The following is a 42,223-nucleotide window of genomic DNA, read 5'->3' as shown; positions in this document are numbered from 1 at the left end:
CACGGCAGATCTCCTTGATCGACTTCCCCTGAACCAGCGACAGCCGACGTATCTTCGCAATCGTCTCCACGACCAACATCCAAAACAAATGCCTCCGATCAAACCGGAGGCAGTGTGAAACACCTGCCGTTACAGGGGTCCCTTTTGGATGCCGATCACCCCTGAAACGGGGTCCTTATTCCACGCCGAAACACACGCCAGAACAAGCAGCGGTCCACGGGCAAGCGAAAAGCCTTTTCCAATCCACAGATAATTACGATCCTCGACGCGATCACCAGCAATCGCGACAACCTTGTTCGCAAGGACTATCAGAAATGGGGGCCGCTGATCGGCGCTTTTACCGGCGCACGTCTGAATGAAATTGCGCAAATACACCTTGCTGATATTCGCCAGCAGGACAGCATATGGTGCTTCGACTTGAACGATGAAGGTGAAGACAAACATCTCAAGACCGAGAATGCCCGGCGTCTTGTGCCGATCCATCCAAAGCTCATAAAGCTTGGTTTGCTGAATCACGTAAATCAGCAGAAGGCACGGGGCGAAAAGAAGCTGTTCCCCGATTTCCGCTATGATCCAAAGAACGGATGGGGTCGCCATCTTGGACGCTGGTTCAATGATACGCTGCTACCCAAGTTGGAACTCAAGCAGAAGGAACTGGTGTTCCACAGCCTACGCCATACGGTTGTGACGAGGCTGATGCAAGCTGGCGTGCCGGAACCTGTGGTGAAGGCTCTTGTGGGACATGCACAGCAGGGCGTGACCCAACAGCATTATTTTAAGCAGGGTTATACACTTCGGCAGTTAGACGACGCTCTGCAAAAGCTTGACTACAGCCTGCCAACTGTTGAAACCGCTGATTGATGGCCGGATCGCTGTCGATGGACGAAACGCACATTGACAGCCTGACACTGAGTGCCGAAATAGCTACTGGGACCGTACGTGCGGTTCTGGGGCGTAGTAACCCCTCATGACTAGGATGGTGCCGCCGAACTGGCACCACTCTTCGACCTATGGTCGGGGAGCCTGCGGCGTATGCAACAGGTTCTCCGAACTAAAGGCCGTAGGGCCGTGTCATGCGGTTACTAACTCCCCGATCACCAGAGGATCGAAGGGCTATTCGCGGGGACGTACCGCGATACATGCCCACATGCGGGAGTTGGGGAATGTTTTGTAAGCTGGGTATTTTCTTTTCTACTGTTCTGATTGCCATATCGACTTTCGGTAATTTTTCCGCATACGCCTCAGACGACGAACTTCTGACAGCAGTGTGAGGTGGACCCGGTTTCTGAGACAGGGGCATAAGGTGGATCGCCCGATGAAAAGGACGATCCAGCATGAAGACACGCAGACGGTTTACGGCCGAGTTCAAGGCCAAGGTTGCGCTTGAGGCGATCCGCGGCGAGCGGACGATCTCGGACCTGGCGACGAAGCATCAGCTTCACCCGAACCAGATCACGCAGTGGAAACGGCAGGCCATCGAGAATCTGGCCAAGGCGTTTGACGACAAGGCGACGGACGCACAGGTCGGCCGGGAAGCCGAAGTGACGAAGCTGCACGCCAAGATCGGCCAGCTCGTCGTCGAGCGGGATTTTTTAGCCAGGGCCTTCGATCGCTGAGCCTGGATCGGAGGAGAATGATGATTGACCCCGATCACGAACGGCTCTCGATCCGCCGCCAATGCGAACTGGTCTCGATCTCACGGGCGTCGTTCTATCGCCAACCCGCCGGCGAGACGCCCGAGAACCTGGAACTGATGCGCATCATCGACGAAGCGTTCATGGAAATGCCGTGGTATGGCTCGAGGCAGATGGCGCGGCACCTCCGGCGTCAAGGTTGGTGTGTCGGCCGCAAGCGGGTCCGGCGGCTGATGCGCAAGATCGGTCTGTCGCCGATCTACCAGCCACCAAAGACGAGCGAGCCGCATCCGCAGCACCGCATCTATCCCTACTTGCTGCGGCATCTTGCGATCGAGCGGCCCAATCACGTCTGGTGCGCCGACGTGACCTACATCCCGATGCGGCGCGGCTTTCTCTACCTCGTTGCCATCATGGACTGGTTCAGCCGCAAGGTGCTAGCCTGGCGGTTGTCGAACACGATGGATGCCGACTTCTGCGTTGCCGCGCTTGAGGAGGCGATCGTCCGGCACGGCAGGCCCGACATCTTTAACACCGACCAGGGTAGCCAGTTCACCAGCTTCGCCTTCACCACGACGTTGAAGGAAGCGGGCATCCGCATCTCCATGGACGGGCGCGGCCGCTGGATGGACAACGTCTTCATCGAGCGGCTATGGCGCAGCCTCAAATATGAATGCGTCTTCCTCAACGCCTTCGAGACCGGGAGCGCGGCGCGTAGCGGCATCGGCTCCTGGATCGACTATTACAACCGGCGACGCCCGCACTCGACCTTCGGCGGCAGGACACCCGACGAGGTCTATGCTACGGCAGAAATGACGGAGCAATTGGCGGCGTAGAAACCAACCCGATCCACCTTAGCCAAGCCGCCAAACTGTCTCACCAAGCGGGACCACCTCAAAGTTGCCACGCTGCAAACGAAGGTGGACAAATTCGAATCGGCTGCCAGGCTTGAAGCGCCGTCGGACGAGGAAGCGCTCGCCGCAATCCGCAAACTCATATTCTTCGGTGGCGTGAAAAAAGCGGCCATCGAACAGTGCAAGCAGGACGCCGTTGCTCCAGGCGTCGTCTGCTACCTCTCGATCACGGACAAGCACGACCTCGTCCTGCCCAAGGTGCTGCGCTTTGTCAAAATTGACGGCGTTTGGGCATCACAGAATTGATTCGATAAGGAGAGAACCCATGAAGCCCTTCTGCTATTTGCTTCCCGCAATTGCGTGGGTCGTCGTCGGCTTCACAACCATGGATGCCAAAGCTCAGGATGCTTCATTTGGTTGCAAGATCCTGCTTTGTGTCGCTTCACAGAACCCATCGTGGCAAGGTGTCTCGTATTGCGTGCCGCCCGTTCTGAAGCTTCTTGCTATTCGAAAAGTCCACCCTGGATATTGGCCCTCCTGTCCCGAAGCTGGAACCGGCAAGCCGGGCTATACCGAATATGAAGACTGCCCCGCCGGGACGACCCCGACCACTATCAATCGTGAAAGTGGCCATGGGGCTAACATGCGCGGTACTCCCGCGTGCGCCAAATCGGTCCAAACTGCCTGCTCCAAGCTCTACAATCGCGATCGTCTCTTCGGTAATAGCAGCTACGAGAAGAATTCCGAATTCCACCGCGCCGATGACGCATGCACGACGACCGAGATCATCGCGAGGCCGCGACGCAAGGACTCTTATTATTTCGACATTCGTAACAAAGAAACAGGCAAAAACACGCGTTATTATTTCAACCTGAGGCACCGATAGTTCACGCCCCACTCTGCCGCTGAACCAGAAGGGCGGATGAGCGCGTACCAGCCTATGTACCGGAGGAGATCGCCATGCCTCATATCGAGAAGGGGCGGCTGGCGCGTACTCGAGGGCTAGTCCCCTATTGGGACGGCGCGCCAGAATAAACGCGATCCACAGCGGAATCGCCGTCGTGGCGTCCACGCTATTCGAGGTTTACTTGCGCGTCATGGAAGCTAGAGACGCCCGCCCTTCAGCAGAAACACGTAGAGGAGCAACACCAGCAGCACGTTGACGAGAGCGAGGGAGAGCAGCGCGGCAAGCGCATCATGAGCCCCGTATACGTCGATCAGCAGCGCGCCGAGGGACGGCGCCGCCGCCTGCATGATCAGGCTCGGCATGGCGATGCGGCCCATGATCGAGGCGTAGCGATCTTCACCGAAAACGGCCAGAGGCAGCGTGCCGCGCGCGATCGACTCGATGCCGATACCGGCGCCGTAGAAGATTAGAGCGGCGGCGATGATAGGGAAGCCGATCCACAGCAGCCCGACGCCAATCGCCACGAACACCGTGGAAGCGAACTTCGTCCAGATCGGATGATGGAACCGACTGATCAGCATCTCAATCGCCCTGGCACCGACCTGCGACGGTCCCACGATCGCGCCGAGCGCGACGGCGGCCGCAAGCGCGATCTCGCGCGCCTGGAGGATTGTCAGCAGATGCACGGACAGCATTGCCGAGATCAAAGAACTGATGGTGATGACCAGCGCGACCAATCCGAAGATCAGCTTGGGCGTGGCAGCTGCCACCGGGCTTGCCGCATCAGCTGCATGACTTTCAGGGACCAAGGCGGCGCGGAGGTCTCGCTTCGGCTCGGTCGGCAGCGCGAAGATGTAGAGCGGCAACAGCACGGCGACGTGGATGGCCGCGTAGATCAGGCAGGCATTGCGCCAGCCGAACTCTGACACGAGCAGCGCCGAGAGCGGCCAGCAGACGGTGCTTGCGAACCCGCCGAACAGAGTAAGTGTCGCGATCGCCGTGCGAGCTCGCTGGCCGTAGAGCCTGCCGAGCGTGGCGAAGGCCGCGTCATAGAGACCTGCTCCCATGCCGACGCCGAGCACCAGCCAGGAGATGACGTAGAGCGGAAGATTGGGCGACAGCGCGAGGCCCGCGAGTCCCAGCGCCAGAAATACGGCGCTGGTCGCAAGGACGAGACGCCCGCCGAGTCGCTGGATGCTGTCTCCGACGCGCGGCGAGACGATGCCGGCGACCAGCAGACCAAGGGAGAGGCCGCCGACGACCCATGCCAGCGGCCAGCCAGTATCGGTGGCGATCGGCTGCGCGAGAACGGCCAGCAGATAGTAGGACGAACCCCAGGCAAGGATCTGCGTGACACCGAGAACCGGAATGACGAAGAGCAGGCGCGGCGGCTCGTAGTGCGAAGGCGTTGCGTCGCTGGTCGCGACGCTCACGCGGCAACTCCGCAGCCGCATCCCGTCTTGCCTTCGTCCTTCGCCACGGCGTCGGCAACACAGCAGGCATCGAGCTCGGCTGGTGCCGGGCATCCGCAGCATCCGGAGGTCTCGCTCTCTTCGACACCGAAGTTGGTGACGCACACCCCCGTCTCGGGAAGAACGAGCTGGACATTGTCGGCCGCCGCAATGTCGCCGGCGAGCGCCGCGGCAACGGATCGAACCTGTTCGTAACCCGTCAGCAGCAGGAACGTCGGCGCGCGGCCGTAGCTCTTGATGCCAACCGTGTAGAAGCCCGGCTCCAGATGGGCGAGTTCACGATGACCGTGCGGCGGCACCGAACCGCAATAGTGCTCGTTCGGATCGATCAACGGCCCGAGCGCCTTGGTGCTTTCGAGCCACGGATCGAGATCGAGGCGTAGCTCGCGCGCCAGCGACAGGTCGGGCCGCTGGCCTGTCGAGGCGACGATGCGATCGACCGGACCGATCGTGCGCGGCCCTTCGGCCGTCTCGCCGTCGACCAGCAGCCGACCGTCTTTCTTGCGGATCGCTAAGATCGCAAAGCCCGCTACGAGAGGCACGCGACCGCTCTCGACGAGGTCTCGCGTGTCCGCACCCAGTTCGCCGCGCGCCGGCAACTGGTCGGCATCTCCCCCGCCATAGATGCGGATGAGATTGGTGCTGCGGGTAGCCCATATGGCTGTCGTCGCAGAATCCGTCCCCGCCAGGCGCGTGAGATCGAGCAGCGCATTGGCGGCCGAGTGGCCGGCGCCGACCACCAGCGTCGTGCGACCGGCGTAAATGTTCCGATGCCGCCCGAGGACGTCCGGAATGCCGTAGGCGATCCAGTCGCTGAACTCGGCCTCCCCATCGGCCGGCAAACCGCTGGCGCCGAGAGGGTTAGGATTCGCCCATGTACCGGAGGCGTCGATGACGGCGCGGGCGAGATCGCGACGAGATCCCGTCGCCGTCTTGATCGACAGGACGAAAGGCCTTTCCTCGCGTCCGCGACTGACCACCTTGTCGAGACCGAGCCGGGAGATCGCAACGACGCGAGCGCCAGTCTCGATCACGCCGGCAAGCTCAGGCGTCGCGGCCAGCGGTTCAAGGTATTTGGTGACGCTCTCGCCGCCGGTCGGAAAGACGTCGGGTTCCGGCAGACGCCAACCCTGGCGTTCGAGCAACGTCATTGCTGCTGGGTCGACGCAGTATCGCCAGGGCGTGAAAACCCGGACATGGCCCCAGTCCCGCATATTGGCGCCCACAGCATCCCCGGCTTCATACACTTTGACGAGGATACCTCGCATTACGAGATGCGCTGCTGCGGCTAGGCCAACAGGCCCGGCGCCAATCACGGCTACTGGGAGGGATTCCACGGCTTGCTGTATCATATTCTATCCTTCCGGTATTATAGAAATAAACGGCAGAGAGAAATCAGGCGGCAGTCTCTCTCTCAGCCGCGACACAGGGCGCATCGATGCAGCATTCGTCCACGAGGAAGTCGACAAGGTTGTCCATGGCCGGATAGTTGGCGCGGCAGATCAGCGTGGTTGCCTGACGCTCCTGCGTCACCAAACCGGTCAGGATCAGTCGGTGCAGGTGATGCGAGAGCGTCGAGGCCGCGATCCCGAGCTTCTCCTGCAGGCTGCCGACCGGCAGTCCGCTATCGCCGGCCCGCACAAGCGTCCGATAGACCTGAAGCCGCGTCGGGTTGCCGAGCGCCTCGAGCTGTTTTGCTGCTTCTTCGAAGTTCATGGAAATAAGCTATCGCCAACCGGGCCGATGGTCAACGGTTATTTCGGTAATCGTCGAAATAGACGTTGCGTCAGATTGGTGAGAACTTAACGCGCGCGGACAGCTTCTCGGCCGCTTCCTTGCGCTCGCTATAACGGTCGGTGAGATAATGGGAGACATCGCGGGCTAGCAGCGTGAACTTGACCAGCTCCTCCATCACGTCGACCACTCGATCATGATAGGAGGACGGCTTCATCCGCCCCGCCTCGTCGAACTCCTGATAGGCCTTCGCGACGGAGGACTGGTTGGGGATTGTCACCATGCGCATCCAGCGGCCGAGCACCCGAAGCTGATTGACGCATTGAAGCTCTGAGAGCCGCCGGAGACCTGCATGACAGCCAGTGTCCGGCCCTGCGTCGGCCGCACCGCACCGACCGAGAGCGGAATCCAGTCGATTTGCGCCTTCATCACCGCACCCATCGCGCCATGCCGCTCCGGGCTGGTCCAGACCTGGCCTTCGGGCCACAGGGATAGGTCGCGCAGTTCCTGCACGTTCGGATGGTCGATGGCGGCGCCGTCCGGTAGCGGCAGGCCGTGAGGATCGAAGATGCGGGTTTCCGCGCCGAAGTGTTTGAGCAGACGTTCGGCCTCCAGCGTCAGGAACCGACTGTAGGAGCGTTTGCGCAGCGATCCGTAGAGCAACAGAATATGCGGCGGATGCGTCGAGGGCGTTGCCCGCAGCCGGTCGATGATCGGCACGTCGAGGTTATTGACGACGACATTGGGAAGATCGTTCGGCATCAACGGTGAGACTCGGCAACAGCCGCGACCTTGTTTCCGCGCTCGTACCATCCCTTCGATCGGTTCACGATCCAGACCACCGTGAGCATCACCGGCACCTCGATCAGCACGCCGACGACAGTGGCGAGCGCAGCGCCGGAGTGAAAGCCGAACAGGCTGATCGCGGCGGCGACGGCCAGTTCGAAGAAGTTGGATGCGCCGATCAGGGCGGAGGGTCCGGCGACGCAATGCTGTTCGCCGGCAACCCGGTTGAGGATGTAGGCCAGTCCGGCATTGAAATAGACCTGAATCAGGATCGGCACGGCGAGGAGGCCGATGATGAAGGGCTGCGCGATGATCTGCTCACCCTGGAAGCCGAACAGCAGTACCAGCGTCGCCAGAAGTGCGACGAGCGAGACCGGGCCGAGCCTGGAAAGCAGCCGGTCGAGCGCCGCCTGTCCGCCGGTCGCCAGCAGCCGGCGGCGGATGAGCTGCGCGATGATCACCGGGATGACGATATAAAGCACGACCGACAGGACCAGCGTGCCCCACGGCACGGTGATGGCGGAGAGCCCTAGCAGCAGGCCGACGGTCGGCGCAAAAGCCACGACCATGATAGCGTCATTGAGCGCCACCTGGCTCAGCGTGAAATGCGGCTCGCCCTTGGTCAGGTTCGACCAGACGAACACCATCGCCGTGCAGGGCGCGGCGGCGAGGATGATCAGACCGGCAATATAGCTGTCGATCTGATCGGCAGGCAGATGCGGCCGGAACAGCCATCCGATGAAGAGCCAGCCGAGCAGTGCCATCGAGAACGGTTTGATCGCCCAGTTGATGAATAGAGTGACGCCGATGCCGCGCCAGTGCCTGCCGACTTCGCCGAGCGCTGCGAAGTCGATCTTGAGCAGCATCGGGATGACCATCAGCCAGATCAGTGCGGCAACCGGCAGGTTGACCTTGGCGATCTCCGCCGCGCCGATCGCTTGAAATGCGCCCGGCATGACGTGCCCGAGCGCGATACCGGCAACAATGCACAAGGCGACCGAGAGGGTCAGATAGCGTTCAAATGTCGACATGGTTCTTCCTCACGCCGTCGCGACGCGGCGACCGTGCTCGTCGATGACACGCTCGCCATCTTCCTTGACGAACTCGCCCCGCTGCGGCGGCAGGAGCTCGAGAACCTCTTCGGACGGTCGGCAAAGCCTCACACCTTTGGGGCTGATGACGATCGGGGGATTGATCAGGATGAGATGCGCCATCATGGCGTCGAGCAGCTGGTCATCGGTCAGGCTCCGATCGGCAAGGCCGAGTTCGGCATAGGGCGTGCCCTTCTCGCGAATGACGTCGCGGACCGAAACACCCATGCGGGCGATGAGCTGGACGAGGAGCTCCGGGGACGGCGGCGTCTTCAGATACTCGATGACATGCGGCCCGACGCCGGCATTGCGGATCAGCGCCAGTGTGTTTCGCGAGGTGCCGCAGTCGGGGTTGTGATAGATGATGACATCCATGACCAACCTCACGCCGCACTGTTTCGCGGCGAGGATGCGCCCTCTGACTGCCCGATCCCCACGAGCCTGGCGCGGAGCGACGACTTGTCGAGGTTGGCCACGGGCAAAGCCGTGAAAACGGAAATCCGGTTCTTGAGATACCCGAACGCAGCGACGAAGGCGGCTTCCTTCCGGATATCCGGCCCTTCGACCGCGGCCGGATTTTCGATGCCCCAATGGGTGGTCATCGGCTGGCCCGGCCACACAGGGCAGGTTTCGCCGGCGGCGTTGTCACAGACCGTGAATACGAAATCCATTACAGGAGCGCCGGCTGCGGCGAACTCGTCCCAGGCCTTCGACCGAAACCCCTCGGCCGGGTAGTCGAAGCTCTCCAGCGCCTTCAGCGCGAAGGGATTGACGGTGCCCTTCGGCTGGCTGCCGGCGGAGAAGGCGCGGAAGCGACCGCCCCCGTCCTTGTTGAGAATGCTCTCGGCAAGGATCGAGCGTGCCGAATTGCCGGTGCAGAGAAAGAGAACATTGTAGATGCGGTCAGCCACGAGCGGGCTCCTTGGTGGCTCCATTTCGCGGGGTGCAGCAGGGTGAGAGATCGGCGATTAGCGGCGCGCAGATCTCCGGCCGTCCGCCGCAGCAATCCTTGACGAGGTAGCCGGCGAGTTGGCGCACGGCATCGAGTTTGGCCCGATAGATGATCGACCGGCTGTGCCGCTCCGCTTCGATCAGGCCGGCGCGGGACAGGATCGCCAGGTGTGTCGATATGGTGTTGTGCGGCACGGCCATGCGGCGGGCGATGTCGCCGGCCGGCAGTCCGTCGGGCTCGTGCTCGATCAACAGCCGCAAGACGTCGAGCCGGGTCGGTTGGGCGAGTGAGGCAAAGGAGAGGATGGCTTGTTCTGAGTCCATATGTCGAGACTAATCGACATACTACGAGAAGTCCAGGCTGACTGAACCTTTGAGGCAGACCGCCCTGGTAAATACCCCGGCGGCAATTCCATCGAGATGTTCGAACTGGCCACAGAATTGCAAGCAGTCTGACAAATCATGACGAACCGTGTTCCAGCCTAACCGCGACGAAATCCTGCGGACTTGCCAAGGCTGCCGGTAAGAGGTTGCTATCGACTGGTGCGCCGCTCGAACATAGCACCGTAGTGATAGGGCGGAATCTCGACCAGCCGAGAGAACTTGAGGCCCCCTGCTTCGACATCGCGGATGGTCTGTCGTGGTGACAGTCGCAACGCCGTCCTTGGACCGCGCGGCTCGCCAAGGACGGTCGTTTCTTCGCGAGCGTGTTGATGCCAGTTGACGACAGCAAACTCGCCGCCAGGGCGCAGGGCTGCTCGTACGGCATCGGCTAAGCGCGAGCGATCAGGCACCCCGTGGAAGGCATTTGCCATGAATATGAAGTCGGCCGGTTCGGGGACCAGATCGGCGAGCATGTAGGCGTCTCCCGTCACGAAATCGCAATTGGCCAACTTGGCCCCATTCAGCCACTGTCGTGCGATTTCCAGGAGGGAAGGATCGATGTCGATAGCAACGGCATGCCAAGCGACTTTGGCGATGGGCAGCGTGAACCAGCCGTCTCCGCAGCATAGATCGACCGCGCGCATGCCGAGCCTGATTCCGACCGCGGCGACGACGCTGGCGGGGTGCGGCCATAGTTCTTCCCACCATGGGCTGGCATTTCCGTGCCTTCGAAAGATCCCGGAAAATTGGTGGCCATGATCTTATTGTCCCAAAGGCAGGGAAGTTTCAGGAGAAGCGCGCAAAGCATCCTATCAGAAATGCGTGGCGAGGTTACTTCCCGATCGACAAGCTCTGGTGATGAGCGGCCCAACCATCGGATTGGCGAGCGGAAGTCAAACACTTGACGTCGGATGTGAAGCTCACATGTTTGCGGTCTACGGACAGACATAGTGGATCGATTGGAGATAGAAGAAGATGGCATCCGCTCGTCCCGACCATCGCGCTCTCGCGGAAGCGCTTGAGCACCGGGTTCTAGATGGGCCGGGTGAAACGGATCCATCGCTGCGCCGGAATGTGGCGGCGCGAGCGTCGGGCGGCACGCTCATGGAGGCTCCGTCCGACGATCTTGCACGCCAGATCAGTGAATCCGCCTGTCGCGTCACCGACGCTCAAATGGCGAGCGTCCTGGCGGCGGCAGGCAGCGAGAAGGCTGCATTTGAAATCGTCGCAGCGGCCGCGACCAGCGCTGGTTTGCTTCGCTGGCGGCAAGGCATCAAGGTCCTGGAAGAGGCGGACAATGCGCCTGCCTGAAATCGATCGGGGCGACGGCCTCGGTAGTCGCCTGCTCATCGGCTTCATCTCGACAGTGTCGGGAATGCGGTTGCCGGATGCCGCCCGCGTGGCCTTCTACCATAAGCATTTTTTCGGCAGGCCAATGGGCGCATGGACGCAGGCCGCGATGCGCGGACTGAGCGACTGGAGCGTCGGCGAGCGCGAATTGATGGCGGCGATGGTCGCGAAGTGGAATTCCTGCGCTTTCTGCGTAGGCGCGCATGCGGCGGTCGCCGCCAAGGTCATGGAACGGACGCAGGTCGATGCGGCAATCGCTGATTTCCGCGCGTCATCCATCTCCGACGAACTCAAGGCGACCCTGGCGTTCCTGGAGATCATGACGCTGAATCCAATGGAACTGACGGCCGAGGACGCAAAGAGCGTGCTTCGCGCCGGGGTGAGCGTCGAGGCGCTGACGGACGCGATCGCCGTCGGATCGCTGTTCAACATCATCACCCGGTATGCCGACGCGCTGGGTTTCGCGCTTCCCACGGACGACGAGTTCTACCGCGCCGCGAGCATGCTCCTCAAGCGGGGCTATGCGTCCTGACCGAGCGCTATCCGCTCTGGCATGGATGGATGGCCCGGTCGTTCAATCGCGGCCCCAACCAAGCAGCCGCATTGCGTTGGCGGTCACCAGCACCGTCGCGCCCGTATCGGCGAGAATGGCAGGCCAGAGGCCCGTAACACCGATCACGGTGGTCACCAGGAATACCGCCTTCAGCCCGAGCGCCACACCGATATTCTGCCTGATGTTGGCCATCGCCGCGCGCGACAGCCGGACCATACGCGAAACGTCCTCGACGCGCCCGTGAAGGATTGCGGCGTCCGCGGTCTCGAGCGCCACGTCCGTGCCGCCGCCCATGGCGATGCCGATGTCGGCGACCGCGAGCGCCGGAGCGTCGTTGATGCCGTCGCCGACCTTCGCCACCCTGAGGCCGCCCTTCTGCATCTCGGCGACGATGCGCTGCTTGTCCTGCGGTAACAGCTCGGCCTGCGCCTCGATCCCGAGCCCTGCCGCTATGGCTTCGGCGGTCTTGCGATTGTCTCCCGTAAGCATGACGGTCCTGATGCCCAGGTCCTTAAGCGAGGCCAGGCCGGCCTTTGCGTCCTCTCGCGGCTCGTCGCGCATGGCGATCAGACCCGCCACTGCCCCGTCCGCCAGCAGGATGGAGACCGTCTTTCCCTGGCCGTTGAGATCCTCGGTCCGGGAGACCTGTTCCGGGGAAAGGGACGCGCGCCCGGCGGCCGCTTTGGCGGAAGCCAGGAACAGGGTAATACCACCGACATTGCCTTCTACGCCCTTTCCCGCAACCGCTCTCGCGCCGAATGCCGGCGGTATCGGCGCCTTGTCCGCCTTCGCCTTCTCGAGGATGGCGACGGCAAGAGGATGGCTCGATCCCTGCTCGAGGGCGGCGGCCATCGAAAGTATTTCTCGCTCGGTCCGCCCGTAGGCGACCACGTCGGTCACGACAGGCCTGCCATCCGTCAATGTGCCCGTCTTGTCGAAGGCGACGGCCGTGATCCTGCCGAAGCCTTCGAGAACGGCTCCGCCCTTCATCAGCATGCCGCGGCGGGCGCCTGCGGACAGGCCAGCGGCGACGGCTGCCGGAGTGGAGATCACCAGCGCGCAGGGGCAGCCGATCAGCAGGATGGCTAGCCCCTTGTAAATCCATTCGTTCCACCCCGAACCGAACAGCAGAGGCGGCATGGTTGCGACCAGGGCTCCGACGACGAGGACGCCGGGCGTGTAGTAGCGGGAAAAGCGGTCGATGAAGCGTTCGGTCGGAGCCTTGCTCTCCTGCGCTTCCTCGACGAGCCTGACGATGCGGGCGATGGTGTTGTCCTCGGCCGTCGCCGTCACCCGGACCCTGAGCACGCCGTCGGTGCTGATCGTGCCCGCGAAGACATTGTCGTTCTTGCCTTTCCGCTTCGGCGTGCTCTCCCCGGTGACGGGCGACTCGTCGATCTCACCGGCTCCCTCGACGATCTCCCCGTCCGCCGGGATGCGGTCGCCGGGCCGCACGACGATCAGGTCGCCGACGGCCAGCGACGCCGCAGGAATTTCCGCGGTGCCTCCGTCCCTTTCCACGAGCGCAGTCTTCGGCACGAGGTCGGCCAGACCCTGGATGCTCGCCCGTGCGCGTCTGGCGGCCACGCCTTCGAGAAACTCTCCGACCAGGAAGAGCAGCACGACGGTCGCCGCTTCCTCCGTCGCGCCGATCAGCACGGCACCAACGGCCGCGATCGTCATGAGGGTCTCGATGGAAAAGGGTATTCCCGCCAGGGCGGCCATGGCGGCGCGGCGGGCGATCGGAGCCAGCCCGACAAGCAGAGCCGCCACGAAAGCCCAGTGCTCGGCGGCGGGAACCAGCTTTCCGATCGCGTAAGCCGCGGCGAGCGCGATGCCGCAGGCGATGGTCGGCAGCGCGCGCTTCGAACGCCACCAGGGCTCGCCGGCTTCCTCCTCGCCGCGAGGGTGCAAGGATTTACCACCGTGCCCTTGTTCCGGTCGCGCCTCGCCGTCGTCCTCGGCAGGCCGTACTCCGTAACCCAGCTTCGAAACCTGCCTTGCGACCGCGTCCTTGGGGAGCGCGCCGCTATGCGTCACGGTCAGGCTGCCGCCGGCGACGGAGACCGATACGTCCTCCACGCCCTCGATCCGCCTGACGGCGGTGTCGATCTTGGCCGCGCAGGATGCGCAATCCATGCCGCTGACGCGGTATCGTGTCTGCGAGGCGAGCGCTGCCGGATTGTCCGGGGACGCGGAGGGAGCGGAAACCATGAATTCACCTGTTGCCATTGCCTGCGCGGCACCCTAGTTGCTCTAGCGACTAGAGGTTCAAGAGGAAAAATCGATGTACTCGATCGGCGAGCTGTCACGGCGCACGGGCGTGAAGGTGCCTACGATCCGCTACTACGAACAGGCGCGGCTGATGAAGGCGCCGGAGCGTTCCGACGGCAACCAGAGACGCTACGGCAGGCCGGAGCTGGAACGGCTGGCCTTCATTCGCCATGCCCGTGACCTCGGCCTGGCGATCGATTCGATCCGGGAACTGATCGAGCTCAGCGGCCATCCCGACATGCCGTGCGCCGACGCGGATCGGATCGCCAAGGAACAGCTCGCCTCCGTCAGGGAGCGCATCGCCCGCCTGCGGAAGCTGGAAAGGGAGCTGGAGCGGATCGCGACCTGCTGCACGGGCGAGACGGTCGGCGACTGCTACGTTATCCGGGCGCTGTCGGACCATACGCTGTGCCGGAATGATCATTGACCCAACGCCCGTTGCGACGGCGACGGCGACGAGGCTCCGGGCAAGGGCGACCGCTCCAGCGACGATGAAGCGGCAGGCATCGTTCACGCCACTGATTCCAAATCCGCTTTTCTCGCTCTTCCTTGGCAACAGGCTGCGCACTCCACCGACCGGGAGTTCAAGCGAAAAACACCGAGGAACAGCTATCGCTGGGCCTCCTGCGTCCTGCGCGCGTAGACCCGGTTCAATTCGTCATGCCTTCTCTGGACTTCCTTTGGCCATTTCGACTTGATGAAGGACAGAACGGCGATGATGTCGCCGTCGTCCAAGACACCCTCGAACGCGGGCATCCTCGTCTTGTAATCCTTGAGATTAGCCGCCTTGACCACACCGAGCTTGGTGATGTTGAACAGCAACTGGTCGGGATGGTGCCAGGTGTGGCCGCTTTCGTCGTGTGGCGGAGCCGGCATGAAACCGTCTTTGTCCCTGGTCTGCCAGTCGGGCTGCCCTTCCAGGCTCTTGCCGTGGCAGGAGGCGCAGTTACGGGCATAGAGGAGCTCGCCCCTGGCGACCACCGTCTCGTCGTCCGGGCGGAGCATCCCAGCAGAACCTTGGTGAAGGAACGCGAAGCCGCCGTAGGCGCCAACGGCTGCCGCGAGCGCCACCAAGGCGAGAACCGGGAATTTCTTCATGGCGACACACCAGCTCGAATGCCCCACGGGCAAGCGAGCGGCCTCACCGAAAGAACAGGTACTTCACCAGCGCCGCGATCAGCAAAACGATGAGGACGAGAAGGATGAGGCCGACAAGCCCCATTCCCCACATCCCGCCTGGCATCATCTGGTCCATCATGGCCGTGCTCCTCGGGTATGATCAAAACGGGTCCCACCATTTCTTCCTGTCAGGGTGCGCGTGGCATGACGTATCTTCAGCCCTATCCCGAGCCGCCGCAGCCGTTGGACAAGTTCCAGACGTCGACCACTTGTTCCCCGGAGAACCCGTGTTCGCTGATCAGGAACTTCGCCAGGCCGCCATACATCTTCCAGCGCCAGCATGGGCAGCAGCAGGGTCCTTTCTCGTCCGACCTGTCCATCGCAATTTGATAGGCACGCTGCTGGTCGGCGGAAAGCGACAGGTCGTAGTGGGACATCGCCTTTTGCGCGACGCCGGCGGCGATGTCGTAGGGATCTGACGGGATCTCCGGTATGGCGGCATATCTGGTGAGCCCCTGCACCTGCTCGGCGTAGCGCTTGCGGTCCATTTCGGCGCAGCAGGAGCCCCGCAGCCGCGCCGTCATCGGCATCTTGGCAATCGAGTCCGCGAACGCTGGCGTGCAGGCGCTGTTGCCATTCTTGCTCAGATAATCGAAGCGCTCATCCATGCTTTGCGGCTGGGCGGCTTCGGCTGGGATTCCAGTGGCGAACAACAGCGCCACGCTTCCGGCTCCGCTGGAAAATTCACGGCGGGAAACGGTTCCTCCAGTTGTTGTCTCTTTTGCCATGTTGCACCTTCGGGTTCAGTCCAGTGAGACGATGTTCAGTGCGGCCACGCCGATCAAACTCGGGATGGTCACCTGCTCCAAGCTTTCGGCGTCCGCTTCATTTGCGCGTGGCCCTCGCCTGCCCGATCAACTTCTTCATCGTCTCGAGATCGGTCGCGCCAGGAACGATCTGGTCCGCGACGACGAAGCCGGGCGTCCCGGCGATTCCCAGCGCTTGGGCGAGCTCGGCATTTCGGCTGATCGAGCCGTCGATTTCGGGCTGCTGCATGTCCGATTTCAGGCGGGCTATATCGAGACCGGTTTCGGCGGCAACCTTTAGCACCACCGCCTCGGTCACGCGGGTTCTGGCTGCGTAGAGCGCCTTGTGGAACTCGCCGTATTTGCCCTGCCGTTCGGCGGCGAGGGCGGCTTTGGCGGCAAACACGGAATCCGGACCAAGAATCGGGAATTCCTTGTAGACGATCCTGAGCTGGGGATCGTCGGCCACCGCCTGCTCGATGACCGGCGCCACCTGGCGGCAATAAGGGCAATTGTAGTCGAAGAACTCGACCAGGGTGACGTCGCCCTGGGCATTGCCGCCCACAGGGCTTTCCTTGTCGCGGAACAGGTCGTCCGCCCGCTCGGCCAGCGTGGCCTTTGCTTTTGCCGCATCGTCGGCGCGTTGACGGGCGTCCAGGCTTTGCAGCGCTTCCACGAGAACCTCGGGGTGCGCCAGGATATAGTCGCGCACGCGCTGATCGAATTCGCTCTGGGACATCTCGCCCGCCGCCATCGCGGACTGTCTCGCGCCTTGAAAGGCCGGATCGAGCAGGAACGCGCCCGCCAGGCAGGCGAGCAGAAGCAGACGAAGAACCGCGCCGGGACAGCGCCCTGCCCACTTTGCCTTGGATGTCATGTATTTCTCCTTCTTTGTCGCTTGTCGCGCCGCGCCGGGCCGAGGGCGCGGGTCAGAACAGGTTCTTCAGCTTCGTCAGCCAGCCGCCTTGCTGGTCGCTGTCCCGCTCGTGATGCGGACGCTCGACGCCATTGGTGAGCGCATTGACGAAGGTGACGAGATTGACCGGCGCGAAATCCAGCCCGTGAAAGTTCGCCCGCCAGCGCCCCTCCTTGTCGATCACATGCGTGACGATACCGTGGGCCTGGATGCCGTCTTCGGACTTGGTGAACGTGTGGCCGAAGGCTTCGGCCAGCTTGCGCGTCGTGTCCTCCGGCTGACCCTCGGCCGTGGTCAGGAAAAGCCAGTTGACGGGGTCGAGCCCATGCGCGGGCCCATAGTCGCGCAGCACCTCCGGTTTGTCCCGCGACGGGTCGGTGGTGACGGACACGAAGACGACCTGGCTCCTCATCGGGGTCGCGTTCACCATGGCCTGGACCGCGGCGACTTTCTCCGCATGGAGGGGACACACGTCCGGGCAGGACGTGTAGATGAAATGCAGGACGACGACCTTGCCGCGCAGATCGGCAAGTCGGACCACCCGCCCGTCGGCGGTGCGCAACGCGAAGTCCGGCGCCGGCTTGTCGATCGTCTGGAAATATTTCTCATCGCTTTGCAGCATCGCGTTGACCTCGTCGAGCGAGTGCGCCTTCGCGTCGGAAGCGAAGCCGGCTGTCAGCAACATAAGCGCGAGCAGGCATCGTAAAGTGCGCCCCCGCGTCTCCAAGGTCCGTGACAAACGCCGCGCCGAGGGCTCACCTTGCACGCGAGCAGACATCAGACTTTGCCCGCCGTGCTGGTCGGACTGTCGGCATCTTCCCTTGCGGAAGTATCCGGGGTGGAGCACGAACTGCCCGCCATTCCATTCATACAAAGTCCGAGCGCGCACATGGCAACGCAGGGCAGAACGCCAAGCAGCAGCGGGGCAATGCCGGCGGCGACCAGAAGGCTCCAGTTGAAGGCGAGGCCCGCGCCCGCGATAGCCACGCCAGCGGCGACCAGCACGCGCCGCCCGCTCAGAAGCGAGCGAGCGGCGGGGAGGAAGTTGCGGCGGGACGACGTCTCGCTGGCTTGGATAAGCTCAATGGCGTTCATAGGATTTCCTTTCTTATTTTGCGGCTATGCGTCCGCGGATGAAGTCGACCATTTCGGGCGAATCCCATTCGGCCGGGCCGATCAGTCGGCCGATCTCCCCGCCCTTGCGGTCGATCAGCAACGTCATTGGAAGACCCGGAGCGCCGAGCGTGAACATGGCCTTGGCCGAGACATCGATGTTCAGCGCCAGGTGCTTGACGCCGGTCTCGGCGAAGAATTTCTTCACCTGCTCTGGTCCGGCGCGATCCATCGACAGGGCGACGACCTCGAAGTCCGGCCCGCCAAGTTCTGCCTGCAGCCGGTCGAGCGTCGGCATCTCCTTGCGGCAGGGCGCGCACCATGTCGCCCAGATGTTGAGCAGCACGACCTTGCCGCGGAAATCGGCAAGCGTTCTCGGCTTGCCGCCGCCGTCTTCGAACCGGATATCCGGAACGGCGGCAGGCGTTTCGTTCACCGCAAAACTTTGCGGCGCGTCTGCGGCCGACACCGGTTGCTGCGCGATCGTCAGCGCCGCAACCAAAACCATGGCCAGTTTGCTCGCACTCGTCATGGAAGAACTCACTCGGTCGCGTAGATCGTCGGCCGCTTGCCGTCCTTGGTGACGGCATAGACGGTGAACGGTTCGGTCTTCTCGCCCACCATTCCCGGCGATCCCATCGGCATGCCGGGCAGCGTGATCCCGGCGATCGCCGGATGCTCGCTGAGGAGCTTCTCGACGATCTTCACAGGGACATGGCCGTCGACGACGTAGCCGTCGATGAACATGGTGTGGCAGCCCTGGAAGTCCGCAGGCACGCCGGCCTTGCTGCTGATTTCGGCGAGATCGTTGGTCGGCTTTACCTCGACGTCGAAGCCGTTCTGGCGAAGGTAGTCGGCATAGCCTTCGCAGCAACTGCATTGAGGGTTCTTGTAGAGCAGCGCCTTGTGCAGTTCGCCGGCCTGAACGGCGGCAAGGCTGGCGGAGAGGAAGGTGGCGAGAGCGAGAATGCGAAGCATGGATGTTTTCCTTTCAATGTCGTCGTCGGGTTTCGGATTCGTCGATTTGAAATCAGGTCTTGTGCTTCCCGTCGCCAACCCTGAGCACGGTCATCAGCCCGGCCGTCTGGTGATCGGTGATGTGGCAATGCAGCATCCAGTCGCCCGGATTGTCGGCGACGAAGGCGAGTTCGACGGTGTCCCTGGGTGCAAGAAGGACTGTGTCGGCCCATTGATTATGCGGAACGGCCGCCCCGTTTCGCTCGATCACCCGGAAGCTGAACCCGTGCAGGTGCATCGGATGCCACCAGGCGGTTTCGTTACGCATAGTGACGAGCTGGCTGCGTCCCTGGGCGAGCGTCATCAGCGGCGGCATGCCCGCATGGCCGTCTCCCGTCATCGACGTACCGTTGATCGACCAGATGGCGCGGCCATGCGTCATGCCGCCCGACATTGCGCCCATCTCCTGCATCATGCCGCCGCCCATGCCGCTCATCATCCCGCCCTGGAGGACCAGTTCGAGACGCTCGGCACTCCGGAGATCAGGTTGCGGAAGCGGATTGGCGGGCAGCCGGAGCGGAGCGTCGAGAGGGCTTTTCCTCAGCGGCGCGTCGGCGGCGTAGGCAAAGGCGGTTAGTTCGTAGGCGAGCCCGTCGTAGAAATCGTCGACGACGGCATGGCGGCTGCCCGGCTCGCCCTCCATGTCGATGATCAGATCGATGCGCATCGCCGGGCCAAGCAGCAGCCTGCCGCCGTCCGGCTCGTGCGGGTCGCAGGGCTGTCCGTCGGTGGCGACGACGACGGGCCTGTGGCCGTCGAACCTCAGCGCCATGATGCGGGCGAGCGAGGTGTTGACCAATCGCAGGCGCACGCGCTCGCCCGCCCTGACGCCTTGGTCGCCTGGAACCGTGCCGTTCAGCGTCACCGTGTTGCCGACCCGGCCGGACATGGCCGCCTCCATGCGGTTGCCGAAGCCCGGGGCGATCTGCCCGTCTGCATCGAGCCGCCAGTCGGCGAGCACCCACAGGAGGTCGCGGTCCACCTGGACAGGTTCGGCCTCCTCGACGATCAAGGCGCCGGCGAGGCCGCGCCCCAGTTGCTGCAGGCTGTCGGCATGCGGGTGGTACCAGAAGGTTCCGGCGTCGGGCGGCGTGAACGCGTAAACGAAGCTCCCGCCCGGCTTGATCGGTGGCTGGGTAAGGCCGGGCACGCCGTCCATGGCGTTCGGCAGCCGGATGCCGTGCCAATGCACGGTCGTATCCTCCTCGAGATGATTCACGACTACGATGCGCGCCGGTTCTCCCTGGCGGAGCCGGATTTCCGGTCCGGGAACGCTACCGTCATAGGCCCACACCTCGGTGGTCGGACCCTTCTCGCCCTTGAGGGCCGCACGGCTGCGGCCGGGTGAGAGCTTGTAAGCGCTAGCAGGCGTTGCGAGGCCCGGCGATGGTTTCAGCACGAGCCTTGTGACGGCAAGTGCCGTGCCTGCCCGGAGGACCTCCCGGCGCGAGACGGAACAATTCGAAAAGACGGACACTTCAAATCCTTCGGCAGCGATCGCCGATGGACTGCGGGCTCACGAATGCCCGCTTCGTCATCGGCAATTCGCACCTGTCCGAGAATCGGGCAGATGCGCTCGGATGCCTGGATCAGCCCTCAGGGCGGATTCCTGGCGTCAAACGAAGCTGAAAGGTCTGGGAGGATATGGGTCGGGCACGCCGCCCCACCCGTGCAGGAGCGCGGCCGGCAACGGCGCCGGGCGAACTGCAAGAGGTACGGTGGCAAGCGTCGGGCTGTCGGGGAGCACCGCCATGCCCGGTGCGACGCAGGCCTGGGGACAGACCGTCATCTTGCTGCTGTCCGATTTCCGGTCGGGACAGCCCGGGCAGCCGTCGCGGGACGGCATGCCCATGCCGGATGCTGCCATGTCGGCGGTCATTGCCATCTTCGCCGCCATGGCGCTGGCCTGAACGGGAGACATGCCCAGGCCCGCGGTGACGGAAACCGCAATCAACAGTGCAAGAAAATGTCTGGCCGACCAGCGCATGGAAGCAATCTACATTGCCGAGGATGTTTTCTCAACACGGGAGCTTGCCATCGACTGCGGCTAAAAGGCAGGGCGCTACGAACCGGCCATCGGCCTATTTTCCGTGACCGTGCGAATGATCGTGACCGCCTGTTGCGAACCGGATATTCGCCGCTGCGAGCGCGGGCATATGTTCGAAAAGCTCGTCCTCGAGATCGGCTGCGATCTTGTTGGCCGCCGAGAGCGGTAAGGATTCTTCGACATCGATGGCTACGTCGGCGTGCAGCTTGTGGCCGATCCACCGCGCCTTGGCTTCAACGATACGCGCACCGGGCACATGGGCCCCGGCATGTTCGATCTCGTCCATCACGCCGGGCTCGACGCCATCGAGCATGCGCGTGAGAACGGATCTGGCCGACTGCCAGACGATGCCGAAAATGGCGATGGTGATCAGCAGGCCGATGATCGGATCGGCAAGCGGGTAGCCGAGCCAGACGCCGATGGCGCCGACAACCACGGCCAGGCTGGTCAGCCCGTCGGTGCGGGCATGATAGCCGTCGGCGACCAGGGCCGCGCTGTTGATCTCGCGGCCGACGCGGATGCGGAAGACGGCCACCGCCTCGTTACCGAGAAAGCCGATGATGCCCGCCGCCGCTAGCCAGCCGAGATGGCTTACCGCCTGTGGATTGATCAGGCGGTCGATGGCCTCGTAGCCGGCCACGATGGCGCTGAACAGGATGATCAGGACGATAATGATGCCGGCCAGGTCCTCGACGCGCCCGAGGCCATAGGTGAAAGTCCGCGTCGGCTTGCGGCGCGCTAGAATGAACGCGATCCACAGCGGAATTGCCGTCGTCGCGTCGCCGACATTGTGGATGGTGTCGGCCAGCAGCGCCACGCTTCCCGAAAGCGCGACGACGGCCATCTGAAGGACGGCCGTGATCGCAAGGATCACGAACGACCACTTGATCGCCCAGATGCCGCGGTCGGTGGTCGCGATCGTCGCGTCGATGACTCCGTGGGTATGGCCGTGCGGCCCGTGATCATGGCCGTGACTGCCATGCCCGTGCCCGTGGTCATGCTGGCCGAAACCGAACCAGTCCCGCAATGCGTTCGCCATGTCCGTTCGCTTCCCTTATTTCAGATAGGTGCGGACGACTTCGATCAGCTCGGCCGCGCCCCTCGCCCTGTCCGCGTCCGGATCGTGATCGGGGTCCGCGACGTGGTAGCGGATGTGGTCTTCCATCAGTTCGGCCGTCAGGCCATTGATCGCGCCGCGCATCGAGGCGACAAGCATCAGCACATCGGCACAGCCGATTTCCGCCTCCAGCGCGCGCTCTACGGCTTCAGCTTGGCCTCGAATCCTTCGGATTCGGCCAAGGAGCTTGGACTTCGCCTTGTCTCCGGTTGTGTGCGACATCGCTGCTGCCTCTCTGATTTGGTGAGGCACATACTATAGGGGGGTAGGCTATATGTCCAGACACAAAGACACCTGCCCGCTGCCATGATACTCGCGGCCCTGGACATGCTACGTCAATACGCCCGTACTCAATGCACTGCCGGAAAGACTTCGGCCGTCATGCCGGCTGCCCGGTATGCCAGCAGTCCAAACCATTCATGCACGGCGAGATCGGTCGAGGCGAGACCATCGGCCATGGATTTGGTAACCCGCCAGAGATCGTTCGTTCCACGCGTTCGGTAGTCGACCGGATACGGGGTTACGCTGAATCCGGCGGCGCGGAAACATCCGACCGCCCTCGGCATATGGCTCGCCGACGTCACAAGCAACCAAAGCTCGCCTGGCTTCGGCTGAAGGGCGGCTTTGCTTTCAGTGCCGTTCTCGCAGGTGTTTCGCGACCGTTCCTCCATCTCGATGCGCTGGGGCGGAAGGCCAAGCGACACGAGGATTTGGCGCGCCACCTGGGATTCCGACATCCTGGCATTGCCGCCAAGGATATGGCTCGCTCCGCCCGAAAGGAAAATCTTTGCGTCCGGATAGCGCCGGCTAAGGTCGACGGTTGCCGTCAGCCGCTCTCCTGCCTCATTCATCGCCAAAACGTTGCGGTCGCTGCTGATATGGGTATCGACGGCTCCGCCGAGAAGGATGACTCCAGCGACGGGCCTGTCGATGACTGGTTGGGGAAAGCGGTCCTCAAGCGCCGACAAGGCGGCCGGTCCAAGAGGGCTCCAGCCGCAGATGGCCAGCAGCAGAACCGACGCTATCATGCACCGTCGTCCCCAGCGGGACCAGCCGGCGAGCGAAACCATGATGCCGGTCAGCCCAAGCAGAACGAACAGGTTGGAAGGGATCAGGAAAAACCCTATCAGTTTCGAGATGAAGAAGAACATCAAACCCCCGCATATCTCGATGAATGGAAGCCTTCGAAGATGGCCGTGAACGTTTCGGACCAGCGCTGGAGCTTAGGCGTCCGCCTGCTGCATTGGCTTACGGTGGTCGCGCTCGCAGCCCAGTTGGCTGTCGCCTTTGGGCCGATGGCCGGGTCAGGAATGGCGCCAATGAACTGGCTGCCGCTGCATATGTCGATCGGCGTGACCGTCATTGCCATGATCTTCCTGCGGATTTTTTGGCGCATCTTCGCCAAGGCTCCTGTCCGGCCGCTGCCGCGATACGTGCGTTTTGCAGGTGCTCTCGTTCACATCTGCCTATACGCGACGATCCTTGCAGTCCTGATAACGGGGTGGCTGGGCTATCGGCCGATACCTTTCATGCCTCCCGCGCGGTTGTTCGGAAGCCTGCCCGTGCCGCTGGCCCCGACGGTGGACGGGCTGTCGGCCCGGTCCTTCGCCGTGCTCCATGCCAGGCTGGTCTGGATACTGCTCGGGCTCGCCGGCATTCACGTCCTGGCCGCTCTGGCGCATGTGGTGTTGCTTCGGGACGGCGTGATGCGCGGTATGTCGTTTGGACGGCCGAACGTCAGGCCGCGGGAATAGAGCTATCGCCTCCTTGGCCCGCGAAACTGCCCTCCATCGTCCCTTTACGTCATCGCCCAGAGCCCGGCCGCGACGACCGCGGCATACCGCACCGCCTTGCCCACCGCGACGAGAGCCAAGAACAAGCCAAAGTGCATCCGCGCCGCACCTGCCGCGAGGGTGAAAGCATCGCCAATGACCGGCAGCCAGGCGAACAGAAGCGTCCACGCGCCGAAACGGCGAAACGTCCGGCTCGCCCGGTCATATCGATCACGGGAGACCGGAAACCAGCGCCTGTCCTGGAGCGCATCGATACCGCGCCCCAGCAACCAGTTCACCGCTGATCCGAGCGTGTTGCCGACCGTGGCGACGCCGAGGAGCAGCATTGGGTCGCCTTGGCCCGTGGCGACGAGGCCGGCGAGCACAGCTTCCGAAGAGATCGGAAGGATGGTCGCCGCCAGGAAGGCGCTGACGAACAGCCCACCGTAAATGGCCAGTGCTGCCATGCCGAACGCTCGGCTACGCCTGCACGTCAACGACGCCCATCATGCCGAGGTCTTCATGTTCCAGGATATGGCAGTGATACATTCGCCGCCCGGGCTGGTCTTGCCGCAACAGCAAACGCACGGTCTCACCTTGTACAACGTTGACCGTATCTTTCCAGGACAGGTAGGCCGGCTTTGTCACCTTGCCACTCAGCTCGTGTTCGACCACCTGGAACTGCGTGCCGTGCACGTGGAAGGGATGGTCCATGTCGGACTGGTTGACCACCTCCCATAGCTCGACATCCCCCACTTTCGAGACGACATCGACCCGGTTCATGTCGAAGGCGACACCGTTAATGAGGAACTCCATTTTCATCCCGCCAGCGCCCATCGCCATGCCGCCCGACCCCATGTCCATGTCGTGCGATCCCATGGACATTGCGCCGGAGCCCATTTCCATTTTCTCGGTGAACACGAAACGCCGGGTCACCTCAGCGGTACCGAGCGGGGTGATGGAGCGCAGTTTTTCGGGCAGGGATGGAACCGGGTCCGCCGGCGTTTCCGAAACGTTTGCGGTGAGCAGCGCCAATCCGGCATCTTCGGGCTTGCCCGGCCCCATCCAGCCACGCTCATAGTCGAGCGTACGCAGGATTGCTGCGCCAGGCTTCTCGAATGTGACGATAAGTTCGACACGCTCCGCCGGGGTCAGCAGGATTTCGTCGACGGGAACGGGCGCTTCCAGCAGGCCGCCATCAGTGCCGATGACGACCATGTTCGCATTCTCGAACGCGAGCCGCAGATAGCGCGCATTGGTCGCATTGAAGAGGCGCAGCCGGCGCTTCTCGCCAAACTGCAAGGCGAGCGACGGATTCTTCTGCCCATTGACCAGCAAATGGTCGCCGACACGACCGTTCATCTGGTCGACCATGGTGCTGGGCGGCATGGTTCCGTCCGCCGCGAGCCTCAGATCGGTGAACATCAGAACCGTGTCGCCATATTCGATCGGTATCGGATCAGCTTTCGACTTCACGATGAAGATTCCGGCGAGGCCGCGATAGACCTGCTCGGCGGTCTTGCCGTGCGGGTGCGGATGGTACCAGTAAGGTGCAGCACTGCCTTCCGGCAGGTCGAAGGCATAGGTCCGGGCACTGCCTGATGCCACCGCGTCCATCGGGTTGCCGTCCTGGTCGGCCGGCACCGGCATACCGTGCCAGTGGATCGTGCTTTCCTCGCCGGGAATGTCGTTGGCGAACTCGATCTCGATGCTGTCGCCCTCGTTGACTTCGATCAGCGGCCCGGGGCTCATTCCGTTATAACCGAGGATTGGCGTATCAACCCCTTCGGCAAAACGCGCCACGGCCGGCTCAGCCGCCAGTTTTGCCCTGAAGGAGCCGGGAGCCGTCGATTCATTCGCCAGCCGCGTCAGGTCACGCAGTGGCTCACCTTCGGGCAGCACGGGCATCGCGTTTGTTGATGCTCCCATATCGTGCCCGGCTTGTCCGCCCATGCCCGGCATGTCATGCTTCATGCCGTCCATCTTCATCTGGGCGGTGGCCGGTCCAGCAGCCGCGAGTGCGGCCAAACCCGCCAGAAAAGTGCGTCGTTGCATTTGTCGTTCTCCTTGGTTCGTCCGAATGGCCGAGTAGAATACGTTCCTTAGAAAGTCTGCCGGTGCCCGGCAGGGTCGGTGCGGCGTTTGGTCTGCTTGGGTCTGGCCCTGAGGGAGGCAGCCTCATGGCCTTTGGAGAGGTCCTCGATGATCGGGCAATGCGGCCGTCCATTGCCCTGGCAGTGATCAACCAAGTGCCGGAGCGTCCTTGTCATGTCGCGCAACTCGTGCATTTTCCGCTCCAGTTCAGCGATATGATCAAGCGCGATCTGCTTGACATCGGCACTGGCGCGCGACCTGTCGCTCCACAGGGCGAGCAAATTGCCCATCTGCTCGACGGAGAAGCCCAGATCGCGCGAACGGCGAATGAAGCGGAGCGTGTGGACGTCGTCGTTCGAATAGATACGGTAACCGGCATCGGTGCGGGACACGTTCGCGATCAGTCCGATCGATTCATAGTAGCGGATCATCTTGGCCGAAACCCCGGAGCCCGTGGCAGCTTCTCCTATGTTCATGAGCGAGTTCCTTTATCTGACGCTTGCCGGTCAGGTGGGTATCCGGCGCGAAGACTACATCGGCGTGGAATAGATTTTGACAGGTGGTTCGGCATGAGCGGTTATGGTCGTGTCTTTCTCGGGGGGCGGAAAAGCCCACGCCATAATTGGCGCGGGCTCCGGTATCATTCCGCGGGAGCAAGCTCGGGCTGACCCGAACGCTGTCGGCCGACCGTGAGCGGCGCCCGGAAGCGCTTCAATCTCAGCGCGTTGGTCAGCACGAAGACGCTGGAGAGCGCCATCGCGCCGGCCGCCAGCATCGGCGACAGCAGCGTGCCGTTGACCGGATAGAGCAGGCCGGCCGCGACCGGGATCAGCGCCGCGTTATAGGCAAAGGCCCAGAACAGGTTCTGGCCGATGTTGCGGATCGTCGCCTTCGACAGCGCGATCGCGTTCGCCACGCCGGTCAGGTCGCCGGACATCAGCACCACGTCTGCGCTTTCGATGGCGATATCGGTCCCCGTGCCGATGGCGATGCCGACGTCAGCCGCCGCAAGCGCCGGCGCGTCGTTGATGCCGTCGCCGACGAAGGCGACGCGGGCGTCACCCGCACGGAGCTTCTTCACCGCCTCGACCTTGCCGTCGGGCAGGACCTCGGCGACGATCTCGTCGATGCCGATGCGCCGTCCGATCGCCTCGGCCGTGCGCCGGTTGTCTCCCGTTACCATCGCCACCTTGAGGCCGAGCGCATGCAGCGCCTGGATCGCGGCTAGGGTCGATTTCTTGATCGGATCCGCGACTGCGACGATGGCAGCGAGGCGGCCGTCGACCGCGGCGTATAGCGGGGTCTTGCCTTCGTCGGCGAGACGCGCGGCTGTCGCGTCAAAGGCCGAGACGTCGAGGCCCAGCTTCATCATCAGGCGGTCGGCGCCGACCTCGACCCTGCGGTCGTCCACCGTTCCCCGCACGCCGAAGCCGGGAACGGCTTCGAAGTCCGCTATTGCGGCGAGCGCCAGGCCGCGCCTTTCGGCTGCCCTTGCGATCGCCTCGGCGACCGGATGCTCGGAACGCGCTTCGACCGAAGCGACCAGCCGCAGCACCTCTTCCTCAGCGAAGCTGCCGGAGGGGGCGAAGTCGGTCAGTTCGGGGCGGCCTTCGGTCAGCGTGCCGGTCTTGTCCAGCGCGATGACCGAGGCGTCGCGCAGCGTCTGCAACGCGTCGCCTTTGCGGAAAAGCACGCCCATTTCGGCGGCGCGGCCGGTGCCGACCATGATCGAGGTCGGCGTGGCGAGCCCCATCGCGCACGGACAGGCGATGATCAGCACGGCAACGCCGTTGACCAGCGCGAAGGACAGCGCCGGATCCGGTCCGAAGACCAGCCAGATGCCGAAGGTTAGCACGGCGGCGGCGATCACCGCCGGCACGAACCAGGCGGTCACCTTGTCGACCAGCGCCTGGATGGGCAGCTTCGCGCCCTGCGCGGCCTCAACCATGCGGATGATCTGCGCCAGCAGCGTCTCGGAGCCGACCTTGGTGGCGCGGAAGGTGAAGCTGCCGGTCTTGTTGATGGTGCCGCCCACCACCTCGGCGCCGACGCCCTTGGCAACCGGCACCGGCTCGCCGGTGATCATCGCCTCGTCGACGAAGGACGAACCCTCGACGATTTCTCCGTCGACCGCGATCTTCTCGCCCGGCCGCACGACCACCAGGTCGCCGGCCTGCACCTCGGCGAGCGGGACTTCCTGCGTGACGCCGTCGCGCACGATCCGCGCTGTCTTGGCCTGCAGCCCGACCAGCTTCTTGATGGCTTCGCCAGTGCGGCCCTTGGCGCGCGCCTCGAGGAAGCGGCCGGTGAGGATCAGCGTCACGATCACCGCCGCGGCCTCGTAGTAGACGTTGGTGGTTCCGGCCGGCAGCAGGGCGGGCGCAAAGGTCGCAACGAGCGAATAGGTCCAGGCCGCACCGGAACCCAACGCTACCAGCGCGTTCATGTCCGGCGCACCCTTGATGAGGGCCGGAATTCCCTTAGCGAAGAAGCGCAGACCGGGGCCGAAGAGGACGATCGTGGTCAGCGCGAACTGGAGACGCCAGTTCCACTCCCCGAACGTCATCATCACCCAGTGATGGAACGCGGGCACCAGATGCGCGCCCATTTCCAGGACGAATACCGGAGCCGTCAGAAGTCCTGCCAGCGCAAGCGAACGGCCGAGCGCCCGGATTTCGGCTTCACGTCCGTTGCGGTCCTGATCCTCGGCCGCACCGGTCGCGATCGCGCGCGCTTCGTAGCCGGCGTCCGCGACCGCCTTCGCCAGGACCGAAACGTCGACGGCGCCCGCGACGATGCGAACGGTCGCGCGCTCGGTGGCGAGATTGACGCTCGCAGCCGTGACGCCCGGCACCGCCTTCAGCGCCTTTTCGATGCGCGCCACGCAGGAGGCGCATGTCATGCCCTCGAGGGCGAGTTCCATCGTCTCCTCACGCACGGCATAGCCGGCATTGGCAACAGCAGCGAGGACGGGCGCGAACTCAGGCTTGCCGGCAAACGTCACTTCGGCCCTTTCGGTCGCCAGGTTGACCGAGGCATTAGCGACGCCAGGTGAGGCAGCGATTGCCTTCTCCACGCGTCGCACGCAGGACGCGCAGGTCATGCCCTCGATGTCGATCTGGAGTTTTGGGGCGGAAACCGGAACCGATCCGGCTAAAACATTTTTCGTGACCGCATTCATCGTCTTTGCAACTCCCTTTCCGGGTGGCTGCAGCGATAGATAAAGGTTCCAGCGATGGGAAGGTCAAGGCCTTTTTATACGCAGCAAACATCTTTGCAAAAAGTTGATGTCGCAGTTGGGGGCGCTCTTGACCTTCCAACGATGGGAAGCCCCATAACCTCTGCATCAGTGATCAAGGAGAGCTGTGATGTTGAAACTTAAAGTTCCCGAAATGAGCTGCGGACATTGCGCCGGCACCATCGAGAAGGCGGTGAAAAGCGTCGATCCGGCGGCGCGTGTGATCGTTGATCTCGGATCATCGACGGTGGCCGTGGAAACCGGCGCCGACGAGAATGCGATCTGCGAGGTCATCCGCTCGGCCGGTTACGACAACGAGAAAGTCGCTGCCTGAGAAAGCACAAACGCGGCCGGCAGGGATCGTTGCCCTGCCGGCCGCGTTAGATGCATGATGCGATCAAGTACGACGGAAGTGCGGGGGACAAAACATGTTTGTGCAGCCGATCGATTATTTCCTCGTCGTCTGGTTCGTACTGGCGGCTGCCTCGACGCTCTATGTCGGCATCGACCAGTACCGCAACAATCCAGAACCGGTGGTGATGAAGTGGGGCTTTATCCTCGTCACCCTCTACATGGGACCGCTTGGGCTGCTGCTCTATGTGCTGGCGGACAAGGAGCCGCGCCCCGGCGAGCACGAGGATTTTACGCGGCCACTGTGGAAACAGGGCGTCGGCTCGACCATCCATTGCGTGGCCGGCGATGCGACTGGCATTATTCTCGCTGCCGTGATCACCGCGATGCTCGGCCTGCCGATGTGGATCGACCTCATCGTCGAATATCTCGCCGGGTTCGCCTTCGGCCTGTTCATCTTCCAGTCGCTGTTCATGAAGTCGATGATGGGCGGCACATATTGGGAGAATGTCCGAAAAAGGGCTCTGTTGCAAACTCTGGCGCATTCGCCAAGATTGGGCTGCTGGATTGGCAGGATCGGTTGCGATGAACGATTTCAAGGGGCGGCACTTCACCGGAGAGGTCATCCTATGGGCGGTGCGCTGGTATTGTCGATACGGCATCAGCTATCGTGATCTCGCGGAAATGCTGGCTGAGCGTGGGATCGATGTCGATCATACGACTATCTATCGTTGGGTGCAGCGCTACGCGCCAGAGATGGAGAAACGACTCCGCTGGTTCTGGCGGCGTGGTTTTGATCCGAGCTGGCGCCTCGATGAGACTTACATCAAGGTGCGGGGCAAATGGACCTACCTGTATCGGGCGGTCGACAAGCGGGACGACACGATTGATTTCTACCTGTCACCGACCCGCAGCGCCAAGGCTGCGAAGCGCTTTCTGGGAAAAGCCCTTCGCGGTCTGAAGGACTGGGAAAAGCCGACGAAACTCAACACCGACAAGGCACCAAGCTACGGCGCCGCAATCGCTGAGTTGAAACGAGAAGGAAAGCTCGCGGCGGCAACTGAACACCGGCAGGTGAAATACCTGAACAATGTGATCGAGGCTGATCATGGCAAGCTCAAGATATTGATCAAGCCCGTCCGTGGTTTCAAATCGATGCCCACAGCCTACGCCACGATCAAAGGCTTCGAGGTCATGCGCGCCCTACGCAAAGGACAGGCCCGACCGTGGTGCCAGCAACCAGGGATCATGGGCGAGGTGCGTCTTGTCGAGCGAGCTTTCGGCATTGGACCGTCAGCGCTGACCGACACCATGGAACTACTCAACCAACACTTGGTCGCGGCAGCCTGATTGCCATGAAGCGGCGGATCTCACTCGCTCGCGGACAATCTTTGCAACAGAGCCAGACGCCTTCATCCATCCGGATAGCGTGCCCGCCCGCCATGTCTGACCATGGCAGGCGGGCACGGATAATTATTTGGTCTGCGTCTGGACCACGTCGCCGGGGCCTTCCTCGCCCGCCGCAGCGATGACGAGATAACGACGCTGGCTCTTTTCTGCGTTCTGGACGATCTGACGGATCGGACCCAGCGCATTGACGATCGCAGAACCGCCAGGATTCGTCTTGAATGACGACAGGGGCTGCAACTCCCCTTTTCCATCGGGGGTGGCGGACAACGCCAGGACATATTCCGTCTTGGGATCAAGACCGGTCACCGACGCCTGCAGGACCTGCAATAACCCTTGGTCGAAGAGGGTGACATTGGTTGGGGCATTGCCATCCTTTTCTTTCTTGTTACCGACAAGTTGAAGATTGACGGCATTGGCAGCGAGGCCAAGAGGCTGCAGGTTTTGTGTGCCGTCGCCCTCGGGCACAGCGTTCGGCACATAGACTACCGCCTGTGGAGCCTGACCGATCGGGATGGTAGCGACCACCTTGTTTGCAAGGGTATCGATAACCGCCATGGCATCGGCATTTTCAAGTCCAACATATACGCGGGTGCCATCTCCTGACGGCCAGAGACCATGCGGGAGCTTCCCCACCGGGATCGTTGCGACCTGTTCGAACGTGTCCGTCCGGTACACCTTTACCTCATTGTTTCCGCCGAGCGTAATGTAGGCGAAAGTTCCGTTCGCATTGTGAACGATGTTGACGTGATTGGTGATCGGGCCGGTATCGATGGTCTTGATGATGTTGAAGGGAGGTCTAGCGTCAAAAACCTGCACCTTGCCAATGTCCTTCAGCGTAAACCAGACTTGCTTGCCATCCGGCGAGGCCGCGATATTCGGGCAGAACGGGCTTTCCTGCTTGATGCTGCCGACGATCTTGTGGTCGGCCACCGAAACCACCACCGTCTCGGGGTTGAAGGAAGAGCAGATGTAGCCGTATTTTCCGTCAGGCGAGAAAATCTGCATGCCGGGGCCACCGGGAACCTTCATCTGCAACTTTTCCCCGAATGTCGCGGCATCGATGACTGAGATATAATCTTCGCCGCGTACCGTTACCCAAAGCTCCTTGCCATCCGGCGTGTAAAACGCCTCGTGCGGCGAGCGGCCAAGATAAGTGGTATGCTTGACAGCGTTTGTTGCCGTATCGATGAAGGTTACTGAATTGGAGCCGATCGAGACCACTGCAAGCGTTTTGTGATCCGGCGAAAAGCCCAAACCGTGTACCAGTATCTGGCCTTTGTAGAGCGGACTTAGGCTGCTCGGCTGCGGATCTCCGAGTTTAATGACGCCTAGAAGCTTGTTTGTAGATGGGTCGGTAACGGAAACGGTATTCGAGAACTGCTCGCCAGCATAGATCCGATCCTTGCCGCTGATCGCGATATCAGGACCAGAGGCCGCGCCCGGAACCTGACCGGCGAAGCTCGCGACCGATCCCAGCATGGTGCCGGCGAGCAGTCCGAGAGAAAGCAATATGTGTTTCATGGGTTGGTCCTCTGCACTGTAGGGTTAATTGATCGTCAGTTTGCCGTCGGCCCGAGATCAGGGTGTGCTGTGGGCGAGAGAGAGGGGCGCAAGTTTTGCGCCAGCCTGCGTCGATACGGCAGCCGACGGCGGTATAGGATCGCTAAGTGCCATGCGCATGGCGGCAATTTCCTGTAGCTGTTCGACGATGATTTCCTGGGATATGCGCTTGAGTTGCTCGTCTTCTCTGTAGCGAAGGTAAGCCTGCGCCATGTCGAGCGCACCCTAGTGATGGGGGGCCATCATCTTCACGATATCGCCGGTCGGCTGACGGCCATCGCGATCATCATCTTTTCCATCGCGGCATCGTTTTCAGGAAGGAAAGGTGGCTCATCGCCAACAGCGCTGAGGCGGTTTCGTGCGTGGGACTTGCCGGATCGTGAGCGAAGGCGGGCACGGAAACAGAAACGGAAATTGTTACGAGCACTGCCGTGGCGACACCGCTCTTGGCATGAGAAATGATCATATCGACCTCTTGGTTCAGACTGGGTTCGCAGAGGTAGACATCTCAGCGCCTTGTTTATTCCTCTCCCTCAACTTTTTTTGGAATTATGTGGGATCGTCCCGAAGGCCGCGCTCCCCGTGGTGACACGTTCGAACAACATCTGCCGCCTGGTCTTGATCTTGAAACTGCAGCGACGAAACTAATGCCGCGGTCCGGAAATGCTCGTGAAAGGCTAACGGGCTCATCCCGCCCGCAGGCGCAGGAGATCGGCGGCAAGGGTTGCGCGAACCCGATTCGGAGCACTGCAACGGCACACACCACAAGCTGCATATGGCAGTCTGGTCCGCCCGGATGCCGGCTTGAACTGTTCGAGCACGTCTGTCCCAAGCGCGGTATTCGTTGACACGGGGCATGGCCGGCTATGACGCATTTTACCAGCAACTCATCACCAATTTCGATCTGGCGACCGTTACGGGTTTCTTTTCGATGGAGGCCATCGTCGAGAATCGCGCGGCCGATCTCAGCCGTTTGCAATGAAGCGTTGGGAAGTCTTTCCCACCTGACCGCTGCCTTCCTGTTGGCTCGGGTTGCTCAGGGAGGATATCTGATGCGCTGGTCGAAATATTTTCTGCCCGCGGTGGAATAATTCGGCCGTTTCATCGTCTTCTCTCCCATCACGGTCAGGGAGAGGACGATGATCAGCAGACGCGAAGTTCTAAAATCGGCAGGCGTTGCAGCCTTGGGCGCGGCAGGCGGGCTTTCCCTGTCCGGTCTGGCTGCACGGGCAGCAGAAACCATAACACTTCCGTTCGGCAACGGTGAAAGGGAGCTGGTAAAATATCCCGGCAAGCGCCCGCTGATCAGTCTAACGGCGCGGCCGCCGCAACTCGAGACCCCGTTCAGCGTGTTCAATGAAAGCCTACTGACGCCAAACGACGCCTTCTTCGTGCGCTATCATCTGGCCGACATCCCGCTGGATATCGACCCGCAGACGTATCGCATCGACGTCAAAGGCCTTGTTGACAAGCCGCTGTCGTTATCGCTCGACGATCTAAAGTCGATACACGACCCGGTCGAGATTGTGGCGGCGCACCAGTGCTCCGGTAATAGCCGCGGCTTCTTCGAGCCGCGCATGGCCGGCGGCCAAAGCGCCAATGGCGCCATGGGCAATGCCCGCTGGAAAGGCGTGCCGTTGAAAGCGGTCCTAGACAAAGCCGGCGTCAAGGCTGGCGCGGTGCAGGTTTCGTTCGGCGGTCTTGACGGTCCGGCGCTGCCCGAAACACCTGACTTCGCCAAAGCGCTTGATGTTGATCACGCACGCGACGGCGAAGTTATGATCGCCTATGGAATGAACGGCGAAGACCTACCCTGGCTGAACGGTTTTCCGGTACGCCTCGTCGTTCCGGGCTGGTACGGCACCTATTGGGTGAAGCATCTCAACGAGATCACGGTGCTCGACAAGCCGCTGGACAATTTCTGGATGATGAAGGCCTATCGCATTCCGGACAACGATTGCGCCTGTACCGAGCCGGGCGAACTCGCCAAAAAGACGGTGCCGATCAACAAATTCACTATCCGCTCTTTCATCACCAGCGTTCTGGACGGTGACAAGGTCCACGCCGATGTGGACCTCAAGCTGCGCGGCTTCGCCTTCGATGGCGGCTCGGGCATCAAGGAGGTGTCTGTGTCCGTCGACGGCGGCAATACATGGCAGCCGACGAAGCTTGGCGAAGACCTCGGCAAATATTCGTTCCGCGAGTGGACCAGCACAGCGAACCTCGCCAAGGGCGATCATACGCTGATGGTCCGCGCCACCGGCAATGACGGCAAAACCCAGCCGGACAAGCCGCTATGGAACCAATCCGGCTATATGCGCAATGTCGTCGAAGTCACCAAAATCGTCGCGGTATGAGGAGGGGGATCATGAAACACGCATCAGTAAAGGTGGCCTTTGTCCTCGCAGCCATGTTTGCCGGCAGCTATGCGCTTGCTAAGCCGCTCAGTTATGAGTTGCCGGACGAGACAGCCGAGTTTCGGCCAGGTCCGGGCGTCGAACTGGCGCAATCCAATTGCGCTGCCTGCCATTCAGCCGATTATGTCTCCATGCAGCCGCCGAAGAAAGGTGACGCCTTCTGGTTGGCAGAGGTCAAGAAAATGAAGAATACCTACGGCGCGCCGATTGAGGATGCCGACATCAAGGGTATCGCCGACTACTTGGCGGCAACTTACTAAGATTGAAAATGAGAAAGGGCGTCTTCGGAACGGCGGCGAAGCAACGTCGATCAGGCGCCCTTCTCCCATGCCGGATAGTCGCACTGAACATTGCCATTTCTGCTTCGCCGGGACATGCTTTGCGATGAACAAGAAAGGAATGGAAGGGCGTGCATGTTGAAGCGTTCGCGCTTTGAGATGCGGTTCACGCCTTACCAGCAGCGGCTTTATGGTTATGCCGTGGCGATGACGGGGGATCGCGATTCGGCTCGCGATCTCCTGCATGATTGTGTTGCCAGAGCGGCGGCCGCGCACAATCGCCCGGCAGATGAGCCTGCCTTTCGGGCTTGGCTGTTTACGATCATGCGAAATTTGTGGATCGATCAGGTTCGTGCCAGCCAGCGGCGCACTCTGGCGATCGAGGCACTATCGGATGCCGCGCTCGACATGCCTGTGGCGCTCGAAAGCGTTGCCGTCAACGCTTTTGCAGTGCGCCAGGCTTTCGAACTCCTGTCTCATGACCATCGTGAGGTTCTGGCGCTGGTTGATATTTCGGGCTTCACCTATCAGGAAGCCGCCCACCTGCTTGGCGTGCCAAGTGGCACCATCATGAGCCGGATCAGCCGGGCGCGTCAGGTATTGGCGAAATTATTGGCTGACGACGAGCCAACAATAGTTTCCCTTTCAAGGGCAACGAGAGAGAAATGACAGAGCAGACACCAGATTTCCAGACGCTGAACGCCTATGTTGACGGTGAAGTCGCGCCCGACATGAAGGCGTCAATCGATCGTTATGTCGCCCAAAACGGCAAGCTGGCGCGCGAAGTGGAAGCGCTTCGACGAATGAAATCGGGTGTGGCCGGCATCGGTTCGGATGTTGTCGTCCTTCAATTGCCAACACGCCGACCACTGGTCAGCCGCGCGGCACTGGGTGCCGTTGCCGCCATGCTCATGCTGACATTTGTAAGTGGCTGGTTTGTCGCAACGACATTCAACCGCAGTGCTGGGCGCGAGGGAGCAAACACCATCGTTCAGGCTCTGAAGCTGCACGATGACTGGTCGGCCACGGTCATTAACACCTCAGTGCACGCTGCCGATCTCCGCTCCTTTAATGCCCCCGAACTTGCAGCCGCCGGATTGACGTTGGTTGCGCTGAAAGCGGATGCCGAGATTGCTGGAAAACACGCCATTCAGGCTGGCTACCTGGGCGAGCACGGATGCAGGCTCAGTCTCTTCCAAATCCCTGGCGCGGAACATGATTTGGTCTTCCACATCGTCAACGAAGGAGGTGTACAATCGGCCGAGTGGGCAGACGGGTCATTTCGGTATGTTGTGATCGCCCGCAAGCTCGACGTGACCCGCTTCGCTTTGCTCGCAGACGCCCTGAAGGGGATGACGACGCACCTGGGTCGACCACCTTCACAGGATATTATGGCGCAGTTGGAGAGCGCACACCAGCCCTGCAGAGGCTGAAGATACGAATATCTGAATGGGGATTGATCCATATCACGATAGTATCCGCCGACAGCTGAAACGATTTCTCAAATTAGGGAACCTGAGGTACCGCAATCCAGCTTTCGGGTAATATTGTGTTAGAGCTATCTTTGTGCGCCCAGTTGGAGGCGATGCGCATCAACGGATGCTCAGAACAAACAAGACCCCAGCGCTGATTGCCGCGAGCACAACGAGCGACAGTATGCCGGCCGTCAGGACCCTACCGCCCGCGTGAACCACAGTGCGGATGTTAACTGTTAAGCCCAGAGCCGCCATCGAGACAATGGTAAGGGTTGTCGACGCGTCATTGAGGGGCTTAAGGGCCGCGTGGGGGATGAGGTCCAGAGAGCGGCACGCCATCATGCCGAGAAAGCCAACGATGAACCACGGCACCATTCGGCCAAGGGACGGTCTGCCGCGCGCCCGGTTCCCCATCACGAAACCGAGCACAACGATCACTGGCCCTAGCATAAGAACCCGGATCAGTTTGACGAGCGTGCCGACCTGCGTTGCCAGAACGCCTCCTGAAACTGTTGCCGCGAGAACTTGTGGAACAGCATAGACCGTCATCCCGGCAACGATCCCATACTGCCTCTCACTCATACCCAAATAGATCTGAGCGATCGGCAAGATCAGCACGACAAAGACACCAAGAGCTGCCGTGAAGGCGATAGATGCCGCTACGTCGTCTGAATGGGCATCAATGACTGGGGCCGCCGCAACGATGGCGGAGTTTCCGCAGATCGAATTACCGCAAGCAACGAGCATGGCCAACTTCGTTGACAGCCCGAGAGCCCGACCAATTGTGTAGCTTGCTCCAATTGCCAGCGCCACGACTGCGGCGATGGACACAACGAGCATAACCCCCGCATCGCCTATCGCGGAAAGGCTGATCGAAGCGCCGAGCATGACGATGGCGATCTCCAGCAAGGTCTTGGACGCGAAATGGATGCCCGCCTTGAACGCCGGATGCAGACCAAACATCGTGTGGACTGCCGTCCCCAGCAGAATGGCCAAAACCAGCCCCTCGATCCAGGCTTGACCGAAGTAAGCGACTTCGACGCTCTGTAAGGCAAGCGCCGCAATCGTGACGGCCACCGTCAGCGCAAGTCCGGGGAAATGGGAGAATACGTGCTGTTTGAAAGACATGAGAGAACCTTTGTGTTTCTCCCGCTGATGCCACCTTCAATTGTGGACTTCTATCGAATAGTATGACATGTTCCATTCGATATAAATTGATGATTGCCATGACCTTCGAGCAGCTCTCCATTTTTGTCGCCGTCGCTGAGCGCGAGCATCTAACCAAGGCCGCCGCAGCCATCGGCCTTACGCCATCGGCTGTCAGCGCCTCGATCAAGGCACTTGAGGCGTTCTATGGCGTTCAGCTTTTTCACCGCGTCGGGCGCGGCATTGAATTGACCAAAGCTGGACGAACCTTTGTCGGAGAGGCACAAGCCACTCTGGCGCGTGCTCGTTCGGCGGCACTAGTGCTCAGCGAACTCGGCGCCCTGGAACGCGGAACGCTTGATGTCTACGCAAGTCAGACCATCGCAAGCTATTGGCTGCCGCGACGACTCATGCGCTTTCACCAAGCGTTCCCGGGCATCGACATCCGGTTGACCGTTGGCAATACAAAGACCGTATCGCAGGCCGTTCACGATGGGTTGGCGGAGGTCGGTTTTGTCGAGGGTGCGATCAATGATCCCACGCTTTCGAGCCGTCCCGTAGCGCAGGATGCAATGGTCATTGTCGTTTCCCCTTCCCATCCACTCTCAAACAAGAAGGAGGTGAAGGGAAATGATCTGTTGACTGAAACACAGTGGGTCATGAGAGAGGCTGGGTCCGGTACGCGCTCGGAGTTTGAAGCCGCATTGACCGCCGTCGATTGCGATCCGTCGTGTCTGAAGATCGCCATGACTTTGCCTTCAAATGAAGCCATCCTTTCCGCTCTAATAGAAGGCACTTGTGCCGCGGCCCTCTCCAGCATTGTCGCCACATCTTTCGTGCGTCAGAACGATTTGAAGATAGTTGATTTCCCTCTTCCTCCTCGCGCCTTCATGGCCTTGAGGCACAAGGAGCGACATCAGAGCCATGCTGCGGCTAAGCTGATGGAGATGTGCCTTGCCGCGTAGCAGCGGCTGGGCGTGCGGCTAGTCAGGCGGTCGACACTAATTTTGAAGACGACCACGAAGGATAGCGCATGTTCCGAGAGGGTGGCGCCGTTGCTGCGGGACGACGCTCGAACTGTGCAACAGTAGCTGGAAGTGTGGCCGACGAGAATTCCGGTAACCGATACACGTTCCGTTAGATTCAGGGGGGCCGTGTCTCGGCCACGAACCGACCTGATCCAGCTTGCAACCCCGTGCGCAGCTTCTTCGACCTCGTCGATCCGGCGTTGGTAACAGCCGGGAGCGAAGGCCGTCCACCACATCAGGTCAGTCGACGAAAAGAGCCTGATACAGGCGCTCGATCGCAGCCTGCCTGGGTTGCCGCTGAAGCGAGGCTACGGGGCGACCATGACCCACAACTACAAAAGCCACGGCACGGCCACGCTATACTATCGATAGCTACTGGCGAAACCGCGCAGAGTTCGTGCAGGGGCGCGAAGCGATCGTCGGCCTTCTGGCGCGAAAGTGGCAGCGCGAGCTGGATTATCGACTTATCAGGGGTCGGAACAAGAGCAGCTCAAAATCTTGCGCTAAGACCGAACGGATCATGAACGTCAGGCGGCGTGCAGGATCCGGCCGGGAAGTCGCAACGGTCTGAAGCCTTTTGGCATCTGCTGCTCGGCGTCCCAGGAATAGATGCCGTTGAGATTTATATGCTCCCAACTGAGCGGCGAGAGGTGTTTCAGCAGCCCGTCGGGAATATTCCGCCCCTGCTGCCGCAGATGAGCGGCGGCGCGGCTGAGATAGACGGTGTTCCAGTGCACGATGGCGCTGACCACCAGATTGAGGCCGGAAGCCCGGAACGCCTGGCTATCGAACGACCGGTCGCGGATTTCACCGCGCTCGTGGAAGAAGACGGCACGCTTGAGCTTGTGGGCGGCCTCGCCCTTGTTGAGACCGGCCTGACACCGCCGACGCAGCGCCGGACTCGAATACCATTCGATCATGAACAGGGATCGTTCGATCCGACCAAGTTCCCGCAGGGCCTTGGCCAACTGGCCGGATTTCGATGACGCGGCAAGCTTCTTGAGGATGGTGGAGGGGACCACGGAGTGCGTCGTGATCGACGCCGCCAGATGCAGCAGATCGTCCCAATGTTCCATAATGAGAGCGGTGTTGATCGGTGCGCCGATATGGTTGGTCAAAGCCGGATAGGCGCCGGCCTTCTCGAAGGTGTGGAATTTCCGGTCCTTGAGGTTTCGCAGTCGGGGAGCGAAGCGCTTTCCAACCAGGGCAAACAGCGCAAACACGTGATCGCTGGCGCCGCCGGTATCCGTGAAGTGCTCTTCGATATCGAGGAGGGTGTCATGATCGAACAGCCCGTCCAGAACATAGGCCGCCTCGCTTTCGGTCGGGCTGATCGGCAGGATGCTGAAGTAGCCATACTGGTCGGAAAGATGACTGTAGAATTTGGTGCCCGGCTCGCTGCCGTAGTGGAGATTGATGTCGCCGCGTTTTGCAGCGCGGTCGCTGGCGCGGAAGAACTGCCCGTCAGATGAGGCCGTTGTCCCGTCTCCCCATAGTCGGGAATGGGGATGGCGTGTATGGGCGTCGGTCACGCAGGCCTGGGCGGCGCGGTAGGTTTCGGATCGGGCATGGAAGGTCCGTATCCAGCCTATCTGGTGAGCGCTGATGCCCTTCGAGGCTCCGGCCATGCGCTTCGGTCCGAGATTCGTCGCATCCGCAAGTACGCCGGCCAGCATAGCCGACGTGTTCTGCGGAGCGTCTGCCGTGCGCACATGCGTGAACTGATCGGCGAATCCGGTCCACTCGTGCACCTCCCTCAAAAGATCCGGGACCTCGACCAGCGGATACATCTCGCTGATTTCGACGTTCAGATCCTCGGCCGCGGCGGGAACCTCGCTGGCGGTGGGCGTTACGATCAGGGTTCCGGCCTCAAGCCGAACACCATCGAGCTTTCCATTGCGGGCGCGATAGGCCAGACGTTTAAGATTGAAGTCCATCACCTGCCGGATTTCAGCAAGCCAGGTCGCGCCATCTCCGTGCACACCGAGATCGAGTTGGCCTTCTTCCTTCAAGGCGTTGAACTTCGAACGGGGCATGAGATGTTCGTCGATCGGCCGGAAAGATCGGCTACCTTCGACCCAGACGTCCGCTGAGCGGAGCCTATCTCGCAAAACGGCGAGCGTCGCAATCTCATAAAGCCGCCGGTCCGGCTTTTCCTGGCCGAAGATCAGTTTCCGGTCGGCGTGATTGAGATGGGCGACTGGGATGCGGTCGGGAAGCACACGCCGCCCCTCCGCATGAAGCCTCCTCAAGGTTGCGAGCGCGGCAAGCAACGGATCGTGCCGCCGCGTCGAATGGAAGGTGAACGTCTGGAGGAAGGGTTCCGCATATTTGCGGACGTTCCCATATTGCTCGACCGCCAGGGACAGGGGCGAAGCATCATTGTCCTCAACCATGACGATGAGGCCGGGTTTCATCTGAAGCAGTCGATGCCAGCCGACCTGATGATCGAGCGTTTCGATCGCATCCTCGTCATTATCATTGGCCGCCTGAAGGGCCGAAATCGTATCGAGGAACAGCCGCAGGGCCTTGGATGTTTCCACGCGGGAATTCATGTGGCGCTGCTTCTTTCGGTTGTTGGCTTGGGAGAAGAGCCTGCCGATCAGCTTGATGAACATCATGACCGCATTGTCGGTGAGCTTCTGGCCGAGCTTGATCACCTGCGCCGCGATCATCGCACGACGGCGACCGGCATTGAAGTCGTTAGCGAGCCAGGCAGGGGTGGCATCGCCCTCCCGGATCATCTGGTCCCAGCGTCCCGAAGGAATTCGAGCCTGCAGACGAGGATCGATCCCAAGCCTGCGAAGGAAGGCGATGCGCTCGGTCAATCCCACCAGGTTCATCGCTCCTGGAGCATCCGGCGCCGACTTCAGCCAGTGAAAGCGTGTCTGGCCTATCGCCGGATCGACGGTCAGCAATCCGTCGAGGATCGCCAGCTTTTCCGTTGAAAGATCCGAGATCAGAGCAGTTTCGGCACGGCGGCGGGCAATGGCTCGGGCCGCAAGCCCCATACGTTCGATCATATTCGCGACAGGCAGCAAAACCCGGCGTTCCCGGAAAGCCGCGATGATGGCGTTCGCGATTGGCAGCCCCTTGTCGGTCGTGGAGGCCGTTTCGATTGCCGACACCAGCGCAACACGACGATCCTGGACGGTCGCGTTCCTCATTTCGAGATAACCGAGCAGATGAGTGACGTGGTTGCTCCGCGTCTCCTCCCGGCCAGCATACCGATCAAACGAAGCTGGATCGGCGCCGATCTGCTCAGCAACATAGTTGAGCATCGCCCTGGGCGGAATTTCGTTGGCCATGAGCGCACGGCCCGGATGGCG

General features: G+C 61.7%; 44 protein-coding genes and 6 pseudogenes (1 of these 50 only partly in view). 20 read left to right on the top strand and 30 right to left on the bottom strand.

The annotated features are described in order from the left end of the window. Nucleotides 1-129 precede the first annotated feature (129 nt). Nucleotides 130-444, bottom strand: coding sequence for a hypothetical protein (locus tag ABMA46_RS14815; protein ID WP_349000412.1), 315 nt, complete (start codon nucleotides 442-444; stop codon nucleotides 130-132). Here ABMA46_RS14815 and ABMA46_RS14810 point away from each other — a divergent pair. From ABMA46_RS14810 to ABMA46_RS14795, 4 genes are all read left to right on the top strand, one after another. Beyond that, the gene (locus ABMA46_RS14810) at nucleotides 325-861 is read left to right on the top strand and encodes a site-specific integrase (protein ID WP_349000432.1); all 537 of its coding nucleotides are present in this window, start codon (nucleotides 325-327) and stop codon (nucleotides 859-861) included. The genes ABMA46_RS14815 and ABMA46_RS14810 overlap by 120 nt on opposite strands. A gap of 473 nt (nucleotides 862-1,334) precedes the next feature. Next, nucleotides 1,335-2,470, top strand: a protein-coding gene (locus tag ABMA46_RS14805) for an IS3 family transposase (RefSeq protein WP_425475750.1) whose coding sequence is annotated in 2 segments (ribosomal slippage) — nucleotides 1,335-1,605 and nucleotides 1,605-2,470 — 1,137 coding nt in all. Because the reading frame shifts where the segments join, the coding sequence is not laid out codon by codon here. Between the two features lie 84 nt (nucleotides 2,471-2,554). After that, on the top strand, nucleotides 2,555-2,794 hold the full coding sequence (locus ABMA46_RS14800) for a hypothetical protein (protein ID WP_349000408.1): 240 nt from the start codon (nucleotides 2,555-2,557) through the stop codon (nucleotides 2,792-2,794). Nucleotides 2,795-2,813: 19 nt separating this feature from the next. Then, the gene (locus ABMA46_RS14795) at nucleotides 2,814-3,374 is read left to right on the top strand and encodes a hypothetical protein (protein WP_349000406.1); all 561 of its coding nucleotides are present in this window, start codon (nucleotides 2,814-2,816) and stop codon (nucleotides 3,372-3,374) included. Between the two features lie 218 nt (nucleotides 3,375-3,592). Here ABMA46_RS14795 and ABMA46_RS14790 read toward each other — a convergent pair whose 3' ends face one another. The 9 genes and pseudogenes from ABMA46_RS14790 to ABMA46_RS14750 form a co-directional block, all read right to left on the bottom strand. Beyond that, on the bottom strand, nucleotides 3,593-4,828 hold the full coding sequence (locus tag ABMA46_RS14790; RefSeq protein ID WP_425475749.1) for an MFS transporter: 1,236 nt from the start codon (nucleotides 4,826-4,828) through the stop codon (nucleotides 3,593-3,595). After that, nucleotides 4,825-6,219, bottom strand: coding sequence for an NAD(P)-binding protein (locus tag ABMA46_RS14785; RefSeq protein WP_349000405.1), 1,395 nt, complete (start codon nucleotides 6,217-6,219; stop codon nucleotides 4,825-4,827). Before ABMA46_RS14785 ends, ABMA46_RS14790 begins: the two co-directional genes overlap by 4 nt. Before the next feature lie 43 nt (nucleotides 6,220-6,262). Continuing rightward, nucleotides 6,263-6,583, bottom strand: coding sequence for an ArsR/SmtB family transcription factor (locus ABMA46_RS14780; protein ID WP_349000404.1), 321 nt, complete (start codon nucleotides 6,581-6,583; stop codon nucleotides 6,263-6,265). 70 nt (nucleotides 6,584-6,653) lie between these two features. Continuing rightward, nucleotides 6,654-7,363, bottom strand: a pseudogene (arsH, locus tag ABMA46_RS14775) (arsenical resistance protein ArsH). Beyond that, nucleotides 7,363-8,418 (bottom strand): ACR3 family arsenite efflux transporter, encoded by a 1,056-nt coding sequence (gene arsB, locus ABMA46_RS14770; protein WP_349000402.1) that lies wholly within the window; start codon nucleotides 8,416-8,418, stop codon nucleotides 7,363-7,365. Before arsB ends, arsH begins: the two are co-directional and overlap by 1 nt. A gap of 9 nt (nucleotides 8,419-8,427) precedes the next feature. Beyond that, nucleotides 8,428-8,853: an arsenate reductase (glutaredoxin) gene (gene arsC, locus ABMA46_RS14765; RefSeq protein ID WP_349000401.1), complete on the bottom strand. Its 426-nt coding sequence runs from the start codon at nucleotides 8,851-8,853 to the stop codon at nucleotides 8,428-8,430. A gap of 8 nt (nucleotides 8,854-8,861) precedes the next feature. Beyond that, entirely contained in the window at nucleotides 8,862-9,389 is a 528-nt protein-coding gene (locus tag ABMA46_RS14760) for an arsenate reductase ArsC (protein ID WP_349000399.1), read from the bottom strand. Continuing rightward, a complete protein-coding gene (locus ABMA46_RS14755; RefSeq protein WP_349000397.1) occupies nucleotides 9,382-9,753 on the bottom strand; it encodes an ArsR/SmtB family transcription factor in 372 nt (123 codons plus the stop codon). The genes ABMA46_RS14760 and ABMA46_RS14755 overlap by 8 nt, the downstream gene beginning before the upstream one ends. Before the next feature lie 209 nt (nucleotides 9,754-9,962). Further along, the gene (locus tag ABMA46_RS14750; RefSeq protein WP_349000395.1) at nucleotides 9,963-10,457 is read right to left on the bottom strand and encodes a class I SAM-dependent methyltransferase; all 495 of its coding nucleotides are present in this window, start codon (nucleotides 10,455-10,457) and stop codon (nucleotides 9,963-9,965) included. A 331-nt stretch (nucleotides 10,458-10,788) separates the two neighbouring features. On the opposite strand from ABMA46_RS14750, the gene ABMA46_RS14745 reads away from it, so the two are divergent. Both ABMA46_RS14745 and ABMA46_RS14740 read left to right on the top strand, forming a co-directional pair. Continuing rightward, complete coding sequence (locus tag ABMA46_RS14745) at nucleotides 10,789-11,124, top strand: hypothetical protein (protein ID WP_349000394.1); 336 nt, start codon at nucleotides 10,789-10,791, stop codon at nucleotides 11,122-11,124. Then, entirely contained in the window at nucleotides 11,111-11,695 is a 585-nt protein-coding gene (locus ABMA46_RS14740; protein ID WP_349000393.1) for a carboxymuconolactone decarboxylase family protein, read from the top strand. Before ABMA46_RS14745 ends, ABMA46_RS14740 begins: the two co-directional genes overlap by 14 nt. Nucleotides 11,696-11,737: 42 nt before the next feature. Here ABMA46_RS14740 and ABMA46_RS14735 read toward each other — a convergent pair whose 3' ends face one another. Beyond that, nucleotides 11,738-13,930, bottom strand: coding sequence for a heavy metal translocating P-type ATPase (locus ABMA46_RS14735; protein ID WP_349000391.1), 2,193 nt, complete (start codon nucleotides 13,928-13,930; stop codon nucleotides 11,738-11,740). A gap of 73 nt (nucleotides 13,931-14,003) precedes the next feature. On the opposite strand from ABMA46_RS14735, the gene ABMA46_RS14730 reads away from it, so the two are divergent. Next, complete coding sequence (locus ABMA46_RS14730) at nucleotides 14,004-14,417, top strand: MerR family transcriptional regulator (protein WP_349000390.1); 414 nt, start codon at nucleotides 14,004-14,006, stop codon at nucleotides 14,415-14,417. Between the two features lie 182 nt (nucleotides 14,418-14,599). Here ABMA46_RS14730 and ABMA46_RS14725 read toward each other — a convergent pair whose 3' ends face one another. The 8 genes from ABMA46_RS14725 to ABMA46_RS14690 form a co-directional block, all read right to left on the bottom strand. Further along, nucleotides 14,600-15,088, bottom strand: coding sequence for a c-type cytochrome (locus ABMA46_RS14725; protein WP_349000388.1), 489 nt, complete (start codon nucleotides 15,086-15,088; stop codon nucleotides 14,600-14,602). A 242-nt stretch (nucleotides 15,089-15,330) separates the two neighbouring features. Continuing rightward, nucleotides 15,331-15,897: a hypothetical protein gene (locus ABMA46_RS14720; RefSeq protein ID WP_349000387.1), complete on the bottom strand. Its 567-nt coding sequence runs from the start codon at nucleotides 15,895-15,897 to the stop codon at nucleotides 15,331-15,333. 97 nt (nucleotides 15,898-15,994) lie between these two features. After that, nucleotides 15,995-16,792 carry a DsbA family protein gene (locus ABMA46_RS14715; protein ID WP_349000386.1) on the bottom strand — a complete coding sequence of 266 codons (798 nt, stop codon included), beginning with the start codon at nucleotides 16,790-16,792 and terminating at the stop codon, nucleotides 15,995-15,997. A 52-nt stretch (nucleotides 16,793-16,844) separates the two neighbouring features. Then, nucleotides 16,845-17,516, bottom strand: coding sequence for an SCO family protein (locus ABMA46_RS14710; protein ID WP_349000385.1), 672 nt, complete (start codon nucleotides 17,514-17,516; stop codon nucleotides 16,845-16,847). A 92-nt stretch (nucleotides 17,517-17,608) separates the two neighbouring features. Next, a complete protein-coding gene (locus ABMA46_RS14705; protein ID WP_349000384.1) occupies nucleotides 17,609-17,926 on the bottom strand; it encodes a hypothetical protein in 318 nt (105 codons plus the stop codon). 13 nt (nucleotides 17,927-17,939) lie between these two features. Beyond that, entirely contained in the window at nucleotides 17,940-18,452 is a 513-nt protein-coding gene (locus ABMA46_RS14700) for a TlpA disulfide reductase family protein (RefSeq protein WP_349000383.1), read from the bottom strand. Between the two features lie 32 nt (nucleotides 18,453-18,484). After that, nucleotides 18,485-18,922, bottom strand: coding sequence for a DUF411 domain-containing protein (locus ABMA46_RS14695; protein WP_349000382.1), 438 nt, complete (start codon nucleotides 18,920-18,922; stop codon nucleotides 18,485-18,487). A 52-nt stretch (nucleotides 18,923-18,974) separates the two neighbouring features. Continuing rightward, nucleotides 18,975-20,438, bottom strand: coding sequence for a multicopper oxidase family protein (locus ABMA46_RS14690; RefSeq protein ID WP_349000381.1), 1,464 nt, complete (start codon nucleotides 20,436-20,438; stop codon nucleotides 18,975-18,977). A 274-nt stretch (nucleotides 20,439-20,712) separates the two neighbouring features. Here ABMA46_RS14690 and ABMA46_RS14685 point away from each other — a divergent pair, with 274 nt between their 5' ends. Further along, nucleotides 20,713-20,871 carry a hypothetical protein gene (locus ABMA46_RS14685; RefSeq protein WP_349000380.1) on the top strand — a complete coding sequence of 53 codons (159 nt, stop codon included), beginning with the start codon at nucleotides 20,713-20,715 and terminating at the stop codon, nucleotides 20,869-20,871. A gap of 183 nt (nucleotides 20,872-21,054) precedes the next feature. Here the strand turns inward: ABMA46_RS14685 and ABMA46_RS14680 are convergent. The 3 genes and pseudogenes from ABMA46_RS14680 to ABMA46_RS14670 all read right to left on the bottom strand — a co-directional run. Further along, a pseudogene (locus ABMA46_RS14680) lies at nucleotides 21,055-22,047 on the bottom strand (cation diffusion facilitator family transporter); the annotation flags it as partial. A 15-nt stretch (nucleotides 22,048-22,062) separates the two neighbouring features. Next, entirely contained in the window at nucleotides 22,063-22,347 is a 285-nt protein-coding gene (locus ABMA46_RS14675; RefSeq protein ID WP_349000378.1) for a metal/formaldehyde-sensitive transcriptional repressor, read from the bottom strand. A 128-nt stretch (nucleotides 22,348-22,475) separates the two neighbouring features. Then, nucleotides 22,476-23,276, bottom strand: coding sequence for a YdcF family protein (locus tag ABMA46_RS14670; RefSeq protein WP_349000377.1), 801 nt, complete (start codon nucleotides 23,274-23,276; stop codon nucleotides 22,476-22,478). 39 nt (nucleotides 23,277-23,315) lie between these two features. Here ABMA46_RS14670 and ABMA46_RS14665 point away from each other — a divergent pair, with 39 nt between their 5' ends. After that, on the top strand, nucleotides 23,316-23,879 hold the full coding sequence (locus ABMA46_RS14665) for a cytochrome b (protein ID WP_349000376.1): 564 nt from the start codon (nucleotides 23,316-23,318) through the stop codon (nucleotides 23,877-23,879). 44 nt (nucleotides 23,880-23,923) lie between these two features. Here ABMA46_RS14665 and ABMA46_RS14660 read toward each other — a convergent pair whose 3' ends face one another. The 4 genes from ABMA46_RS14660 to ABMA46_RS14645 all read right to left on the bottom strand — a co-directional run bounded on the left by ABMA46_RS14660 (nucleotide 23,924) and on the right by ABMA46_RS14645 (nucleotide 29,172). Continuing rightward, nucleotides 23,924-24,364 carry a YqaA family protein gene (locus ABMA46_RS14660; protein WP_349000374.1) on the bottom strand — a complete coding sequence of 147 codons (441 nt, stop codon included), beginning with the start codon at nucleotides 24,362-24,364 and terminating at the stop codon, nucleotides 23,924-23,926. A gap of 13 nt (nucleotides 24,365-24,377) precedes the next feature. Then, nucleotides 24,378-25,952, bottom strand: a complete 1,575-nt coding sequence (locus tag ABMA46_RS14655; protein WP_349000372.1) for a multicopper oxidase family protein — start codon at nucleotides 25,950-25,952, stop codon at nucleotides 24,378-24,380. A 47-nt stretch (nucleotides 25,953-25,999) separates the two neighbouring features. Beyond that, nucleotides 26,000-26,467, bottom strand: coding sequence for a Cu(I)-responsive transcriptional regulator (gene cueR / locus ABMA46_RS14650; protein ID WP_349000371.1), 468 nt, complete (start codon nucleotides 26,465-26,467; stop codon nucleotides 26,000-26,002). A gap of 164 nt (nucleotides 26,468-26,631) precedes the next feature. Then, complete coding sequence (locus ABMA46_RS14645) at nucleotides 26,632-29,172, bottom strand: heavy metal translocating P-type ATPase (RefSeq protein WP_425475748.1); 2,541 nt, start codon at nucleotides 29,170-29,172, stop codon at nucleotides 26,632-26,634. A gap of 187 nt (nucleotides 29,173-29,359) precedes the next feature. Between ABMA46_RS14645 and ABMA46_RS14640 the strand changes: the two genes are divergently transcribed. The 3 genes and pseudogenes from ABMA46_RS14640 to ABMA46_RS14630 all read left to right on the top strand — a co-directional run bounded on the left by ABMA46_RS14640 (nucleotide 29,360) and on the right by ABMA46_RS14630 (nucleotide 30,930). Further along, nucleotides 29,360-29,563, top strand: coding sequence for a heavy-metal-associated domain-containing protein (locus ABMA46_RS14640; protein ID WP_349000369.1), 204 nt, complete (start codon nucleotides 29,360-29,362; stop codon nucleotides 29,561-29,563). 94 nt (nucleotides 29,564-29,657) lie between these two features. Further along, a pseudogene (locus ABMA46_RS14635) lies at nucleotides 29,658-30,098 on the top strand (DUF4396 domain-containing protein); the annotation flags it as partial. 67 nt (nucleotides 30,099-30,165) lie between these two features. Continuing rightward, nucleotides 30,166-30,930, top strand: coding sequence for an IS6 family transposase (locus ABMA46_RS14630; protein ID WP_349000366.1), 765 nt, complete (start codon nucleotides 30,166-30,168; stop codon nucleotides 30,928-30,930). Between the two features lie 123 nt (nucleotides 30,931-31,053). Here ABMA46_RS14630 and ABMA46_RS14625 read toward each other — a convergent pair whose 3' ends face one another. Together ABMA46_RS14625 and ABMA46_RS21380 are read right to left on the bottom strand one after the other, a co-directional pair. Then, nucleotides 31,054-32,511, bottom strand: a complete 1,458-nt coding sequence (locus tag ABMA46_RS14625; RefSeq protein ID WP_349000365.1) for a YncE family protein — start codon at nucleotides 32,509-32,511, stop codon at nucleotides 31,054-31,056. A 57-nt stretch (nucleotides 32,512-32,568) separates the two neighbouring features. Continuing rightward, entirely contained in the window at nucleotides 32,569-32,763 is a 195-nt protein-coding gene (locus tag ABMA46_RS21380) for a hypothetical protein (protein WP_425475747.1), read from the bottom strand. A 631-nt stretch (nucleotides 32,764-33,394) separates the two neighbouring features. Between ABMA46_RS21380 and ABMA46_RS14615 the strand changes: the two are divergent. From ABMA46_RS14615 to ABMA46_RS14595, 5 genes and pseudogenes are all read left to right on the top strand, one after another. Further along, nucleotides 33,395-33,532, top strand: a pseudogene (locus tag ABMA46_RS14615) (Lrp/AsnC family transcriptional regulator); the annotation flags it as partial. Nucleotides 33,533-33,689: 157 nt separating this feature from the next. Beyond that, complete coding sequence (gene sorA, locus ABMA46_RS14610) at nucleotides 33,690-34,907, top strand: SorA family sulfite dehydrogenase catalytic subunit (protein ID WP_349000364.1); 1,218 nt, start codon at nucleotides 33,690-33,692, stop codon at nucleotides 34,905-34,907. A gap of 11 nt (nucleotides 34,908-34,918) precedes the next feature. After that, nucleotides 34,919-35,227 (top strand): SorB family sulfite dehydrogenase c-type cytochrome subunit, encoded by a 309-nt coding sequence (gene sorB, locus ABMA46_RS14605; protein WP_349000362.1) that lies wholly within the window; start codon nucleotides 34,919-34,921, stop codon nucleotides 35,225-35,227. Nucleotides 35,228-35,380: 153 nt separating this feature from the next. Next, nucleotides 35,381-35,914 carry an RNA polymerase sigma factor gene (locus ABMA46_RS14600; protein ID WP_349000361.1) on the top strand — a complete coding sequence of 178 codons (534 nt, stop codon included), beginning with the start codon at nucleotides 35,381-35,383 and terminating at the stop codon, nucleotides 35,912-35,914. After that, the gene (locus ABMA46_RS14595; protein ID WP_349000360.1) at nucleotides 35,911-36,678 is read left to right on the top strand and encodes an anti-sigma factor family protein; all 768 of its coding nucleotides are present in this window, start codon (nucleotides 35,911-35,913) and stop codon (nucleotides 36,676-36,678) included. The genes ABMA46_RS14600 and ABMA46_RS14595 overlap by 4 nt, the downstream gene beginning before the upstream one ends. A gap of 159 nt (nucleotides 36,679-36,837) precedes the next feature. Here ABMA46_RS14595 and ABMA46_RS14590 read toward each other — a convergent pair whose 3' ends face one another. Beyond that, nucleotides 36,838-37,848 (bottom strand): YeiH family protein, encoded by a 1,011-nt coding sequence (locus ABMA46_RS14590; RefSeq protein WP_349000359.1) that lies wholly within the window; start codon nucleotides 37,846-37,848, stop codon nucleotides 36,838-36,840. 98 nt (nucleotides 37,849-37,946) lie between these two features. Between ABMA46_RS14590 and ABMA46_RS14585 the strand changes: the two genes are divergently transcribed. The 3 genes and pseudogenes from ABMA46_RS14585 to ABMA46_RS14575 all read left to right on the top strand — a co-directional run. After that, nucleotides 37,947-38,831, top strand: coding sequence for a LysR family transcriptional regulator (locus tag ABMA46_RS14585; RefSeq protein ID WP_349000428.1), 885 nt, complete (start codon nucleotides 37,947-37,949; stop codon nucleotides 38,829-38,831). Nucleotides 38,832-39,131: 300 nt separating this feature from the next. Further along, nucleotides 39,132-39,257: pseudogene (locus tag ABMA46_RS14580) on the top strand (IS630 family transposase); the annotation flags it as partial. Continuing rightward, nucleotides 39,253-39,366: pseudogene (locus ABMA46_RS14575) on the top strand (DUF1348 family protein); the annotation flags it as partial. The pseudogenes ABMA46_RS14580 and ABMA46_RS14575, both read left to right, overlap by 5 nt. A 55-nt stretch (nucleotides 39,367-39,421) precedes the next feature. Here the strand turns inward: ABMA46_RS14575 and ABMA46_RS14570 are convergent. Next, nucleotides 39,422-42,223, bottom strand: partial view of a Tn3 family transposase gene (locus ABMA46_RS14570; protein ID WP_349000357.1) — the 3' portion only. Its footprint extends 174 nt past the window's final position; the window shows 2,802 of its 2,976 coding nt (coding positions 175-2,976); its start codon lies beyond the right edge, outside the window — the gene reads right to left on this strand; it ends in the stop codon at nucleotides 39,422-39,424.

The organism is Mesorhizobium hunchu, from assembly GCF_040081975.1.
GTDB lineage: Bacteria > Pseudomonadota > Alphaproteobacteria > Rhizobiales > Rhizobiaceae > Mesorhizobium > Mesorhizobium hunchu.
The sequence above is the reverse complement of the archived record's forward strand: the minus strand, read 5'-3'. Positions and strand labels throughout refer to the sequence as shown.

What these genes read in the sequence shown, in the direction of transcription:
- ABMA46_RS14705 (WP_349000384.1), bottom strand. Translation starts at nt 17,926, where the DNA reads ATGAACGCCATTGAGCTTATCCAAGCCAGCGAGACGTCGTCCCGCCGC.
- ABMA46_RS14695 (WP_349000382.1), bottom strand. Translation starts at nt 18,922, where the DNA reads ATGCTTCGCATTCTCGCTCTCGCCACCTTCCTCTCCGCCAGCCTTGCC.
- ABMA46_RS14585 (WP_349000428.1), top strand. Translation starts at nt 37,947, where the DNA reads ATGACCTTCGAGCAGCTCTCCATTTTTGTCGCCGTCGCTGAGCGCGAG.
- ABMA46_RS14730 (WP_349000390.1), top strand. Translation starts at nt 14,004, where the DNA reads ATGTACTCGATCGGCGAGCTGTCACGGCGCACGGGCGTGAAGGTGCCT.
- sorA (WP_349000364.1), top strand. Translation starts at nt 33,690, where the DNA reads ATGATCAGCAGACGCGAAGTTCTAAAATCGGCAGGCGTTGCAGCCTTG.
- ABMA46_RS14755 (WP_349000397.1), bottom strand. Translation starts at nt 9,753, where the DNA reads ATGGACTCAGAACAAGCCATCCTCTCCTTTGCCTCACTCGCCCAACCG.
- ABMA46_RS14660 (WP_349000374.1), bottom strand. Translation starts at nt 24,364, where the DNA reads ATGGCAGCACTGGCCATTTACGGTGGGCTGTTCGTCAGCGCCTTCCTG.
- sorB (WP_349000362.1), top strand. Translation starts at nt 34,919, where the DNA reads ATGAAACACGCATCAGTAAAGGTGGCCTTTGTCCTCGCAGCCATGTTT.
- ABMA46_RS14640 (WP_349000369.1), top strand. Translation starts at nt 29,360, where the DNA reads ATGTTGAAACTTAAAGTTCCCGAAATGAGCTGCGGACATTGCGCCGGC.
- ABMA46_RS14600 (WP_349000361.1), top strand. Translation starts at nt 35,381, where the DNA reads ATGTTGAAGCGTTCGCGCTTTGAGATGCGGTTCACGCCTTACCAGCAG.
- ABMA46_RS14670 (WP_349000377.1), bottom strand. Translation starts at nt 23,276, where the DNA reads ATGTTCTTCTTCATCTCGAAACTGATAGGGTTTTTCCTGATCCCTTCC.
- ABMA46_RS14780 (WP_349000404.1), bottom strand. Translation starts at nt 6,583, where the DNA reads ATGAACTTCGAAGAAGCAGCAAAACAGCTCGAGGCGCTCGGCAACCCG.
- ABMA46_RS14655 (WP_349000372.1), bottom strand. Translation starts at nt 25,952, where the DNA reads ATGCAACGACGCACTTTTCTGGCGGGTTTGGCCGCACTCGCGGCTGCT.
- ABMA46_RS14725 (WP_349000388.1), bottom strand. Translation starts at nt 15,088, where the DNA reads ATGAAGAAATTCCCGGTTCTCGCCTTGGTGGCGCTCGCGGCAGCCGTT.
- ABMA46_RS14795 (WP_349000406.1), top strand. Translation starts at nt 2,814, where the DNA reads ATGAAGCCCTTCTGCTATTTGCTTCCCGCAATTGCGTGGGTCGTCGTC.
- cueR (WP_349000371.1), bottom strand. Translation starts at nt 26,467, where the DNA reads ATGAACATAGGAGAAGCTGCCACGGGCTCCGGGGTTTCGGCCAAGATG.
- ABMA46_RS14630 (WP_349000366.1), top strand. Translation starts at nt 30,166, where the DNA reads ATGAACGATTTCAAGGGGCGGCACTTCACCGGAGAGGTCATCCTATGG.
- ABMA46_RS21380 (WP_425475747.1), bottom strand. Translation starts at nt 32,763, where the DNA reads ATGGCGCAGGCTTACCTTCGCTACAGAGAAGACGAGCAACTCAAGCGC.
- arsB (WP_349000402.1), bottom strand. Translation starts at nt 8,418, where the DNA reads ATGTCGACATTTGAACGCTATCTGACCCTCTCGGTCGCCTTGTGCATT.
- ABMA46_RS14750 (WP_349000395.1), bottom strand. Translation starts at nt 10,457, where the DNA reads ATGCGCGCGGTCGATCTATGCTGCGGAGACGGCTGGTTCACGCTGCCC.
- ABMA46_RS14710 (WP_349000385.1), bottom strand. Translation starts at nt 17,516, where the DNA reads ATGTTGCTGACAGCCGGCTTCGCTTCCGACGCGAAGGCGCACTCGCTC.
- ABMA46_RS14665 (WP_349000376.1), top strand. Translation starts at nt 23,316, where the DNA reads ATGGCCGTGAACGTTTCGGACCAGCGCTGGAGCTTAGGCGTCCGCCTG.
- ABMA46_RS14720 (WP_349000387.1), bottom strand. Translation starts at nt 15,897, where the DNA reads ATGGCAAAAGAGACAACAACTGGAGGAACCGTTTCCCGCCGTGAATTT.
- ABMA46_RS14700 (WP_349000383.1), bottom strand. Translation starts at nt 18,452, where the DNA reads ATGGTTTTGGTTGCGGCGCTGACGATCGCGCAGCAACCGGTGTCGGCC.
- ABMA46_RS14675 (WP_349000378.1), bottom strand. Translation starts at nt 22,347, where the DNA reads ATGTCGCACACAACCGGAGACAAGGCGAAGTCCAAGCTCCTTGGCCGA.
- ABMA46_RS14785 (WP_349000405.1), bottom strand. Translation starts at nt 6,219, where the DNA reads ATGATACAGCAAGCCGTGGAATCCCTCCCAGTAGCCGTGATTGGCGCC.
- ABMA46_RS14685 (WP_349000380.1), top strand. Translation starts at nt 20,713, where the DNA reads ATGCCCGGTGCGACGCAGGCCTGGGGACAGACCGTCATCTTGCTGCTG.
- ABMA46_RS14595 (WP_349000360.1), top strand. Translation starts at nt 35,911, where the DNA reads ATGACAGAGCAGACACCAGATTTCCAGACGCTGAACGCCTATGTTGAC.
- ABMA46_RS14715 (WP_349000386.1), bottom strand. Translation starts at nt 16,792, where the DNA reads ATGACATCCAAGGCAAAGTGGGCAGGGCGCTGTCCCGGCGCGGTTCTT.
- ABMA46_RS14625 (WP_349000365.1), bottom strand. Translation starts at nt 32,511, where the DNA reads ATGAAACACATATTGCTTTCTCTCGGACTGCTCGCCGGCACCATGCTG.
- ABMA46_RS14735 (WP_349000391.1), bottom strand. Translation starts at nt 13,930, where the DNA reads ATGGTTTCCGCTCCCTCCGCGTCCCCGGACAATCCGGCAGCGCTCGCC.
- ABMA46_RS14745 (WP_349000394.1), top strand. Translation starts at nt 10,789, where the DNA reads ATGGCATCCGCTCGTCCCGACCATCGCGCTCTCGCGGAAGCGCTTGAG.
- ABMA46_RS14815 (WP_349000412.1), bottom strand. Translation starts at nt 444, where the DNA reads ATGTTTGTCTTCACCTTCATCGTTCAAGTCGAAGCACCATATGCTGTC.
- ABMA46_RS14645 (WP_425475748.1), bottom strand. Translation starts at nt 29,172, where the DNA reads ATGAATGCGGTCACGAAAAATGTTTTAGCCGGATCGGTTCCGGTTTCC.
- ABMA46_RS14590 (WP_349000359.1), bottom strand. Translation starts at nt 37,848, where the DNA reads ATGTCTTTCAAACAGCACGTATTCTCCCATTTCCCCGGACTTGCGCTG.
- arsC (WP_349000401.1), bottom strand. Translation starts at nt 8,853, where the DNA reads ATGGATGTCATCATCTATCACAACCCCGACTGCGGCACCTCGCGAAAC.
- ABMA46_RS14740 (WP_349000393.1), top strand. Translation starts at nt 11,111, where the DNA reads ATGCGCCTGCCTGAAATCGATCGGGGCGACGGCCTCGGTAGTCGCCTG.